General features: G+C 63.3%; 55 protein-coding genes, 1 tRNA gene and 1 pseudogene (2 of these 57 only partly in view). 25 read left to right on the forward strand and 32 right to left on the reverse strand.

Translation table 11 applies throughout. The features are described 5' to 3' along the window. Positions 1-1611: the 3' portion of a molybdopterin biosynthesis protein gene (locus P0652_RS16470; RefSeq protein ID WP_502947546.1), read on the forward strand. It extends 336 nt beyond the left edge of the window; the window shows 1611 of its 1947 coding nt (coding positions 337-1947); its start codon lies beyond the left edge, outside the window; its stop codon occupies positions 1609-1611. Positions 1612-1833: 222 nt separating this feature from the next. Here P0652_RS16470 and P0652_RS16475 read toward each other — a convergent pair whose 3' ends face one another. The 3 genes from P0652_RS16475 to P0652_RS16485 all read right to left on the reverse strand — a co-directional run bounded on the left by P0652_RS16475 (position 1834) and on the right by P0652_RS16485 (position 7466). Beyond that, complete coding sequence (locus tag P0652_RS16475; RefSeq protein ID WP_284179962.1) at positions 1834-3270, reverse strand: amidase; 1437 nt, start codon at positions 3268-3270, stop codon at positions 1834-1836. A 67-nt stretch (positions 3271-3337) separates the two neighbouring features. After that, positions 3338-5014, reverse strand: coding sequence for a methyl-accepting chemotaxis protein (locus tag P0652_RS16480; protein WP_284179963.1), 1677 nt, complete (start codon positions 5012-5014; stop codon positions 3338-3340). Between the two features lie 97 nt (positions 5015-5111). After that, positions 5112-7466, reverse strand: a complete 2355-nt coding sequence (locus P0652_RS16485; RefSeq protein ID WP_284179964.1) for a bifunctional salicylyl-CoA 5-hydroxylase/oxidoreductase — start codon at positions 7464-7466, stop codon at positions 5112-5114. A gap of 235 nt (positions 7467-7701) precedes the next feature. On the opposite strand from P0652_RS16485, the gene P0652_RS16490 reads away from it, so the two are divergent. The 7 genes from P0652_RS16490 to P0652_RS16520 all read left to right on the forward strand — a co-directional run bounded on the left by P0652_RS16490 (position 7702) and on the right by P0652_RS16520 (position 14587). Continuing rightward, positions 7702-8451 (forward strand): SDR family NAD(P)-dependent oxidoreductase, encoded by a 750-nt coding sequence (locus P0652_RS16490; RefSeq protein WP_284179965.1) that lies wholly within the window; start codon positions 7702-7704, stop codon positions 8449-8451. Further along, the gene (locus tag P0652_RS16495; RefSeq protein WP_284179966.1) at positions 8451-8981 is read left to right on the forward strand and encodes a MarR family winged helix-turn-helix transcriptional regulator; all 531 of its coding nucleotides are present in this window, start codon (positions 8451-8453) and stop codon (positions 8979-8981) included. The genes P0652_RS16490 and P0652_RS16495 overlap by 1 nt, the downstream gene beginning before the upstream one ends. Continuing rightward, on the forward strand, positions 8978-9811 hold the full coding sequence (locus P0652_RS16500; protein ID WP_284179967.1) for an enoyl-CoA hydratase family protein: 834 nt from the start codon (positions 8978-8980) through the stop codon (positions 9809-9811). Before P0652_RS16495 ends, P0652_RS16500 begins: the two co-directional genes overlap by 4 nt. 3 nt (positions 9812-9814) lie before the next feature. Continuing rightward, positions 9815-10996 carry an acyl-CoA dehydrogenase family protein gene (locus P0652_RS16505; RefSeq protein WP_284179968.1) on the forward strand — a complete coding sequence of 394 codons (1182 nt, stop codon included), beginning with the start codon at positions 9815-9817 and terminating at the stop codon, positions 10994-10996. Between the two features lie 9 nt (positions 10997-11005). After that, positions 11006-12652, forward strand: coding sequence for a benzoate-CoA ligase family protein (locus P0652_RS16510; RefSeq protein ID WP_284179969.1), 1647 nt, complete (start codon positions 11006-11008; stop codon positions 12650-12652). Positions 12653-12695: 43 nt separating this feature from the next. Beyond that, positions 12696-13130 carry a RidA family protein gene (locus P0652_RS16515; protein WP_284179970.1) on the forward strand — a complete coding sequence of 145 codons (435 nt, stop codon included), beginning with the start codon at positions 12696-12698 and terminating at the stop codon, positions 13128-13130. A 170-nt stretch (positions 13131-13300) separates the two neighbouring features. After that, positions 13301-14587: a flavin-dependent oxidoreductase gene (locus P0652_RS16520; RefSeq protein ID WP_284180088.1), complete on the forward strand. Its 1287-nt coding sequence runs from the start codon at positions 13301-13303 to the stop codon at positions 14585-14587. Positions 14588-14600: 13 nt separating this feature from the next. Here the strand turns inward: P0652_RS16520 and P0652_RS16525 are convergent, their stop codons facing one another. The 8 genes from P0652_RS16525 to P0652_RS16560 form a co-directional block, all read right to left on the reverse strand. Continuing rightward, complete coding sequence (locus P0652_RS16525; protein ID WP_502947542.1) at positions 14601-15050, reverse strand: cupin domain-containing protein; 450 nt, start codon at positions 15048-15050, stop codon at positions 14601-14603. Positions 15051-15092: 42 nt separating this feature from the next. Continuing rightward, positions 15093-15791 (reverse strand): ABC transporter ATP-binding protein, encoded by a 699-nt coding sequence (locus tag P0652_RS16530; protein WP_284179972.1) that lies wholly within the window; start codon positions 15789-15791, stop codon positions 15093-15095. Then, on the reverse strand, positions 15791-16543 hold the full coding sequence (locus tag P0652_RS16535; RefSeq protein ID WP_284179973.1) for an ABC transporter ATP-binding protein: 753 nt from the start codon (positions 16541-16543) through the stop codon (positions 15791-15793). The genes P0652_RS16530 and P0652_RS16535 overlap by 1 nt, the downstream gene beginning before the upstream one ends. Next, positions 16536-17507 carry a branched-chain amino acid ABC transporter permease gene (locus P0652_RS16540; RefSeq protein ID WP_284179974.1) on the reverse strand — a complete coding sequence of 324 codons (972 nt, stop codon included), beginning with the start codon at positions 17505-17507 and terminating at the stop codon, positions 16536-16538. Before P0652_RS16540 ends, P0652_RS16535 begins: the two co-directional genes overlap by 8 nt. Before the next feature lie 2 nt (positions 17508-17509). Further along, positions 17510-18424: a branched-chain amino acid ABC transporter permease gene (locus P0652_RS16545; protein ID WP_284180089.1), complete on the reverse strand. Its 915-nt coding sequence runs from the start codon at positions 18422-18424 to the stop codon at positions 17510-17512. A gap of 133 nt (positions 18425-18557) precedes the next feature. Continuing rightward, complete coding sequence (locus P0652_RS16550) at positions 18558-19733, reverse strand: ABC transporter substrate-binding protein (protein ID WP_502947543.1); 1176 nt, start codon at positions 19731-19733, stop codon at positions 18558-18560. A gap of 138 nt (positions 19734-19871) precedes the next feature. Beyond that, entirely contained in the window at positions 19872-20285 is a 414-nt protein-coding gene (locus P0652_RS16555; protein WP_284179975.1) for a DUF3830 family protein, read from the reverse strand. 91 nt (positions 20286-20376) lie between these two features. Next, positions 20377-21138, reverse strand: a complete 762-nt coding sequence (locus P0652_RS16560; RefSeq protein ID WP_284179976.1) for an IclR family transcriptional regulator domain-containing protein — start codon at positions 21136-21138, stop codon at positions 20377-20379. 146 nt (positions 21139-21284) lie between these two features. On the opposite strand from P0652_RS16560, the gene pobA reads away from it, so the two are divergent. Next, entirely contained in the window at positions 21285-22457 is a 1173-nt protein-coding gene (pobA, locus tag P0652_RS16565) for a 4-hydroxybenzoate 3-monooxygenase (RefSeq protein WP_284179977.1), read from the forward strand. 259 nt (positions 22458-22716) lie between these two features. After that, positions 22717-23235 (forward strand): MarR family winged helix-turn-helix transcriptional regulator, encoded by a 519-nt coding sequence (locus tag P0652_RS16570; protein WP_284179979.1) that lies wholly within the window; start codon positions 22717-22719, stop codon positions 23233-23235. A gap of 9 nt (positions 23236-23244) precedes the next feature. Here P0652_RS16570 and P0652_RS16575 read toward each other — a convergent pair whose 3' ends face one another. The 10 genes from P0652_RS16575 to proB all read right to left on the reverse strand — a co-directional run bounded on the left by P0652_RS16575 (position 23245) and on the right by proB (position 32988). After that, positions 23245-23757 carry an RNA pyrophosphohydrolase gene (locus tag P0652_RS16575; RefSeq protein ID WP_284179980.1) on the reverse strand — a complete coding sequence of 171 codons (513 nt, stop codon included), beginning with the start codon at positions 23755-23757 and terminating at the stop codon, positions 23245-23247. A 107-nt stretch (positions 23758-23864) separates the two neighbouring features. Next, entirely contained in the window at positions 23865-25004 is a 1140-nt protein-coding gene (locus tag P0652_RS16580) for a divergent polysaccharide deacetylase family protein (protein WP_284179981.1), read from the reverse strand. A gap of 206 nt (positions 25005-25210) precedes the next feature. Next, positions 25211-26581, reverse strand: a complete 1371-nt coding sequence (locus P0652_RS16585; RefSeq protein WP_284179983.1) for a S41 family peptidase — start codon at positions 26579-26581, stop codon at positions 25211-25213. Continuing rightward, positions 26581-27945, reverse strand: a complete 1365-nt coding sequence (locus P0652_RS16590) for a murein hydrolase activator EnvC family protein (protein ID WP_284179985.1) — start codon at positions 27943-27945, stop codon at positions 26581-26583. The genes P0652_RS16585 and P0652_RS16590 overlap by 1 nt, the downstream gene beginning before the upstream one ends. A 39-nt stretch (positions 27946-27984) precedes the next feature. Further along, positions 27985-28467, reverse strand: coding sequence for a 23S rRNA (pseudouridine(1915)-N(3))-methyltransferase RlmH (rlmH, locus tag P0652_RS16595; protein ID WP_284179986.1), 483 nt, complete (start codon positions 28465-28467; stop codon positions 27985-27987). A 7-nt stretch (positions 28468-28474) separates the two neighbouring features. Further along, complete coding sequence (gene rsfS / locus P0652_RS16600) at positions 28475-28927, reverse strand: ribosome silencing factor (RefSeq protein WP_284179987.1); 453 nt, start codon at positions 28925-28927, stop codon at positions 28475-28477. 180 nt (positions 28928-29107) lie between these two features. Further along, positions 29108-29839, reverse strand: a complete 732-nt coding sequence (locus tag P0652_RS16605; RefSeq protein WP_284179988.1) for a DUF1217 domain-containing protein — start codon at positions 29837-29839, stop codon at positions 29108-29110. A 104-nt stretch (positions 29840-29943) separates the two neighbouring features. Then, positions 29944-30552 (reverse strand): nicotinate-nucleotide adenylyltransferase, encoded by a 609-nt coding sequence (locus P0652_RS16610; protein ID WP_284179989.1) that lies wholly within the window; start codon positions 30550-30552, stop codon positions 29944-29946. Between the two features lies 1 nt (position 30553). Then, a complete protein-coding gene (locus tag P0652_RS16615; protein WP_502947544.1) occupies positions 30554-31849 on the reverse strand; it encodes a glutamate-5-semialdehyde dehydrogenase in 1296 nt (431 codons plus the stop codon). Beyond that, positions 31846-32988: a glutamate 5-kinase gene (gene proB / locus P0652_RS16620; protein WP_284179991.1), complete on the reverse strand. Its 1143-nt coding sequence runs from the start codon at positions 32986-32988 to the stop codon at positions 31846-31848. The genes P0652_RS16615 and proB overlap by 4 nt, the downstream gene beginning before the upstream one ends. 158 nt (positions 32989-33146) lie before the next feature. Between proB and P0652_RS16625 the strand changes: the two genes are divergently transcribed. Beyond that, positions 33147-34589: a coiled-coil domain-containing protein gene (locus P0652_RS16625; RefSeq protein ID WP_284179992.1), complete on the forward strand. Its 1443-nt coding sequence runs from the start codon at positions 33147-33149 to the stop codon at positions 34587-34589. Here P0652_RS16625 and P0652_RS16630 read toward each other — a convergent pair. The 6 genes from P0652_RS16630 to rplU form a co-directional block, all read right to left on the reverse strand. Continuing rightward, a complete protein-coding gene (locus tag P0652_RS16630; RefSeq protein WP_284179993.1) occupies positions 34573-35163 on the reverse strand; it encodes a TetR/AcrR family transcriptional regulator in 591 nt (196 codons plus the stop codon). The two genes, P0652_RS16625 and P0652_RS16630, sit on opposite strands and share 17 nt — an antisense overlap. 102 nt (positions 35164-35265) lie before the next feature. After that, complete coding sequence (obgE, locus tag P0652_RS16635; protein WP_284179994.1) at positions 35266-36297, reverse strand: GTPase ObgE; 1032 nt, start codon at positions 36295-36297, stop codon at positions 35266-35268. A 118-nt stretch (positions 36298-36415) separates the two neighbouring features. After that, complete coding sequence (locus P0652_RS16640) at positions 36416-36955, reverse strand: DUF3833 family protein (RefSeq protein WP_284179995.1); 540 nt, start codon at positions 36953-36955, stop codon at positions 36416-36418. 48 nt (positions 36956-37003) lie between these two features. Then, positions 37004-37624 carry a GNAT family N-acetyltransferase gene (locus tag P0652_RS16645; protein ID WP_284179996.1) on the reverse strand — a complete coding sequence of 207 codons (621 nt, stop codon included), beginning with the start codon at positions 37622-37624 and terminating at the stop codon, positions 37004-37006. Between the two features lie 228 nt (positions 37625-37852). Next, entirely contained in the window at positions 37853-38122 is a 270-nt protein-coding gene (gene rpmA, locus P0652_RS16650; protein ID WP_284179997.1) for a 50S ribosomal protein L27, read from the reverse strand. 129 nt (positions 38123-38251) lie between these two features. Continuing rightward, positions 38252-38887, reverse strand: a complete 636-nt coding sequence (gene rplU / locus P0652_RS16655) for a 50S ribosomal protein L21 (RefSeq protein ID WP_284180091.1) — start codon at positions 38885-38887, stop codon at positions 38252-38254. 497 nt (positions 38888-39384) lie between these two features. On the opposite strand from rplU, the gene P0652_RS16660 reads away from it, so the two are divergent. Continuing rightward, positions 39385-39474: transfer RNA gene (locus tag P0652_RS16660), tRNA-Ser, on the forward strand. Positions 39475-39793: 319 nt separating this feature from the next. Here the strand turns inward: P0652_RS16660 and P0652_RS16665 are convergent. Further along, positions 39794-40171, reverse strand: a complete 378-nt coding sequence (locus P0652_RS16665; protein WP_284179998.1) for a winged helix-turn-helix transcriptional regulator — start codon at positions 40169-40171, stop codon at positions 39794-39796. An 86-nt stretch (positions 40172-40257) separates the two neighbouring features. Here P0652_RS16665 and P0652_RS16670 point away from each other — a divergent pair, with 86 nt between their 5' ends. The 3 genes and pseudogenes from P0652_RS16670 to P0652_RS16680 all read left to right on the forward strand — a co-directional run. Then, positions 40258-40578: a YdhR family protein gene (locus P0652_RS16670; RefSeq protein WP_284179999.1), complete on the forward strand. Its 321-nt coding sequence runs from the start codon at positions 40258-40260 to the stop codon at positions 40576-40578. A gap of 35 nt (positions 40579-40613) precedes the next feature. After that, positions 40614-41192 (forward strand): peroxidase-related enzyme, encoded by a 579-nt coding sequence (locus P0652_RS16675; RefSeq protein WP_284180000.1) that lies wholly within the window; start codon positions 40614-40616, stop codon positions 41190-41192. Between the two features lie 56 nt (positions 41193-41248). Continuing rightward, positions 41249-41464 (forward strand): annotated as a pseudogene (locus tag P0652_RS16680) (integrase core domain-containing protein); the annotation flags it as partial. A gap of 102 nt (positions 41465-41566) precedes the next feature. On the opposite strand, the gene cuyB reads toward P0652_RS16680, so the two are convergent. The 3 genes from cuyB to P0652_RS16695 all read right to left on the reverse strand — a co-directional run bounded on the left by cuyB (position 41567) and on the right by P0652_RS16695 (position 44485). Next, positions 41567-42262 (reverse strand): cysteate racemase, encoded by a 696-nt coding sequence (cuyB, locus tag P0652_RS16685; RefSeq protein ID WP_284180001.1) that lies wholly within the window; start codon positions 42260-42262, stop codon positions 41567-41569. A 69-nt stretch (positions 42263-42331) separates the two neighbouring features. Then, positions 42332-43744, reverse strand: a complete 1413-nt coding sequence (locus P0652_RS16690; protein WP_284180002.1) for an amidase — start codon at positions 43742-43744, stop codon at positions 42332-42334. A gap of 15 nt (positions 43745-43759) precedes the next feature. After that, entirely contained in the window at positions 43760-44485 is a 726-nt protein-coding gene (locus P0652_RS16695; protein WP_284180003.1) for a transcriptional regulator, read from the reverse strand. A gap of 273 nt (positions 44486-44758) precedes the next feature. Here P0652_RS16695 and P0652_RS16700 point away from each other — a divergent pair, with 273 nt between their 5' ends. The 9 genes from P0652_RS16700 (at position 44759) to P0652_RS16740 (ending at position 53792) form a co-directional block, all read left to right on the forward strand. Next, complete coding sequence (locus P0652_RS16700) at positions 44759-46363, forward strand: ABC transporter substrate-binding protein (RefSeq protein WP_284180004.1); 1605 nt, start codon at positions 44759-44761, stop codon at positions 46361-46363. A gap of 90 nt (positions 46364-46453) precedes the next feature. Beyond that, the gene (locus P0652_RS16705; protein ID WP_284180092.1) at positions 46454-47422 is read left to right on the forward strand and encodes an ABC transporter permease; all 969 of its coding nucleotides are present in this window, start codon (positions 46454-46456) and stop codon (positions 47420-47422) included. 5 nt (positions 47423-47427) lie between these two features. Then, positions 47428-48255 carry an ABC transporter permease gene (locus P0652_RS16710; protein ID WP_284180005.1) on the forward strand — a complete coding sequence of 276 codons (828 nt, stop codon included), beginning with the start codon at positions 47428-47430 and terminating at the stop codon, positions 48253-48255. Then, on the forward strand, positions 48252-49874 hold the full coding sequence (locus tag P0652_RS16715) for an ABC transporter ATP-binding protein (RefSeq protein ID WP_284180006.1): 1623 nt from the start codon (positions 48252-48254) through the stop codon (positions 49872-49874). Before P0652_RS16710 ends, P0652_RS16715 begins: the two co-directional genes overlap by 4 nt. 272 nt (positions 49875-50146) lie before the next feature. Then, entirely contained in the window at positions 50147-50782 is a 636-nt protein-coding gene (locus P0652_RS16720) for a helix-turn-helix domain-containing protein (protein ID WP_284180007.1), read from the forward strand. Between the two features lie 147 nt (positions 50783-50929). Continuing rightward, complete coding sequence (locus P0652_RS16725) at positions 50930-51754, forward strand: transporter substrate-binding domain-containing protein (protein ID WP_284180008.1); 825 nt, start codon at positions 50930-50932, stop codon at positions 51752-51754. A gap of 24 nt (positions 51755-51778) precedes the next feature. Beyond that, positions 51779-52453 carry an ABC transporter permease gene (locus P0652_RS16730; RefSeq protein WP_284180009.1) on the forward strand — a complete coding sequence of 225 codons (675 nt, stop codon included), beginning with the start codon at positions 51779-51781 and terminating at the stop codon, positions 52451-52453. Positions 52454-52459: 6 nt separating this feature from the next. Continuing rightward, on the forward strand, positions 52460-53182 hold the full coding sequence (locus P0652_RS16735) for an ABC transporter permease (protein ID WP_284180010.1): 723 nt from the start codon (positions 52460-52462) through the stop codon (positions 53180-53182). Between the two features lie 19 nt (positions 53183-53201). Further along, positions 53202-53792, forward strand: a complete 591-nt coding sequence (locus P0652_RS16740; RefSeq protein WP_284180011.1) for a type 2 periplasmic-binding domain-containing protein — start codon at positions 53202-53204, stop codon at positions 53790-53792. A 57-nt stretch (positions 53793-53849) separates the two neighbouring features. Here P0652_RS16740 and P0652_RS16745 read toward each other — a convergent pair whose 3' ends face one another. After that, positions 53850-54482: a tyrosine-type recombinase/integrase gene (locus P0652_RS16745; RefSeq protein ID WP_284180012.1), complete on the reverse strand. Its 633-nt coding sequence runs from the start codon at positions 54480-54482 to the stop codon at positions 53850-53852. A 277-nt stretch (positions 54483-54759) separates the two neighbouring features. Between P0652_RS16745 and P0652_RS16750 the strand changes: the two genes are divergently transcribed. After that, on the forward strand, positions 54760-55705 hold the 5' portion of the coding sequence (locus P0652_RS16750; RefSeq protein ID WP_284180013.1) for an Acg family FMN-binding oxidoreductase. It continues 206 nt past the right edge of the window; the window shows 946 of its 1152 coding nt (coding positions 1-946); it begins with the start codon at positions 54760-54762; its stop codon lies beyond the right edge, outside the window.

Raw genomic sequence — 55705 nt, forward strand, 5'->3', positions numbered from 1 at the left:
CTGCCCGGCAGCGCGACCCCGATCTCGACCGGCGGGCCGATCCCGCGCGGGGCCGATGCCGTGGTGATGATCGAACATACCGACCCGGAAGGCGAGGCAGCGATCCGCGTCACGCGCGCGGTCACGCCGGGCCAGAACCTTTCCTATGCCGGGTCCGACATGGCCCGCGGGCAGGTGCTGCTCCATGCGGGCACGCTGCTCACCGCCCGCGAGATCGGCATGCTCGCCGCCGTCGGACTGGCCGATATCCCGGTCTGGCGGAAGCCGCGCATCGCCGTGCTCTCGACCGGAAGCGAACTGGTCGAGCCCGGTCAGCCCCTGGGGCCAGCGCAGATCTACGATTCCAACGGGCCGATCATCGCCGCCGCGCTGGAAGAGAATGGCTGCGAGGCCCTGCGCTTCGGCATCGTGCCGGATGACGAAGCCCGGCTCGAGGCGGCCCTGCGCCACGCCCATGCCGAAGCGGATGCGATTCTGCTCTCCGGCGGCACCTCCAAGGGTGCGGGCGATCTCACCTGGCGCCTTGTCGGCCGGCTCGGCGCGCCGGGCATCATCGCCCATGGCGTGGCGCTGAAGCCGGGCAAGCCGCTCTGCCTCGCGGTCTGTGACGGCAAGCCGGTCATCGTGCTGCCCGGCTTCCCGACCTCGGCCATGTTCACCTTCCACGATATTGTCGCCCCGGTCTTCCGGACGATGGCCGGTTTGCCTCCGCGCGAGGAATCGCGGACGGAAGCGCGTATCCCCGCGCGCATTTCTTCCGAACTCGGGCGGACGGAATTCGCCATGGTGGCTTTGGCCGAGGATGCGGAAGGGCTCGTCGCCCATCCAGTCGGCAAGGGCTCGGGCGCCGTTACTGCGTTCTCGCAGGCCGATGGCTTCTTGGCAATCGAGGCCGAGGCGGATTCGCTTCCCGCCGGCAGCCGCGTTGCGGTGACCTTGTTTTCGCCGGGCATCCGCATCCCGGATCTCGTGATCATCGGCAGCCATTGCACCGGGCTGGACGCGCTGGTGGCCACGCTGCGCCGGCGGGGGCTGACGGCCCGCATCCTCGCCCTCGGTTCGCTCGGCGGGCTCGCCGCAATCAAGCGCGGTGAGGCTGATCTCGCGCCGATCCACCTGATGGAAGAAGCCAGCGGCGTCTACAATCGCCCGTTCCTGACCCCGGAACTCGACCTGATCCCCGGCTGGAAGCGGCTGCAGGGCTTTGTCCATCGCAAGGATGATCCGCGCTTTGCAGGCCGCGATCTCGAGGATGCCGTCGCCGCCGCGCTCGCCGATCCCGATTGCCTGATGGTCAACCGCAACCAGGGCGCCGGCACGCGTACCCTGATCGATGGCCTGCTGAAAGGCGCCCGCCCGCCGGGCTACTGGAACCAGCCCCGCTCGCATAATGCGGTCGCGGCCAGCGTGGCGCAGGGCCGCGCGGATTGGGGCATCGCCATCGCCCCGGTCGCCGCAGCGCTCGACCTCGCCTTCATCCCGCTGGCGGACGAGCATTACGATTTCGCGGTCGCGCGCAGCCCGCGCAATCTCGCCGCGATCGAGGCTTTCCGGGTCGCCCTCGCCAAATCCGGCGACGCCTTGCGTGCCCTCGGCTTTACACCGGGGTGAACGGACCCTGCCCCGGGAAACCCAAGGGCTGGAAATGAAATCTCCCGCTTCGACCGTAAGGTCGAAGCTAGGAGCGAATGCGACGCCGAGCAGGCTCCAGAGGAGCCGTCGCGAGGGCCCCAAGAGAAAAAAGACCCCGCCAAGGCCAACGGCCTTGGCTAGGAGCGAAGCGACGCCGAGCAGGTGCCACGAGGCGCCGTTGCGAGGAAGCAAACCAAAAAATCAACTCCTCACCCTCGGCTCGATCGGCTGGCCGAAAGGCAGGCCGAGCAGGCCTTCGAGGAGATGCGCGCCGGCCAGCGCCGTGGCATCGGCACGCGGCCGGGCCACCACCTGCAGCCCGACCGGCAACCCGCTGGAGGTGAAGCCGCAGGGAATGCAGACCGAGGGGCAGGCCACCAAGGTGATGGCATAGGCAATCGCCAGCCAATGCACGTAATTGTCGAATTCGACACCATTGCACCGCTCGACATAGCGCTGCTCGACCGGGAAGGGCGGCACGATCGTGCCCGGGGCGAGCAGGAGATCATACGCGCCGAAGAATTTCAGCGTACGCTGATACATCGTCAGCCGCTGCGTCTCGGCCCGGGTGATCTCGTCCATCGTGAGGGCCAGGCCCTTCTCGATATTCCAGATCACTTCCGGCTTGAGCTTGTCGCGATGCGTATCGAGCAAGGCCTTCTTCGAAATGGCGAAGCCCTTGGCACGCAGGGTGTTGAAGCTCTCATGCGCCTCGGAGAAATCCGGATGCGCCTCCTCGACAATCGCGCCGGCCTCCGCGAACCGGGCGGCGGCGGCGCGGCAGATCGCGGCCACTTCCGCATCGACCGGGGTATTGCCGAGATCGGCCGAGAACGCGACGCGCTTCGGCGCCCAGCCCGTGCCGAGCGCCGCGAGGAAGCCGCTGGCCGGCTTCGGCAGCGAGACCGGGTCGCGGATATCCTCGCCGCTCAGCATGTCGAGGAAAAAGGCACAATCGGCGACATTCCGCGCCATTGGCCCCTGCACGCTCAGCAGCCGGTCCATCGGCGCAGCGGGTTGGGTGGCCACGCGGCCCGGCGAGGGCCGCATCCCGACAATACCGCAAAAGCTGGCCGGATTGCGCAGCGAGCCGCCGAGATCGGAGCCATGCGCCAGCCAGGCCGTGCCGGTGGCGAGCGCCACGGCCGAGCCGCCGGAAGAGCCGGAGGCAGAGAGCCGTGTGTCCCACGGGTTGCGGGTCGGGCCGAACACCTCGTTGAACGTGTTGGCGCCGGCGCCGAATTCCGGCGTGTTGGTCTTGGCATAGACGATCCCGCCCTCGGCCTCGAGCCGCTCGACCAAGGGGTCGGACCGGACCGGCACATGATCGGCAAAGATCGGCGAGCCGAACGTCGTCCGCATCCCCGCTACTTCCGTAAGATCCTTGATGGCAACGGGCAGGCCACAAAGCGGGCCGCGTTCGGCGAGGGGCCGGGCCATCAGCGCCTGCGCGAGCGTCCGGGCCCGCCCGAAATCGCGCGTTGGCAGCGCGTTGACCGGCGCTTCCACGGCTGCCACCCGTGCTTCCAGCGCATCAAGGCAATCGAGCGGGGTGATCTCGCCTTTCGCGAGACGGCCGATCACGGTCAGGGCGGTTTGGGAAATCAGGTCGTCGGAACGGGTCGAAACTTGGGACATGGCACCTCCAGCAGAAGTGCCATCGTGGACAACCCGGCGGCTGCATGCAACCGCCGTGACGGCCCGGTCAGGCGGCGGCGCGCATCGACTGCACGAAGCCGTCAATCTCTCCGCGCAGCCGATCGGCCTGCTGGGCAAGCCCCTCCGATGCCTTGAGAATGCTGGCGGCAACCTGGCTCGATTCGGAGGCCGCCTGGCTGACCTGCGTGATGTTGTTGGCGACTTCTGCCGTTCCGGCCATCGCTTCCTGCACGTTGCGCGCGATTTCCTGCGTCGCCACGCCCTGGCTGGTCACGGCATTCGCCGCCTGTGCGGCCATCGTGTTGATCTGCTGGATGGCCTTGGCCACACCATTGATCGCGCTGGCCGCTTCCGCCGTCGTCCCCTGGATCTGGTTGATCTGCTCGGTGATCTCGGTCGTTGCCCGCGCAGTCTGGGCGGCAAGCTCCTTCACCTCGCTCGCCACCACGGCGAAGCCGCGCCCGGCCTCGCCGGCCCGCGCGGCTTCGATCGTGGCGTTCAGCGCCAGCAGGTTGGTCTGGGCGGCGATATTCTGGATCATGCCGACGATCTCGCCGATCTGCTGTGTCGCCTCGGTCAGCGCCTGCACCTTGTTCACCGTATGCTCGGCCTCGCCCATCACCCGGGCCGAGATCGTGCTGGATTCCCGCACCGTGTCGGCCACGGCCTGCATCGACTGGGCGAGCGTATCCACCGACCCGGACAGCGCGCCGACATTGATCGAGGTTTCTTCCGACGCCGCGGACACGATCACCGACTGGCGCGAGGTGCCATCCGCGCTCTGGTTGAGATGCTCGGCAGCTTCGCGCATCGAACGTGCGGCTTCCGCGACGGCCACGGCAATGCCGACGGCCTGCCCCTCGAAGGCCTGCGCGCTCTGCTGAAGGCGGTTGCGTTCGGCCTCGGCGCTGTCTCGTGCCTCGCGGACGGCTTGCTCGTTGGCAATCTTGTGGGCGGCCTCGTCCCGGAAAAACCGGAGGGCCTGCACCAGATTGGCAACTTCCTCGACCTTGCTTTCCGGAATGGCCCGATCGCTGAGATCCCCGCGGGCCAGCGCCGCCAGCGCCTCGGAGGCATTGCCGATCGGGCGCAGGATCCGCCGCTGGAACTGAAGGATCAGTGTAACGTAAAGCGCAATGCCGAAAACCAGCATGGCGAGATTGAGCCAGGACATCGAGGTCCCGAAGGCAGCACTTTCGTCAACCTGCTTCGAATTGCCCTTCTCGATCGCCTCGGAAACGCGCGCCATTTCGCCTTCAAGCGCCTTGAAGGCGTCGAGGAAGCCCGGCAGGGCGGCCCGCGCATCCTTCAGGCTGCCCTTTTCGGCAAGACTGACAATCGACTCCGCAGAGGTGATGTACTTTTCCAGCGGATCGCGCACGCTCTTCAGCGCGGCACGGACATCCTCCGGCAGCGAGAGCTCATCCTGTGCCTTGATCTCCTTCCGGAAGGTCTCGGCCGATTCCTTGACATCCTCGGCTGCCGCCTTGGTCATCGACATGTCGTCGATCGCGACCCCGTACAGCGCCCGGAAGACGATACCGCGCAGATTGTCATGCATCATGTCGCCGGTCATGTGATGCCGCATCGAGGTCATCAGCACGGCGGATTGCTCGCCACCGGCCTGGAAAGTCTTGGTGATCAGGAAACTGATGGCCCCTTGCAGGATGGCAAAGCCGATCGCGAAGGCGCAGGCGAGATTCACAACAAGACGAGGCTTCATGGACCCCTCCACACATGGTGAGTTGTCCAAAATATCGCAGTAACTAATTTAGTTATGGTAAACTATGCAGCAGACTTCGCCATCCCTTGTCGCGCGATTACTCCGCCGCCTGTGAGCCGACTGAAGAAGCCTGCTGATGCGCATGCCGATCCGGCTTGGCCTTCAGCTTGAGTTCGACAAGATCATCGCGCTCACGCACGCTGTTGCGGTAGATCTGGTCTTTCCCCGGGCGATACTGCACCGGCTGGTGGATATCCGCCTGATACCAGGCCGCCGCCCGCAACGTGAAAGCGGGGTCGGCCAGATGCGGCCGCCCAAGCGCGACGAGATCGGCCCGCCCCGCCGCGATGATCGTGTTCATCTGGTCGGCACTGGTAATCGCGCCAACGCACATCGTGGCGATGCGCGCCTCGTTGCGGATCCGGTCGGAGAACGGCGTCTGGAACATGCGGCCGTAATTCGGCTTTGCATCATGAACCGTCTGCCCGGTGGAAACGTCGATCAGGTCACAGCCCTCGGCCGCGAAAGCCTCGGCGATCGCCACTGAATCCGCGCCCGAAAGCCCACCTTCCTTCCAGTCTGTCGCAGAGATGCGCACCGACATCGGCTTCTCCGCAGGCCAGGCCCGGCGCAGGGCGCGGAACACCTCCAGCGGGAAGCGCAGCCGGTTCTCGAGGCTGCCGCCATAGACATCCTTCCGGTGGTTGGTCAGCGGCGAGAGGAAGCTGGCCAGCAGGTAACCATGGGCCGCATGCATTTCCAGCATGTCGAATCCGGCGCGATGGCCCCGCTCGGCTGCCGCGACGAACTCGGCGATCACCCGGTCCATCCCGGCGCGGTCCAGCTCGGCCGGCACCTGGCTGTCGGGGTAATAGGGCAAGGGCGAGGCCGAGACGATCGGCCAGGCGCCGCCCGGCAACGGCCGGTCCATGCCCTCCCACATCAGCTTGGTCGCGCCCTTCTGGCCGGCATGGCCGAGTTGCAGCGCGATCTTCGCCGCCGAATTCGCATGCACGAAATCAACGATGCGCTTCCACGCGGCTTCCTGCCCGTCCGTGTAGAGGCCGGCACAGCCCGGGGTGATCCGCGCATCCTCGGCCACGCAGACCATCTCGGTGAAGACAAGACCGGCCCCGCCCACGGCGCGGGAGCCGTAATGCATCAGGTGCCAGTCCTGCGGCAGGCCATCGACCGCCGAATACTGGCACATGGGCGAGACCACCGCACGGTTCTCCAGCTTCATCTCGCGCAGCCGGAACGGCTGGAACAGCGGTGGCACCGGCGAGCCATCACGGCGGCCCTTCGCATCCGGCCTGATGGCGTCCGCCACCATCCGGTCAACGGCGGCCACCATTTCCGGGGCACGCAGCGCAAGGTTGTCATAGGTGATCGCCTTGGAGCGCGTCATCAGCCCGAAGGCGAAGCGCAAGGGCTCGAAATGCCAGAAGCGCCGCACATCCTCGAACCAGACGAGGCTGACATCCGCCGCATGCTGGGTCTTCTCGACATCCTCGCGCCGCGCCGTCTCGAAATGGGCGAGTGCCGCCGGCACGTCCAGCCCCTTGGCATGAAACGCCTCGTGCAGCGCGATCGAATCCTCCATGGCGAGCTTGGTGCCCGAGCCGATGGAGAAATGCGCCGTTGCCTTCGCGTCGCCGAGCAGGACGATATTGTCCTTCACCCAGCGCGCGCAACGGATCATCGGGAAGTTCCGCCACATCGACCGGTTGGTGATCAGCCGGTGGCCCTGCAACTCCTCAGCGAAGACGCCCTCGAGGAATGCGGCGGATTGCGCCTCGTCCATCCGGTCGAGGCCGGCCTTGCGGAAGGTTGCCGGGTCGGTTTCCAGCACCCAGGTCGAATGGCCGGGCTCGTACTGGTAGCAATGCGCGATGAAGATGCCTTGCTCGGTCTCCTTGAAGAAGAAGGTGAAGGCATCGAACGGCCGGGTGGAGCCCATCCAGGTGAAATGGTTGGGGCGCAGGTCGGTTTCCGGCTGGAAATGGCCGCGATGCGTTTCGCGGATCCGGCTGTTGATGCCATCCGCCGCCACGACGAGGTCGTGAGTCGCGGCAAGCGCGTCGCCGTCGACCACCTCTTCCGAAAAGACCAGCTTCACGCCGAGTTCCCGCGCCCGGGCCTGCAGCAGCATCAGCAGGGTCCGCCGCGAGCAGCCGCAGAAGCCGTTGCCGCCGACGCGGTGGACAGCGCCCTTGAAATGGATTTCGATGTCATCCCAATAGGCGAAGCTGTCGGCGATGGCCCGGTAGCTCGGGGCATCTGTCGCGCGGAACGTGTCGAGGGTCTGGTCGGAAAAGACGACGCCGAAGCCGAATGTATCGTCGGGACGGTTGCGCTCGTAGACCGTGATGTCAAGCGCGGGCCAGTCCCGCTTCATCAGGAGCGCGTAATACAAACCGGCAGGCCCACCGCCGACAACCGCAATGCGCATGGCACCCTCCCGCGATCGAGTGCAAGCATTTTAAGCTTGAAATATTTTTGTGGCAAGCGGCATCCGTGCCGCAGCCTTCCCTTTCGGGTGATGCCCCGGAAATGAGGATCACAAGTTGTTGATTTATAGTCCATACCGTCGGCAATGGTGGCGCGTTTGCATCGCAAGAGGCGCCTGACTGGACAATTAGTTTGAATATGAAATAATAACCCTCATCCTTGCATGAGGGGGCGAAATGCCAAGCCTGACGGGCCAACACGCGCTGGTGACCGGCGGCAGCCGAGGGATCGGGCAGGCCGTGGCGGCAGCCCTGAAGGGCGCCGGGGCCCGCGTCACGATTACCGGGCGGGACCGGGCGCGCCTCGAATCGGCTTTGGCCGAGGGCTGGGCGGATGCCGCCTTCCCGCTCGACCTGACCGATGAAGCCGGCACCGCCCCCGCCATCGCCGCCCTTGGCCCGCTCGACATCGTCGTGGCCAATGCCGGTGGCGCCGAAACGCAAGCCTTCCTCAAGGCCGATGCCGCGCATTGGCGACGGATGCTCGATCTCAACCTCATCGGCACGATGCTGACCTTCCAGGCGGCGCTGCCGGCGATGATCGAGCGCCGGCGCGGGCGGCTGATCACCATCGCCTCCACCGCCGCCCATCGCGGCTATGCCTACACCGCCGCCTATGCTGCCTCGAAACATGCCGTGCTCGGCATGGTCCGCTCACTGGCGCTCGAGGTGGCGCGGCATGGCATCACCGTCAATGCCGTCTCGCCCGGCTTCACCGATACCGATCTTGTCGCCGGCGCCGTGGATCGCCTGCAGGACAAGGGCGGGCTCGACCGCGATGCCGCCAAGGCGAAGCTGGCCGCGGAAAACCCGCTCGGCCGGCTGATCCGCCCGGAAGAGGTTGCCGCCAGCGTGCTCTTCCTCGCCGGGGAAGGCGCAACCGGACTCTCGGGCCAGTCCATTCTCGTCAATGGCGGGGAATTCTGATGGAAACGCCGGATGCCTTCCGCCCGCTCGACCGCGAGACGAAGGCCAGCGAGCGCCCGGGCGACCACAAGGATGAGCTGCGCCTCTGGCTGCGGCTCCTCACCTGCTCGACCATGATCGAGCGCGAGATCCGCCGCCGCCTGCGCGAGGAATTCCGCACCACCCTGCCCCGCTTCGACCTGATGGCGCAGCTCGAGAAATCCGCCACCGGCATGACGGTGGGCGAGGTTTCGCAGCGTCTCATGGTCTCGAACGGCAATGTGACGACCGTCGTGGCCGGCCTCGTCGAGGAAGGGCTGGTCGACAAGCGACCGGCCCCGCATGACCGCCGCGTGCAGGTCCTCTCGCTGACAGCGTCGGGCCGCCGCCAGTTCCGCATCATGGCGGAACGGCACGAGGAATGGATCGCCGATCTCTTCGCCGGCCTCGGCGGTGCCGACCTGCCGGCGCTGATGCGGCTGCTGGGCACCACGAAACAATCGATCCAGGGCGCCATCCGTCGGGCCGGCGCCGAAGCGGAGGAAGCATGAGCGTCGCCAATGCCACCATCCTGCCGGTCGCGGCGGCGATACCGGCGCATTTCCGCCTCTCGGTTTCCGGCAAGCGGGCGACGATCACGCTTGACCGGCCGGACAAGAAGAACCCGCTCACCTTCGAGAGCTATCGCGAACTGACGGATCTCTTCCTCGCCCTGCAGAAGGAAGAGACGGTGAAGGCCATCGTCGTCACCGGTGCCGGCGGCAATTTCTGCTCCGGCGGCGACGTCTTCGAGATCATCGGCCCGCTTGTCGAGATGGACACCGCCAACCTCCTGAAATTCACCCGGATGACCGGCGAGCTGGTCAAGGCGATGCGCGCCTGCCCGCAGCCGGTCATCGCTGCGATTGACGGAATCTGCGCCGGGGCCGGCGCGATCATCGCCATGGCCTCCGATATCCGCCTCGGTACGACCGGCGCCAAGATCGCCTTCCTCTTCAACCGCGTCGGCCTTGCCGGCTGCGATATGGGCGCCTGCGCCATGCTCCCCCGTATCATCGGGCAGGGCCGCGCGGCGGAACTGCTCTATACCGGCCGCGTCCTGCGCGGCGAGGAGGCGGAACGCTGGGGCTTCCTCAACCGTCTCGTCGCGCCTGAAACACTGCTGGCCGAGGCCGAGGCTCTGGCCCAGGAACTGGCCGATGGGCCGACCTTCGCCAATGCCATGACCAAGCGCATGCTGGAAATGGAATGGGCGATGTCGGTCGAGAGCGCCATCGAGGCCGAGGCGGTGGCGCAGGCGCTCTGCATGCAGACCGAGGATTTCGCCCGCGCCTACCGCGCCTTCGCTGCCAAGCAGAAACCGGCTTTCGAGGGGAATTGACGGATGATCTCCCTCGGCGACACGCTCGACTGGCCCTTCTTTGCCACCCATCATCGCGAACACGCGCAGGCCCTGACGGCCTGGGCGGATGCGACGCTGCCCGCCCTGCCGCATGACGACGTGGATGAGGCCTGCCGCGCCCGCGTCGCCGCGCTCGGCAAGGCCGGTTTCCTCCGGGCTTGCGTGCCGTCGGCCTATGGCGGGCTGCATCCCGGCTTTGATGTCCGCACGCTCTGTCTCACGCGCGAGATCCTCGCGGCCCGCGATGGCCTCGCCGATTTCGCCTTCGCGATGCAGGGCCTCGGGACCGGCTCGATCACGCTGGCCGGCTCGGAGGCGCTGAAGCAGCGCTACCTCCCGGCCATCGCCCGGGGCGAGACCATCGCCGCCTTTGCCCTGTCGGAGAAGGAAGCCGGCTCGGACGTCGCGGCTCTGGCGACAATGGCTGTTCCGGACGGCAATGATCATGTCCGGATCGACGGGAACAAGACCTGGATCTCGAATGGCGGTATTGCCGATCATTACGTCGTCTTCGCCCGCACCGGCGAGGCCCCCGGCGCGAAGGGCCTCTCGGCTTTTGTGGTCGAGGCGGGAATGCCGGGCCTGACCATCGCGGAGCGCATCGAGGTCATCGCCCCGCATCCGCTGGCCACGCTGCATTTCGACGGCTGCCGCGTGCCCGTGGCAAACCGGCTCGGTGCCCCGGGCGATGGCTTCCGCATCGCCATGGCAACGCTCGATATCTTCCGTTCCACGGTCGGAGCCGCCGCGCTGGGTTTCGCCCGACGGGCACAGCACGAGGCGCTGGAACGCGCCACGAACCGCAAGCTCTTCGGCGGCGTCCTCGGCGACCTGCAACTCGCCCAGGCCTCGCTCGCGGAGAACGAGGCCGAAATCGAGGCTGCGGCCCTGCTGGTCTACCGCGCGGCCTGGGCGAAGGACCGCGGCGCGGCCCGCGTCACCCGCGAGGCGGCGCTCGCCAAGATGGTCGCCACCGAGAATGCCCAGCGCGTAATCGACCGGTCCCTGCAATTGCATGGCGGCCTCGGCGTCACGAAGGGCGTCAAGGTCGAGGAACTCTATCGCGAGATCCGCGCCCTCAGGATCTACGAGGGCGCAACCGATGTGCAGAAGATCGTCATCGCCCGCGAGGCCCTCAAGGCCCACGGGTCCCGGAAAGGCTAGGAGAGCGCCATGTTCAGATCGGGGCATGTGGACAGTTTCTGCCGGGACAGCCTGCCGCCGCCGGATCAATGGCCCGATCTCCGCCTCGCCGAGGCCGGCCTCGCCTATCCCGAACGGCTGAATGTCGTCACCGAACTGGTTGATTCCCACATCGCTGCCGGGCGCGGGGACCGCATTGCGATTCTCGCCGAGGGAGTCCGCTGGACTTATGCCGAGCTGGCCGGACGGATCAACCGCATCGCCAATGTGCTCGTCCGCGATCTCGGGCTGGTGCCGGGCCAGCGCGTCCTGCTGCGCGCGCCGAACAACCCAATGCTGGTCGCTGCCTATTTCGCCGTATTGAAGGCCGGTGGTGTCGCCGTGGCCACCATGCCCATGTTGCGGGCCCGCGAACTGGCCTATCCGCTGATGAAGGCGCGCATTGCGCTTGCCCTGTGCGATCACCGCCTGATGGAGGATCTCGAGGCGGCCTGCGAACTCGCGCCGGTGCTCGAGCGGATCGTCACCTTCGGGGGCGGCGAGCTTGAAGCGCTGATGGACCAGCCGGGCTACGAAACCTTCACGGCCGCCGATACCGCGCAGGACGATGTCTGCCTGATCGGCTTCACCTCGGGCACGACCGGCGAGCCCAAGGGCACGATGCATTTCCACCGCGACCTGCTGGCCATCTGCGATGGCTACGGCGCGCGGGTCCTCGCCGCCGATCCGGACGATCGCTTCATCGGTTCGCCGCCCCTCGCCTTCACCTTCGGCCTTGGCGGGCTGGTGCTCTTCCCGTTCCGGATCGGTGCGGCCACCATCCTGCTCGAGAAAGCCGGCCCGCCCGACCTGCTGCCCGCCATCGCGGCCCACCGCGCGACCGTTTGCTTCACCGCGCCGACGGCCTATCGCGCCATGCTCGACAAGCTGGGCGAACAGGATGTCTCCAGCCTGCGCATCTGCGTCTCGGCCGGCGAGGCCCTGCCGAAAGCCACCTTCGAGGCCTGGCAGGCGAAAACCGGCATTCCGCTGATGGATGGGATCGGCGCGACGGAGATGCTGCATATCTTCATCGCCGCGCCGCGCGGGCAGATCCGCCCCGGCGCGACCGGCCTGCCGGTGCCCGGCTACGAGGCGCGGATCCTCGACGAGGCCGGCAACCCGGTCCCTGACGGCACGCCCGGCCGCCTCGCCGTGCGCGGCCCGACCGGCTGCCGGTATCTCGCCGATCCGCGCCAGGCGAAATATGTCGCCGGTGGCTGGAACATCACCGGCGATACCTATCTGCGCGATGCGGATGGCTATTTCTGGTATCGGGCGCGCTCGGACGACATGATCATCTCCGCCGGCTACAATATTGCCGGCCCGGAAGTCGAGGCGAGCCTGCTGACCCATCCCGCCGTGGCCGAATGCGGGGTGGTCGGCGTGCCCGATGCCGAGCGCGGCATGATCGTCCGGGCCTATATCGTGCTGCGCGAGGGAAATTCCGGCGATGCGGCGATGACCAAGCGCCTGCAGGACCATGTGAAGGCGGATATTGCTCCCTACAAATACCCGCGCGACATCATCTATCTCGCCAGCCTGCCGAAAACCCAGACCGGCAAGTTGCAACGATTCGAATTGCGGCGCATGGCTCTCGAACAGGCCAGGCCCGCCGAGGCAAAGCAGGCGAGCTGAGGCCACGAGAAACAAGGCGCAACCGCGCCACACGGAGGAAGACATGTCGATTTCGGCGCTGAAAGCAGCCGTCCTGCAGGGCGGCGGGCCCGTGCCCATCCAGCCGGAAGGCTGGCCGCGCCCGCGCGGCTATGCCAATGGCATGATGGCGCGCGGCACGCTGGTCCTGACCGGCGGGGTCGTCGGCTGGGATGCGGAAGAGCGCTTCCCCGAGGGCCTTGTTGCGCAGACGCGGCAGGCCCTCGCCAATATCGTCGCGATCCTCGAAGCCGGCGGAGCCCGGCCTGACCAGCTCATGCGCATGACCTGGTATGTCACCGATTTGGCAGCCTATCGCGCCAGCCTGCCGGAGATCGGTGCGGCCTATCGCGAGACGATCGGCCGGCATTTCCCGGCCATGGCGCTTGTGCAGGTGGTTTCGCTGGTCGAGCCGCAGGCCGTGGTCGAGATCGAGGCCACGGCTGTCATCCCGGATTGATGGCACGGAACGGACGCGAAAGGCGGGAGCAGGACATGGCGAAGGCAGGATCCTCGGGAACCGGCAAATCCGGAACGGGCAAGGAAAAGGCGGGCAAATCCAAAACGGGCAAGGACAAGGGTGGCAAGGACAAGACAAACAAGCCGAAATCCGTGAAGCCGAACCGCGCCATGGTCGTGGTCACGCATCCCTCGGCCCAGCCGTTCCGATCAGCGCCCAAGGTGCTGATCGCCGGCGCCGGCGTCGGCGGCCTGACCCTTGCGCTGATGCTGCATGCCCGCGGCGTCTCCTGCCGGATTTACGAACAGGCCAGCACGATCCGCGAGGTCGGCGCCGGCATCAACGCCCTGCCCCATGCGATCAAGGAACTCGCCCAGCTCGGCCTGCTCCCGGCTCTGGATGCGATCGCCGTGCGCACGAGCGAGCTCTACTACATGAACCGCACCGGGCAGGTGGTCTGGCGCGAGCCGCGCGGCATCGCCGCCGGCTTCGATGTGCCGCAATTCTCGATCCATCGCGGCCGTCTTCAGAAGGTGCTGCATGACGCCGTGATCGAACGCATGGGGCCCGGCGCCATCGTCACCGGCCGCAAGCTCACCGGCTTCGTCCAGGACGAGGGCGGCGTCACCGCCTGGTTCACCGACAGCATCGATGGCTCCGGCAGCGAGACCGTGCGCGGCGAAGTGCTGGTCGGGGCCGACGGCATCCATTCGGTGATCCGCGGCCATTACTATCCCGATCAGGGCCTGCCGCGCTGGAACGGTGTGCAGATGTGGCGCGGCTGCGCCGATTTCCCGGCCTTCATGGATGGCCGCAGCATGATCATCGCCGGCGGCATGAGCGGCAAGCTGGTGCTCTATCCGATCGGCGAGGGCCAGAATCCGGAGACGCGCCTGACCAATTGGGTCGTCAATGTCCGCGTTTCCGACACGCCCCATCCGCCGGGCAAGGAAAGCTGGTCGCGCCGGGGACGGCTGGACGAGGTGCTGCCGCATGCCGCGCGCTTCGCCATTCCCGGCTTCGACGTGCTCGGCCTGATCCGCTCGACCGACGCGTTCTTCGAATATCCGATGTGCGACCGCGATCCCCTGCCCCGCTGGACGCATGGCCGCGTCACCCTTCTGGGGGATGCCGCCCATCCGATGTATCCGGTCGGCTCGAATGGCGCCGGCCAGGCCATTCTCGATGCGCGCTGCTTCGCGGATTGCTGGGTCAAGGCCGAGCATCCCTGGCAGGCTTTGCTTGCCTATGAGGCCGAGCGCCTGCCGAAAACTGCCGAAATCGTGACGCTCAACCGAAAGGGCGGGCCGGAACGCGTCATCGACGAGGTCGAGAAACTCGCGCCGGCCGGCTTCACGGATGTCGACCGCGTGCTGGGCTACGACGAGCGCAAGGCCATCGTGCGCGGCTATGCCGGCAAGGCCGGCTTCACGGTGCAGCAGCTGACGAAGATGTGAGGCACGGAGCGCCTCACGCATCCGGCGGCGGCAGGAAATCCACCTCGTGCTTGGCCGAGAGCGCCACCACCTCGGCCGGGTTCTGGTCCTTCATCGAATGAATGGCCCAGAAGAGATCATAGAGGCGACGGGTCGGCGAGACCCAGAAGAAGCATTTCACCACCTGGTCCGACTTGTTGAAAATGCCATGCGGCAGGCCCATCGGCAGGCGGATCAGGTCGCCCGGGCCGGCCTTGACCTCGCGTCCATCCAGCAGAAGCTCGAAATTGCCCTCGAGCATGTAGATGAATTCATCCTGCGTGACATGGATATGCGGCGGCACGAACGTGCCGGGCGGGAAGGTCGCATGCCAGGAGAACGCGCTCTCGCAGACCTGCTTCGGCACATAGGTCTGCCCGAGAATGTTCCAGGAGATCCCGTCTATGCCTTCGCCGGCACGGGTGATTCCGGGGGTGAGCTTCATGACCATTCCTCCCTTGGATTGTCGCGGCCAAACGTGCTGAAGTCAGACATGCAGATAACGATCCTTGAGCACCGGGTCGGCCATCAGCGCGGCTGAATCGCCCCGCCAGACAACCTTGCCCTTCTCGAGAATGACGTGCCGGTCGGCAAAGGCTGCCAGGGCATCGACATTCTTGTCGATCACCAGAATGGCTTCGCCCTCGCGCTTGAGTTGCTTGAGGCAATCCCAGATCTCCTGCCGGATCAATGGCGCCAGCCCCTCCGTCGCTTCGTCGAGGATCACCAGCCTGGGATTGGTCATCAGCGCCCGGCCGATGGCCAGCATCTGCTGCTCGCCGCCCGAGAGCTGGTTGCCCATGTTGCGCTTGCGCTCCTTCAGACGAGGGAACAGCGCATAGACCGTGTCCAGCGTCCAGCGGGGCGTTCCGAACCGGCTCGCCGCCGTGGCGACCAGGTTTTCCTCCACCGACAATGTCGGGAAAACCTGCCGCCCTTCGGGCACCAGCCCGAGCCCTCCTCTCGCGATCCGATAGGGCGGTGCGCCGGTCAGATCGCGGCCCTGGACCCGCACGCGCCCGGCACGCGGCTTCAGGAGGCCCATGATCGACTTGATCGTCGTGGTCTTGCCCATGCCGTTGCGGCCGAGCAGCGTCACCACCTCGCCCTGTCCGACCGAGAGATCGACCCCGAACAGGATCTGGCTGTCGCCATAGGCGGCCTCGAGCCCCTCGACTTCCAGCATCAGCCGCCCTCCTCGCCGAGATAGGCTGTCCGAACTTCCGGATCGTCGCGCACGGCGGCCGGCGGGCCGGAGGCGATGATCCGGCCATAGACCAGCACGGATACCCGCTCCGCCAGAGCGAAAACTGCTTCCATGTCATGCTCGATCAACAGAATGGTCATCCGCCCGCGCAGGCGCTGCATCAGCGCGATCAGCACCGCGCTTTCCTCCGGCCCGGTGCCGGCCAGCGGCTCGTCGAGCAGCAGAACGCGGGGGCGGGCCGCAAGCGCGATGGCGATTTCCAGCTGCCGTTTCTCGCCATGGGAAAGGAGCCCGGCCCGGATACCGGCCCGCTTGCCGAGCCCGACTTCCTCGAGCGCCTGCATCGCCTGATCGTTCAGGCGGGCCTCGTCCCGCGCTCGGCCGAAAAAGCGGAAACTCGATCCCTCACGGGCCTGCACCGCCAGTGCCACGTTCTCCAGCGCGGAGAAGCCCGGCAGGATCGAGGTGATCTGGAACGAGCGCACCAACCCGCGATGGACGCGATCGGGCAGCGAAAGCCCGGTCACGTCGTGCCCGCCAAGCCAGACCGAGCCGGTATCCGACGGCACGACCCCGGAAATCTGGTGGATCAGCGTGGTCTTGCCAGCGCCGTTTGGCCCGATGATCGCGTGGAACTCGCCATCGGGCAGTGCCAGCGAGACATGGTCCGTCACCGTCAGCGCGCCATAGGCCTTGTTGAGATCGCGGAGTTCCAGCGCCGGCTCAGCCATGGCCGCCTCCCCCGCCGATCCGCCGGATCGCGCCCATCAGCCCGCCCCGGGCGAACAGCACGACCAGAACGAGGAAGGGCCCGAAGATCATCTTCCAGTGCTCGGTGAAGCCGGAGAGCCATTCCTCCAGCAGCAGGAAGGCCGCAGCGCCGATGATCGCACCATGCAGGGTGCCGAGCCCGCCGAGCACCACCATGACGATCAGCTCCCCCGAGCGCTGCCATGTCATGTAGGCGGGGCTGACAAATTCAGCCTGGTTGGCCAGCAGGAACCCGGCCAGCCCGCATAGCGTGCCGGCGATGACATAGCCGACGAGCTGGTAGCGGAAGAGCGGGAACCCGATCGCCGCCATGCGCTGCGGGTTCTCGCGCGCGCCGCGGATCACCCGGCCGAAGCGCGAGACGACGATCGACCGGCAGAGTCCGTAGGCCCCGAGCAGGGCCAGCAGCACGGCATAGTAGAAGGCGCGATCACTCTTCAGGAGATCGAACCCGAACAGCTTCGACCGGCCCGGCAGCGTCATGCCGTCATCGCCACCATAGGCCGCAAGCGAGACGGCGAGGAAAAAGGCCATCTGCCCGAAGGCCAGCGTGATCATGATGAAATAGACGCCCTTGGTCCGGAGCGAGAGCGCGCCGGTGATCAGCGCGAACAGCGCCGAGACGGCCAGGGCCACCGGCAGCTGGACCAGCGCGTCGGTCTGGCCATGCGCCGAGAGGATCCCGACCGCGTAGCCGCCCAGCCCGAGAAAGGCGGCATGGCCGAAGGAGACCAGCGCGCCATAGCCGAGGATGAGATCCAGCGACAGGGCGGCGATGGCGAAGATCATGACGCGCGTCACCAGCGACAGCAGGTAGCTCTCCGCCCCGAGAGCTGCGACGAATGGCACCAGGGCCAGCAGGACGAAGAGGAGGACCGGAACGGCCTCGCGCTTCAGGAATCCGGGGCCATTCTCGGGAAGCATGATCATTTCTTCGCCGGGAACAGGCCACCGGGCCGGAAGAACAGGATCGCGGCCATGAGGATATAGGTCAGCATCGGGGCCAGCGCGCGGCCTGCCTGCGAGGCGGCGGAGGGGTCCATCAGCGCCCGCAGCACCTGCGGTCCGAAGACGCGGCCGAGCGTATCCACAAGCCCGACCAGGATGGCCGCGATGAAGGCGCCACGCACCGAGCCGATGCCGCCGATCACGATGACGACGAAGGTCAGGATCAGCAGGTTGTCGCCCATGCCCGGCTCGACCGAGAGGATCGGCGCCACCATCGCCCCGGCAAAGCCCGCAAGCATGGCCCCGAATCCGAAGACGATCATGAAGAGCTTGCCGATATCGACGCCGAGCGCCGAGACCATCGGCGCATTGCTCGCCCCGGCACGGACCAGCATGCCGATCCGGGTGCGGCTGACGAGGATGCCGAGCAGCACGGCAATGGCGAGGCCGGATCCGATGATCGCCAGCCGGTAGACCGGATAGAGCAGCCCGTCCATCAGCCGGATCGAGCCGCTCAGCACATCCGGGATCGGCACGGAAAGCGGCGCGGCGCCCCAGACCACCTTCACCGCCTGGTTGAGGAACAGGATGATGCCAAACGTCGCGAGCACCTGGTCGAGATGGTCGCGGTCATAGAGGTGGCGGAAGATCAGGAATTCCAGCAGCAGCCCGAAGGCGAGCGCCGAGGGCAGCGCCAGCGCGAGCCCGTAGAAGAAATTGCCGGTCAGGGCGGTGAACATCGCCGCCAGATAGGCGCCGATCATATATTGCACGCCATGGGCGAGGTTGATGAAATCCATCACCCCGAAGACCAGCGTCAGGCCGGCGGCAATGAGGAACAGCAACACGCCCAGTTGCAGGCCGTTCAGGGTCTGCACGTAGAGGAGCGTCATCGACATGGCGGACCCGCAAGTCTGAACCGGGGGGGAAAGGGCGACCCGTCTGTCCGCCAGACCGCGTCTGGCGACCCGGTCGCTCCGGCATTTCGGAGCGACCGGCATCAGCGCCGGGAGGCCGGCGGACGCATTACTTCGGCAGCTTGCAGTCCTTCGCGTACACGTCGACGTAGTTTTCGAAGATCTTCTGCCGGATCGAGGTCTGGAACTTGCCATCCGGCCGGGGAACGGCCTGGACCAGGTAGAAGTCCTGGATCGGGTAGCCGTTATGGCCCATCTTGAAATTGCCGCGAAGCGACTTGAAATCCGCCTTGCGGAGGCCGGCGCGGATGGCATCCTTGTTGCCCAGCTTCCCGCCGGCGCTGCGGATGGCCGCATCGATCAGCATCGCGGCATCATAGGCCTGCATCGCATAGGTGCCCGGAACCGAGTTGTAGGCCGCCTCATAGGCCTTCACGAAGGCTTCCGATTGCGGGTTCTTCATATCCGGCGCCCAGTTGGCCCCGCCGAAGAAGCCGACCGCTGCTTCCTTCTGCGCCGGCAGCGTGGATTCATCCACGGTGAAGGCCGAGAGGAACGGGATGGCATCGGCAAGACCCGCCTGGCGATACTGCCTGACGAGGTTCACGCCCATGCCACCCGGCATGAAGGTGAAGAGCGCATCCGGCTTGGCGGCGGCGATCTGCGCCAGTTCGGCCGAGAAATCGAGCTGTCCGAGCGGAGTGTAGACCTCGGCGACGATCTCGCCCTTGAAGTGGCGCTTCACGCCGGCCAGCGCATCACGGCCGGCCTGGTAGTTCGGCGCCATCAGGAACAGCTTCTTGAAGCCCTTGTCCTGTGCATACTTGCCAAGCACTTCGTGGTTCTGGTCGTTCTGGTAGGAGGTCACGTAGAAATTCGCGTTGCATTGTGCCCCGGCGAAATTCGACGTGCCGGCATTCGGGCTGATCAGGAACGCGTTGGAATCGACAACCGGCTTGTGGATCGCCTGCAGGACGTTCGAGAAAATCGGGCCAACCACGAAATTGACCTGGTCACGCTCGAGAAGGCCCTTGACCTTGCCCACCGCGACATCCGGCTTCAGCTCGTCATCGACGACAATCACCTCGGCATTGATACCGCCGAGCTTGCCGCCCAGCGTCTTCACGGCAAGGTTGAACCCGTCGCGCGCCTGCTGGCCCAGCACGGCCGGCGGGCCGGACAAGGTCACCATGATCCCCACCTTGACCTTCTCCTGCGCCATCAGGGCGCCGGAAGAGAGGGCCAGCAAGGCTGCCGGCAAGAGCATTTTCGTCTTGGCAAACATCGTTCCACCTCCGCTGACGAGGGCTAAGCCCCGCATGAAACTTGGTTTTTGTGGCCGGCTTGACGCCTGGTCTCGTTCCTGAATTTTATTTTAAGCTTGAAATAAATCGCTTGTGAAGCCCCCTCCCGCGCGATTCTTTCAGGCCTTCTCGAAACGGATCGGCTGCGCCCCTTCCCAGAGCGTCTTGCGGCCGAGCGTGTAGAGATTCTCGAGGCCCGATGTCAGCGTCAGGAAATGGTTCCCGGAGAGCTGGCCGGCCCTCGACGCGAAATTCACATTGCCATAGGCGAGCAGGATCTCCGTCTCGCTGACACCGCCCGGATAGAGGATGATCTGCCCCGGCGAGGGATAGCAGGTGTTGTTCTCGTAGCCGACGCCGAAATCCATGTCGCCCAGCGGAATCCAGACGCCCTCGCCCGACCAGCGGACATGCACGATCTTGCCCTCGAACGGCAGGTGACGAAGGAAAGCCTCGCAGGTCTTTGGCGCCATCTCGCGCTCGAGGCGCGCGGCGAAGCGGAACGGGCCGGCGGTGACGATCAGGTCGGACATAGGCAGGTCAACTCCTTGAGGAAAGCGGCATCGTAGCCGCTGGTTCGGCACAGGCCAGCAAAAAACATTCCGGAGCCAGGGCGGAGCATTCTCAGCGCCGCCCCATCGCCATGGCGATGGCCTGGGCAGCTTCCTGCAGGGCCGGAAGGAATTCGGAAAGCATCTGCGCCTCGCTGACGCGGGCAGCCTGCGCGCTGACATTGACGGCATAGCGTGTGCGGGTTCCGAGATCCGCCACGGCAACCGCGATCGAGCGCAGCCCGAGTTCGAGTTCCTCCGAGACAATGGCATGGCCGTCCTTCCGGATCTGGGCCAGCCGCTGGCGCAAGGCGGGCTCGGTCGTCAGCGTACTGGGCGTGAAGGCATCCAGCTTCGCCTGGGCAAGATAGCGCTCGAGTTCCCTGATATGCAGCCCGGCCAGCAGCATCTGGCCCATCGAGGTCGCATGGGCAGGCAGCCGCGTGCCGACCGAAAGCCCGATCGCCATGATGCGGTGCAGCGCCGGCGACCGCGCGACATAGACGATCTCGGTTCCGTCGAGCATCGCCGCCGAGGCGGATTCGCCCGTCCGCCTTGTGACCTCGACCAGAACGTCGCGCACGATCTCCAGCTCGGAGAGCCCGGACAGGAAAGCCTGCCCGATCCCGAGAATGGCCGGCGTGAGCTGGAAATACTTGCCGTCCGTCCGTGCGAGCCCCAGATCGGTCAGGGTCAGCAGGAAACGGCGCGCGGCGGCACGGGTCAGGCCGGTATGGGCAGCAACATCGGTGATGGTCTGGCTTTTCCGCCCGTCGAAACTCCGGATGACATCCAGCCCGCGGCGAAAGGATTCAACGGTCTCGTCTCTCGGCAAGCAGGCCTCGTTCGACTCTCGAACAAACACGGTCGATGCGAACCAAGGATTGACCCTTTCCCGAGCGGGCGCAACAGTAATTTCGTCAACGACATGCCCGCAGGAAAGGTCCGCACAAGGACCTGGGCAAGCCCGGGGGAACGTTTATGCGCACACAGGTGGCGATTATCGGGTCGGGCCCGGCCGGGCTTCTGCTCGGGGCCCTGCTGGCGAAAGCCGGCGTCGAGACCGTGATCCTCGAGCGGAAGAGCCGCGACTATGTGCTCGGGCGGATCCGCGCCGGGGTGCTGGAACAGGGCACGGTCGACCTGCTGGCCCGCGCCGGCGTCGAGGCGCGCCTCCACCGCGAAGGGCTGGTCCATGAAGGTTTCTTCATGGGCTTCGCCAATCGCCGCCTCCGGATCGACCTGACCGAGCTGACCGGAGGCCGCCATGTCACTGTCTATGGCCAGACCGAGGTGACGCGGGACCTGATGGATGCCCGTGACGCCGCCGGCCTGACCACGATCTACGAGGCGGAGGATGTGGCCATCCACGATTTCGACCGCGATTCGCCTTGCGTCACCTTTGTAGAGGACGGTGTCAGCCATCGCCTCGACTGTGATTTCATCGCCGGCTGCGACGGATTCCACGGCATCTGCCGCGCCAGCGTGCCCTCCGGCGCGATCCAGCTTTTCGAGAAGGTCTACCCGTTCGGCTGGCTCGGCGTGCTGGCCGATGTGCCGCCCTGCAGCCACGAGCTGATCTATGCCAACCATGCCCGCGGCTTTGCACTCTGTTCGATGCGCTCGCCGACCCGCAGTCGCTATTACGTGCAGGTCCCGGCGGACGAGGATGTCGGCGCCTGGTCTGACCAGCGCTTCTGGGACGAGTTGCGCCTGCGGCTTGACCCGGAGGCGGCTGATCGCGTGGTGACCGGCCCTTCGATCGAGAAGAGCATCGCCCCGCTCCGCAGCTTCGTGGCCGAACCTCTGCGCTTCGGCCGTCTGTTCCTTGCCGGGGATGCGGCACATATCGTGCCGCCGACCGGCGCGAAGGGCCTGAACCTCGCCGCCGGTGACGCGCATTACCTCGCCGAGGCGCTGGCCGAGTTTTACCGTGACAGGTCCGATGCCGGAATCCGCGCCTATTCCGAGCGGGCGCTCGCGCGGATCTGGAAGTCGGAACGCTTCTCCTGGTCGCTCACCATGCTCCTCCACCGATTCGACACGATGAGCCCCTTCGAGCAGCGCATGCAGGAAGCCGATTTCCGCTATGTCGAGAGCTCCCGCGCCGCACAGACCGCAATCGCCGAGAACTATGTCGGCCTGCCGCTCTGACGGCGCATATCCGGGCAAAAGGCTTTGTCTGACCGGACCAGGACCTCAGATCAGGGACTTGCCGCCCCGGATCGTTATGCATTATGAGCGCATTCCGCGCTGCCGCCGATTTGGGGATTATCCTCCTGCGCGCAGTTTAGAATCGTTCAATTTGTCAATAATTTCAATGCATTCACATGATTGAATTTGTTTGCAGTGCCGCAAGGTTTTTCTTGCATGGCAGTGTATTTAGTGAAAGTCTCCGCGCCGCGAGGGACACATGATGAACCGAAGCGAGCCGAAGGGCCCCTTCCCCGGATCAGAACAGACCGAAACCGAAGCCTCTGCGGCGGCCGGACTCAACAACGAGGCGCTGGACTCGATCCTGCTTTTCACCCTGCGCAAGACGCAGGCCGTGATCATGCAGGACTTCGTCAGCCGTTTCGACGCGCTCGACCTCCGGCCAATCCAGCTCGGCGCGCTTCTGCTGATCCGCAGCAATCCGGGCAGCCGGCAATCCGATATCGCGGCAGCGCTCGGCATCCAGCGTCCGAATTTCGTGACGATGATGGACGAACTCGACCGGCGCGGCCTGACCCAGCGCACGACCTCGAACAATGACCGCCGCTCCTATTCCCTCGGGCTGACGCCGCAGGGCGAAGCGCTGGTCAACAGGGCGCTCCAGTTGCTGGCCGAGCACGAAGCCTTCGTGTCGTCGAGGCTCGACCCCAACGAGCGGCGCCAGCTTTTCGCCAATCTCAACCGCATTGAATCCGGCCTGACATCCGGCGGTCGCTGAGCGACCGCCCTATCCGGCGAAGCGGGCAAAGGCCCGGACCACGGATTCGTAGACGCCGCGCTTGAACGGGATGATCAGTCCGGGCAGGTTTTCCAGCGGCTCCCAGCGCCAGTCGATGAATTCCGGCTTGTGCTGGCCCTCGCCGGGCGCGCGGACATTGATCTCGCTCTCCTCCCCCACAAAGCGCAGGGCGAACCATTTCTGCGTCTGCCCGCGATAGCGGCCCTTGAGGGCCCGCCCCATCGTTTCAGGGGGAAGATCGTAATTGTACCAGTCCGGCGCCTCGGCCAGCAATTTGGTCGAGCGGATATTGGTTTCCTCGTAAAGCTCGCGCAAGGCAGCGGGATAGGGGTCCTCGCCAGGGTCGATTCCGCCTTGCGGCATCTGCCACTCATAGATCGCATCGCGGTATTCCGGCCCCTTGTCCGGCCGGCGACGGGCGATGAACACCTTGCCCTCGGCATTGAACAGGGCCACGCCGACACAGGGGCGATACGGCATGCTGGCTAGATCACGCGCCATTCGGATCCTCGTTTCCGGCGGACCGGGCGGAGCCGGACAAGCTCGACACCGGGATCCGCCTGATAGTTTTCAAGGTGATGCCGCTACCGGGAAGAAGCCGGCGCGATTCACCGCGTCTTGTCGATGATGGCGGAAACAGGCGCCAAGACAAGGCCGCGGGACCGAATTTCGCGTGACCAGGCAACAACCTTGTCGACATTGGCCGGAACCGTCGGGATGGTGATGATCGCCTGGCCTTTTCGCTTGGCAACGGCTTCAACCTCGGCGAGCACAGCCTCCAGCGAGCGGCCGGCCGAGGCATCATAGACGTGGTCGCCGATCGCAGCCGGCAGGTTGGCCGCACGCGCAAGCTCGCGGGTCCGCGATGTCGGGTTCGAGCCGTCATCGAGGTAAAGCAGGCCGCGCCGGCCCATCTCCTCCAGCAGCGCTGCATAGGGGCCGGGCGTGCTCATCAGCTTGCCGCCCATGAAATTCGCGAGCCCGACATAGCCGCCGAGCCGGGACATCAGCCAGTGGAGCTTCTCGAGATTCTCGCGCGGGTCCGCACCGGCCCTGAGCGTATGCGGCCCGGGATCGCTCTCGGGGTAATCATGCGGCTCCATCGGCACCTGGAGCAGGATCTCGTGCCCCTCACGGCGGGCCCGCACGACCTGGTTCTCGAGGTCTCGACCATAGGGCGCGAAGGCCAACGTCACATCGCGCGGCAGCTTGGACAGCGCATCGGCCGTTCCCCGCGCCCCGACACCGACGCCGGTCATGACCACGGCAACCATCGGCTTGCCATTCGGCGTGAAGGCGCGCGCATAAAGCTTGCGGGGCGTAAGCCCGCTTTCCCCGATCCGCGGGATGAAGCCGGACTGGCCGCGCTCGACAACCCGCGCATCCATGCTCGCCATCATCCGGTCGCTGGAATCCGGCACGCGGATCACCATGCCTGTCGAGCCGGCCGGTCCGCCATTCTGGCGGATAACGTTCACGCCATGCCGGCCATCGCCACCGCGGTTCGGCGCCATCGCGGAATCGGCCGGCGGAACCGGAGCGCGTTCGATATTGGTCGAGACATGCCGCTCGATCACGGCAACGGTTCCCGGTTCACTCCGGTCACGCAGCAGATAGGATTGTGCGGTCACACCGCCCAGCAGCAGGAACCCCAGGCCGACGAGGCCCCAGCGCCGGAGCGGGGACAATCCCCGCCGGCTCGGCCCTGGTTTCATACCCAGGGGCGTGGCCATGCCGTCGAACGCCATTCCGCCTGCTTCCTCATCGGAGTCTCGCGCGGCAATCGCCACGAAATCCATGACAAACCGTAAACAGGCTTGGTTAAGGCGTTGTTAAACGAACCGGGAAACTGCACCTCACGGATGTAAAAAACCCGCCGGATCGCGGCGGGTTTTCCGAAAGTGCGGCAGGTCGGTCACACGCCTTGTCTGAAAGGCGCGCGCGGTCCCGTCGCTCAGTTCTTGGCGCTGGCCGGCTTGCCCGTATTGGCCTTGGCTTCCGGCTTCGGTGCGCGCGGCTGCAGCGTGGCGCCTTCACCCGGATTGTCGCGGCTGACGGTTCCGTTGAGGAAGTTCACGGCCCAGATCAATTGCTTGTCCTTGGCCCGATCGGCGGGAACATAGCCGGACGAACCGCCGCCCTGCTCTTCCTCGTTGACCTTGATATGGCCGCGGATCGAGGCTTCGCCCTTGATCTCGTCCTTGCCCTTCAGTTCGTCCGGAATGTCCTGCGGAACCAGGAGGTCCGGGTTGATGCCCCGGCCCTGGATGGAGCGGCCGGACGGCGTGTAATAGAGCTGCGTCGTCAGCTTCAGGGCATAGGAGCCGCGGAGCTGGAAGATCGACTGGACAGAGCCCTTGCCGAAGGAGCGCGAGCCGACAATCGTCGCGCGCTCGTGGTCCTGCAGGGCGCCGGCCACGATTTCCGAGGCCGAGGCCGAACCGCCATTGATCAGGACCACCAGCGGCTTGCCACCGGTGATATCGCCCGGCCGCGCCAGCGCGCGGTTGGTCTGGTCCGCACTCTTGCCGCGGGTCGAGACAATCTCGCCCGATTCAAGGAACGCATCGGCGACATAGATCGCCTGGTCAAGCAGCCCGCCCGGATTGTTGCGGAGATCCAGCACGAAGCCCTTGAGCTTGTCCTTGCCGATCTCGCTGGTCAGCTTGTCGACTTCCTTCTTCAGCCCCTCGAAGGTCTGCTCGTTGAACGAGCCGATCCGGAGGTAACCCACGGAGTCGCCCTCTTTCTGGGCGCGCACCACCGGCGGGCGGATCGTGTCGCGGGTGATCTCGACCTCGACCGTATCCTTCTTGTTGCGGAGCAGCTTCAGCTTCACCTTGGTGCCGCGCGGGCCCTTCATCTTGTCGACGGCCTGCGACAGGGTGAGTCCCTGAACCTGCTCACCGTCAATGGCGGTGACAAGGTCATTCGCCTGTACGCCAGCCTTGGCAGCGGGCGAATCATCGAACGGCGTCACGACCTTGACCAGCCCCTCTTCCATCTGGACCTCGATGCCCAGCCCGCCGAACTCGCCGCGGGTCTGCTGCTGCATCTCCTGGTTCGACTTCTGGTCGAGGAAGCTGGAATGCGGATCAAGCGACTGCACCATACCGTTGATCGCGGATTCGATCAGCTTGGCCTCGTCAGGCTTGTCGACGTAATCGGAGCGGATCTTGTCGAACACATCGCCGAACAGCGTCAGGCGACGGTAAGTATCGGACGCCGCGGCATTGGCCCCGGCTGTCAGGCGCATATGGTCGATCGCGACGAGCGCGAGGGCGCCGAGCGCCACACCGGAGAGGAAAACAGGAACCTTGCGCATTATCCACGTGCCTTCTCGGCCGATTGGGTTGACCAGAACGGAGATGGATCGACCGGAGATCCATCCTTCCTGAACTCGACATAGAGCGCCGGCCCGGACGCTCCAAGACTTCCCCCCGAAGCAGCACCGTTCGGCGCCGCAGCAGGAGATTGGGCATTTCCCGGCCCCGTGGCAAGGGGGGCGCCCTGCCCGTCCCCGCGAGATCCGGAGCCATCCCTGCCGTCAGGAAGGAAGCCGACAGGCTCGCCAGCCAGCACGAACTGGCCCATTTCGACCGCGAGTCGCTCCATTCCGGCGAGGACGACATGGTAGCCGTTGCCCGCGTTGATGATCAAGAGCTGTCCATAGCCACGATAGGGCGCGGCAAAATGCACCCAGCCATCCGCCGGGGCCGTGACAACAGCGCCCGGATTTGACGCGATTGTGATCCCGCGCTCGGTGCCGCCCAGCCCGTCCGGCGCTCCGAAGGTGCGGGCCACGATGCCCGAGGCCGGCATCGCCATCTGGCCACGCCGCTCGGCAAAACCCTGCCGTGGCTGCAGGCGCGGCGCTTCCCGCCCGGCATCCGGCCGCAGGGTCGCAACCTGCTGTCCGGCCCGGGCCGGCGCCGGCGCCCGCCTTGCAATTTCCACGGCGCGCGGATCTCCCAGCATGTCATTCTCGTTCCGGGCAATGAGATCCCGCAGGGATCGTGCTTCACGCGCCAGCAGGGCCACGCGTTGCTTTTCGGAATCAAGCTGCGCCTGGGAGACGGAAAGCTGGGATTGCCGGGTCTCGACCAGGTCGGCGAGCCGCGTGCGCTCGACAGTCAGCCGGTCGCGCCGGTCCCGCATCTGGTCGACCAGCTCCGCATTCTGCCGCCGCAATTCGGAGAGCGTCTTCAGGTCAGCCACGAGGATCAGCGCCTCGTCACGCATATCCGGCAGCACGCCACCGAGCAGGATCGCGGCCCGCATCGCCGAAAGCACGTCCTCCGGCGCGACCAGCAAGGCCGGCGGCGGCTTTCGTCCGATCCGCTGCATGGCCGCCAGCACTTCGGCCGTCACGCGCTCGCGGGACTGAAGCGAGCGGCGCAGGGTCTGTTCCTGCCGGGTCAGGCCATCCAGCTTCTGTTGCTGTTCGGCGAGCGCCTGTTCTGAATCCTGGATGCGCCGCGCCACCTCGATCATCGATTGCCGGAGCTTCTGGGCTTCCGTGGAGAGGTTCTCGATCTCGTAGGCAAGCCGCCGCTGTTCGAAGCCGGATTTCTCGATCTCCGACTCGACACCCCGCAACTGGTCGGCCGAGGGCCTGGCCTCGCCGGCCGGCGGAGGCGTCTGGGCCTGAAGGCCGGAGGCAGCCAGCAGCGCCAGCACACCGGCCATGCTCCTCAGCCTTTTCTGCCCTGCTGCCACGCCTTGCCCCTAGTTGCGGTGATAGGGATGACCGGACAGGATCGTTCCCGCCCGGTAGATCTGTTCCAGCACCAGCACGCGAACCAGCTGATGCGGCAAGGTCATGGCCCCGAAGGCCAGGATCTTGGCGGCCCGCTCGCGCAAGGCCGGATCAAGCCCGTCGGCGCCTCCGATGACGAAGCTCGCCCCCGGCACGCCCGAATCGCGCCATTCCCCCAGCATGGCGGCAAACTGGCCGGAATCCAGCGCCGCACCCCGTTCGTCGAACAAGACCAGCCGGTAGCCTTCGCGAAATTCCGCAACGAGGGCCCGCGCCTCTTCCTGCTTGCGATCAAGGTCGCGCCGGGCCGGGCTCTCCGCCAGTTCGACCAGCCGTGGCCCGTCAAGGCCGATCCCCCGTCCGAGCCCCTTCAGGCGCTCGGCATAGCGCATCACGAGGTCACGCTCGGGCCCGGCCTTGAGCCGGCCGATCGCAAGGACATCCAGCTTCACGCCGGCCCTATTCGGCCGCGTTGCGGGTCCGGACGACGCGCCTTTTCGGCTTCTCGGCGGGGGCTTCGGCAGCCCCTTCCTGCGGCCGCCCGAGGCCCCAGAGCTTCTCGAGATTGTAGAAGCCCCGGACTTCCGGGCGGAACAGGTGGACGATGATATCGCCGGCATCGATCAGCACCCAGTCACAGACCGGTGTGCCCTCGATCCGCGGCGGTGGCAGCCCTCTTTCCTTCAGGGCGAAGGCCACGCGGTCGGCAATGGCGCCGACATGGCGATCCGACCGGCCCGACGCGATGATCATCGCATCCGCCAGCGAGGTCTTGCCTTCAAGGTCGAGGGAAACGATGTCTTCGGCCTTGGCGTCATCCAGTACAATGCGCAGGGCCTCGACGAGCGAACCGGCAGGCGGGGCACCATGGCCCTGGCCGGCTTGGGACGGCGCAGGAGCCGTCCGGTTCATGGGGGTCGTGATCAGTGTCGCTGTTCCTTCCGGTTGCGCTTCACGATCCCGAATCTAACCGCAAATCGGAAAAAACACCAGCCATTCCCGCTAACGGGCCTCGCATTGGCGGATGCGGGATGGCGAGCCGGCAACCCTTCAGGCAGGCCGGAATATGCCTTCAGGCATGCAGGGAGCGGATCAGGCGAACATGCCCAGCAGGCCGTCGGACTGGCTCTGCATGTTCTGGACATCCTTGAGGACGAGATACCGTTCGACAAGCTTGCGCGTGTAGGTCGCGTCCGACAGCTTTTCCATGTCCAGCTTGGACTCGATCGTGACTTTAAGCCGTTCAACCTTTGTCGCGGCCGCCGAACGCGGAAGATTCAGGGCGGTGAGAGCCACATCGAACAGGACCGGGTCTCCGATGATCTCATAGCCATTTTTGACAGACGAGATCTTGCGCTGGAAATACATCGCATCCGAGACCGCAGGATTGAGTTCCCCGAGACTGATCTCGTACCGGGCATTTTTGTATTTCTCGATCACGCCATCGATGAAGGACGTATCCTTCAGCTTTTCCGTCCCTTTGGAGAAGAAGGAAAAATCGGCATTGATCGTCCGGTAGCCGGCATTCGTCATGCGGTTGACCAGGGCGTTCGAATTCGACGGGTCATCCCGGAGGATTTGCTTGATCCGCGCGGGATATTCGAGCTGGTCTTCCATGTCATAGGCGGTCAGCACGAATTTCAGCAGGCGATAATCCTTGAGGAAATCCTCGGGCGTGGCCATGTTGCCGACGCGCTCGCGGAAATACTCGATCTCCTTCTCGACCGTGGCACTCTTGGCAAAGCGGGCCGTATTCACGGCAACCTTGTCGGTGCTGAGGCTCTTGAAGAGCGCATAGCCCGAGATGATGTTTCCTGCCAACATGCCAATCTATCCTCGATTGGAGACGCGATACTGGCGAGAACCCTGGCACGGTCGGAGTTAAAACACCGTTAGCCCTGCCACTTAAGAAATTCTTGAAATGTCGGCTAGAAATGCCGCTTTCTCTCTGTCCGCAGCCGCGTCGAGGATTCATCCGAACGCCGCCCGTGCAGGAACAGCCAGGCTGGCGGCTTCAGGCTTGCCAGCCGGGATGCATCCCGCTCGGCCACGCGGTATGGCGCAAGGCTCCGCGCCGCCGGGCAGGCCACGGCTCGCAGGGTGGCGCCCGGCCGGTCAATGATCGCCATCGGCACGGACGCGGCGATGGCCTGCCACTTCTGCCAGCGATGGAAGCCGGCGAGGTTGTCCGCCCCCATAAGCCAGACGAAGGAGACCCCGCGGCAGCGTGCGCGGAGATAGCGGATCGTCTCCTCCGTGTAGCGGGTGCCGATCGAGGCTTCGAGCCCGGTCACGACAATGCGGGGATCGGCGCCGATGAGGCGGCTGCAGGCCGCCATCCGTTCCTCCTGCGAAGGCAGGCCCCGGACATCCTTCAGCGGGTTGCCCGGTGTGACGAGCCACCAGACCCGGTCGAGGCGCAAACGCCGCAAGGCGGTTTCCGCCACCAGCAGATGCCCTTCATGCGGCGGGTTGAACGAACCACCGAACAGGCCGATCCGCTGGCCAATCTCGAAACGAGGCAGAAAGCGCGTCAAATCAGGGCCTCACCGTCCCCTGCCCGCGAACAACATATTTGAAACTTGTCAGCTGCTCGACACCGACCGGCCCGCGGGCATGCATCCGCCCGGTGGCAATGCCGATTTCGGCACCGAAGCCGAATTCGCCGCCATCGGCGAATTGCGTCGAGGCATTATGCAGGACAATCGCCGAATCCACCTCCCCCAGGAAGCGCATCGCCACGGCCTCGTCGGCGGTGATGATGCAATCCGTATGGTGCGAGCCATAGCGCCCGATATGGGCGATGGCCTCGTCCGGCCCCGAAACCACTTTCGCGGCGATGATCGCGTCGATATATTCGGTCGACCAATCCTCATCGCCGGCTTCCGTCACCCGCGGGTCCGCCGCCCGGCAGGCCGCATCGCCGCGCACAGCGCAGCCGGCATCGAGCAAAGCCACGAGCAGCGGCTTCAGATGTGTTCCCGCCAGGGCAGCATCGACCAGCAGCGTCTCGGCCGCGCCGCAAACCCCTGTCCGGCGGAGCTTGGCATTGAGCAGTACCGCCTGCGCCATCGCGAGATCGGCCTTCTCATGCACATAGACATGGTTGTTGCCGTCGAGATGCGCGAAGACCGGCACCCGGGCCTCCTGCTGCACCCGGGCGACAAGGCTTTTCCCGCCACGCGGCACGATGACGTCGATCGCTCCGTCAAGGCCGGCCAGCATCTGCCCTACCGCCTCGCGATCGCCGAAGGGCACGAGTTGCACCGCCGCTTCCGGCACGCCCCCGGCCACAAGGCCGCGTTGCATGGCGGCATGGATCGCCAGCGCTGAACGCAACGCGCCCGAGCCGGTGCGGAGGATGACGGCATTGCCCGCCTTGAGGCAGAGCGCACCGGCATCGGCCGTCACATTCGGCCGACTCTCGAAGATGACGCCGATCACGCCCAGCGGCGTCCGGACACGCGAAATTCGCAACCCGTTCGGACGGGTCCATTCCTCCATGATCGCCCCGACCGGATCCGGAAGGCCGGCAATATCCTCGATCGAGGCCGCGATCGCCTCGATACGCGTTTCGTTCAGCAGCAGCCGGTCCAGGAAGGCCGCGCTCTGGCCCTCGGCTTTCGCCTCGGCGCAATCCAGTGCATTCGCCTCGAGAATCGCCGGAACGGCACCGCGCACGGCAGCGGCGGCCGCGCGCAATGCCTGCGCCTTCTGCTCGGCTGGCATCAGCCCGAGCAAACCCGCTGCCTCGCGCGCCTTGCGGCCCATGGCGCGCATCTCGGCCGTCAGCCGGGCCTTGTCAGCCGGGTTGGGCACATGCCGGTTCATCATTCGTCTCCGTTGACCCCCATCGCCCCGTCGCTCGAAAGCACGAGATCATCGCGATGGATGATTTCCTTTCTCCCTGCATAGCCGAGAACCGGCTCGATGTCGCGGGTGCCGCGCCCGGCGATCCGGATGGCATCGACAGCGTCATAGGCCACAAGCCCACGCGCCACCTCTCCCCCGTCAGGCCCGCGCACCACGACGCAATCGCCCCGTGCGAACGACCCTTCGACACGATGGACGCCGGCCGGAAGCAGGCTCTTCCCGGCCTGGATCGCCTTAACGGCCCCGTCATCGATCACCAGCATGCCGCGGGGCTCCAGCGTGCCGGCGATCCAGCGCTTCCGCGCCGTGACGGGGCTCGAAGGCGAGAGGAACCAGGTGCAGCGCGCGCCCTCGATCACCGACTGCAGCGGGTTGAGGCGCAGCCCGTTCGCGATCAGCATCGTGGCGCCGCCGGCCGTGGCGATCTTCGCGGCTTCGATCTTGGTCATCATACCGCCGCGCGAGAGTTCCGAGGCGGCCCCGCCGGCCATCGCCTCGATCCGGGCGGTGATGCGCGGCACCACCGGCACGAATTCCGCCTGCGGGTCCTTCTGCGGCGGCGCGGTGAACAGCCCGTCAATGTCTGAAAGCAGCACGACGCAATCGGCAGAGGCCATGGAGCCGACCCGCGCCGCAAGCCGGTCATTGTCGCCATAGCGGATCTCGGTTGTGGCGACCGTGTCATTCTCGTTGATCACGGGGATGGCCCGGTGATGCAGCAAGGTGCCAAGCGTCGCGCGGGCATTGAGATAACGGCGGCGCTCCTCGGTATCGCCATAGGTCAGCAGGATCTGGGCGGCCGTGATGCCATGGCGGGCAAGGCTCTCGGCCCAGACCCGGGCGAGCGCGATCTGCCCGACAGCGGCCGCCGCCTGCGCCTCCTCGAGTTCCAGCGCCGGCTTCTTCAGGCCCAGAACCGTGCGCCCCATGGCGATGGCGCCGGAGGAAACGACCAGCACATCCGCGCCGCCGGCATGAAGCGCGGCGATGTCGTCCGTCAGGGCTTCGAGCCAGGCCTTCTTCAGGCCGCCTTTCCGCTCGACGAGCAGCGATGAGCCCACCTTGATGACGATACGGCGAAAGCCGGAGAGCGAGGGCATTGACAAAATTAACGCTTTCTTAACTTTTCCGATCATGCCGTCACAATCCGGATATAATGCTGGTATGCCATGTTCGTCGGATTGTGGGGATAGCCGAGTTTTGCTAACTAGCAGCCTCTCTGGAAACCTGCCACCCGCCGTTTGCGACAGGATGCGCCATGAATTGGGAATTCCTCAAGATTCACCGTGAAGGCCGAAACCGTCAGGATTCGGCCGCGCAATCCGGCAATGACCGCCAGGCCGGGCAGCCCGGTGGTGTACAGCTGCTGAAGCCCTTCGATTCCCGTGCTCTTGGCACGGCACGCGAGGCCGTGCGCGGCAATCTCGACGAGTTCGAGGCCACGCTGCAGACCGTCTCCCGCCTGCCGGAGCAGTTCCGGCTGGTGATGGCGCCGATCGAGAATGCCGTGAACACCATGGCCCTCCTGCGCAACCGGCTGGAAATCGCCGAGGAGAACCTCGCCTCCGAACAGCGTCGCGCTGGCAATCTGCTGACCGATTCCGCCCGCCTCGAGGCCGAGCTTGACCGGCTGACCGCCGCGTTGAAGGCCGAGGAAAGCAATTCGTCCGCCCTGCGCGAGAAGAATTCCGCGGTCGAGACGGCCGTGGCCCAGTTCCGGCAGGACAATGCGGAATTGCTGGCCAAGGTGAACCGCCTCGAGCCGCAGCTGCGCGAACTCACCGCCCTGCGCGATACGCATGAGAACGAGCTCGCCGATCTGCGCCGCGCCAAGGCGCAGGCGGATGACCTGATCGTCGGGTACAAGGCGGAACTGACGGCAGCGGCGGACGAGATCGCCAACCGCGACAACCTGCATGCCACGTTGCAGCTCGCCCATACCAAGAACCAGGAGCGTCTGGACGAGGCAACGAAATCGATCGCCGAGCTGGAAGCGGCCCTCAAGCAGACGGAGGACAAGTTCTCCTTCGCCAGCGCAGCCCTTGTGCGCGAGCGGAACGCCGCCCGTGCGCTCCGCACCGAGAACGAACAGCTCTACAAGGAGCGCGACGAAACCAAGAACCAGTTCGAAAGCCAGATCGAGGCGGCCAAGGCCCGCTACGATTTCGTCGAGAAGATGCTGACCGAGGCCCGCGCCCGCTTCCACGAGGAAACGCGGCAACTCTCGGTTGCCCGCCGCGAGCGCGCCGAGCGCGACCGCGAGATCGGTCGCCTGACCCTCGCGCTCGAAGCCGCCCAGCGCGACGCCACCGAATTGCGCAGCCAGATTGCGGCGGCGAATGAATCGGTCGCGGCGACGAGCCAGCTCCTGGCATCGGAGATCGAGCAGCGGCGCAAGCTCGAGCTGGAAATCGACATGATCCGCTCGGAAAACTCGACGCTGCTGCTCAAGCAGAAGACGCTGAGCGATTCCGCCCGGTCGATCGAGGCCACGGTGGCCGATGCCACGCAGAAGTTCCAGGCAAAGGTCTCGCAGCTCAGCGCCGAGAACGAGCAGCTCCGCGCCGCCGTCAACGCGATGCAGAACCGCGGCGAGAAGACCTACGACGATGAATTCGCCTTCCTGTTCGACCGGAAGGAAGGGGACGGGGCCACCGATCCGAAGGACGGCGGCGACGACAATATCATTCCCCTGCGCTGAGCCGGGAACGCCGCGCGGCCTCGATCACCCGGATCGCCAGCCGCGCGCCGTCCTGCGCATAGCCGGGTTCGTCGTGATAGAGCACCTGCGCCAGCGTGCCATCCAGAATGACTGCCAGTTCGCGTGCATAGGGCTTGGGATCCGGATGCCCGTCTTCCGCGAGCACGCCCTCGAACAGCGCCTCGACCGTTTTCTTGAAGCCTGACACCACAAGGCGAAGCGGGTGGTCGCGCCGGTTGCCGAGGCTCGCGCCGACGCGCATCACGCCGCATCCGGTGAAGTCCGGCCCACGCGCCACCCGTTCCAGAACGTCGTACACGGCGAGAATGCGCTCATGCGTGCTGATCGGCCGGCCGAGGATGCTGCGATAGATTGTCAGGATCTCGCCGGCATAGACGAGATAGCACTCGACAACGAAATCTTCCTTCTTGCGAAAAAACTTATAGAATATTTTCTTCGTGACACCAGCTTCCCGAACAATATCTTCGACGAGAACTTCATGAATAGATAATTTATTGAAGAGCCGTAGCCCGGCAGCAAGAATGCCGGCCCGCGTTGCCTGGTCGAAATCCACAGATACACCGGAAAAACATAAAAAAAGAATCCGGTGATCTTAGCAGAGCGCCGGGAGGGCACAAGTCCGCTCCGACCCTCGCGGTAATCCGCGCCCGCGGCCTCACGGCTGCCAGGGCTGCTCTTCCCGTGGGAACTCGTCCTTCCGCGCGTCGTCGATCACATCCAGCAGGGCCCGGAGGGCTTCCGGCACGCCCTGCCCGGAGACAGCGGAGAGGAGCAACGGCTTGCGGCCGGCCGCCCGCTTCAGGCGGTCGACCTGCTTCTTCAGCGTCTCGGCATCCAGTGCATCGACCTTGGAAAGGGCAAGGATTTCCGGCTTATCCGCAAGGCCATGGCCATAGGCCTCGATCTCCTTGCGGACGACCTTGTAGGCCTTGCCGGCATGTTCGCAGGTGCCCTCGACGAGGTGGAGCAGCACGCGGCAACGCTCGACATGGCCGAGGAACCGGTCTCCGAGGCCATGGCCTTCATGCGCGCCTTCGATCAGCCCGGGAATATCCGCCAGCACGAATTCGCGCCCGTCCGCCCGGACCACGCCCAGCCCGGGATGCAGCGTGGTGAAGGGATAATCGGCAATTTTCGGCTTGGCGGCCGTGGTGGCGGCAAGGAAGGTCGACTTGCCGGCATTCGGCAGGCCGACGAGCCCGGCATCGGCGATCAGCTTGAGCCGCAGCACGACCCAGCGTTCTTCGCCCTGCTGGCCGGGATTGGCATGGGTTGGCGCACGGTTGGTCGAGGTTGTGAAATGCAGGTTGCCGAAGCCGCCATTGCCGCCCTTGGCCAGCCGGACGCGCTGGCCGATCTCGGTCATGTCGGTGATCAGCGTTTCGTCCTCGGCATCGAGGATCTCCGTGCCCTTCGGCACCTTGAGCACCACATCCGCGCCCTTGGCCCCTGCCCGGTTCTTGCCCATGCCATGGGTGCCGGTCTTGGCCTTGAAATGCTGCTGATAGCGATAGTCGATCAGCGTGTTGAGCCCGTCGACGCATTCAACCCAGACATCGCCGCCGCGCCCGCCATCGCCGCCATCCGGTCCGCCGAATTCAATGAACTTCTCGCGCCGGAACGATACGCACCCCGCCCCTCCGTCACCGGAGCGGATATAGACCTTGGCGGTATCGAGAAATTTCATGACGGGGCTTTCCGGGCGATGGGCAGGCCGCATCCATGCGATGCGGCCCCGGCTGCGCATCGATAGCCGCGCAACCCGCTCAGGTCAAAGCCCCAGCGGGGTCAAAGCCCCCGCACCATCAATGGCCAGGCCGGATAGCCCGCGCGGCAGGTTCGGTCCGGGCAAAATTCACCTTCACCCGGGCAACGGGAATGAAAAACTTCGACACCCAGGCCGTGTTTCGCAACGTCCCGTCGGCTTCCAGCAGCAGCGTGTCGGAGAAGCGCACGATATTCGGCTCACCCTTCGGGTTGAGATTCACATCATAGGCAAAATCCGCGCGGTTGCCGGAAACCGTCACCAACGTCTCGCCGATCACATCCTCGCGCGTCCCGATATAGGTGGTCGGGCTGGTCTTGCGGAACACCCAGGTCTTCGTGTCCCGCTCGCCATCGGTATAGACGAAATCCTCACGCAGCCGCAGCACCTTGCCGTCCCAGCGCCCGGTAAGATCCACCCGGAAGCTGCGCGACGTGCCGTTGATCGCCGTGAACTGGCCATAGGCATAGGTCTTGCCGCGGAAGAAATCCTCCAGCTTCAGCGTGGCACTCTGGGCCGCAGCCGGGCTGGCTTGCAGCGCTGCCAGTCCGAGAGCGAGGGTGAAATGGCGAACCGGCATTCTCTTCTCCTGTTGTCCGGAAAGATACGCCTGCCGGCCCGCGCCGGATCAGCCCAGTGCGGTCATCGGGGCGGGCCGGCTGGGCACCGGCGTCCGCCAGCCTTTCAGGCTGCGCCAGAGGTTCCGGGTCAGCCGGTAGGTTTCCACCGGCACCGCGCCATTCCAGGCCGGCAGGCTCAGAAAATCGCTGCCGGTGGGCTGGAAGCCGCAGCATTCCAGCACGCGCCGGGAGGCCGGGTTGACCACCCGCACCGACGCAACCAGCCTGTCGAGCCGGGTGAACATGAAGGCCATATCGACAAGCCCCTGCGCCGCCTCGGTTGCATAACCACGGCCCCAGTGGGGCTTGCCGAGCCAATAGCCGAGAGAGGCTTCTCCCGGCTCGGTCAGGCGCAGGCCGATCATGCCGATCAGCAATTCCGGCTCGTGACGCTCGACAATGGCCAGCTTGAGCTTGGAGCCCTCGCTGTTCCATTGCCGGGCATCGCCGACATACCGGGCGGCCATGTCCTGCGAATAGGGATGCGGGATGATCCCCGTCATGTCGGAGATCACGCGGTCGCCGGCAAGGCGGGCCAGCTGGGCGACATCCTCGACCGTCGGCCAGCGCAGGAACAGCCGGGGGGTCTCGAGGGTCAGCACGTCATCGCGGAACAAATCGGGCATCATGGCTATCATCCGGTCCTTGCCCGGCCAGGAACCTCGAAGGCATTCCCGCCGGGTATTTCAGACTTTCCGGCCTTCCGGGGCCGGAAAAAGCGAAAGGAGGCTCGGTTCCCCGGCCTCCCCGATCAGTTTCGCTTCGAATGGGGCGTTCTGGTGCCGCCCGATGCTCTGCTCGCCGCCGGTTCGGTTCCCTGGGAACCACCGGCGGGGAGGATCATGCTCTTCCGCCGGTTATTCTGCTGCTTCGGCCGTAGCCGGAACGACGTTGACGTATTGACGCGGGCCTTTCTGTTTGAAGACCACGACACCGTCACAGGTCGCAAAGAGCGTATGATCGACGCCGATGCCGACATTGGTGCCGGGATGCCACTTGGTCCCGCGCTGACGCACGATGATGTTGCCGGCGAGGACAGCCTCGTTGCCGAACTTCTTCACGCCCAGGCGCTTTGAATGCGAATCGCGACCGTTGCGCGACGAACCGCCAGCTTTTTTGTGAGCCATGGTGGTGCTCCTTCAATCCCTCAGCGGGAAAGACCAAATCCGTTGGATTGATCCTTACCCGAAAACAGTTTCCATTTCACCCGGAAAATGACAGCGGGGCTGACCTTTGTCGCCCGCTGTCTCCCGGCCTCAGCGATCTTCGCCCGAAGCGAGCTCGGCCTGGTCGGCCTTGGCGCGCGGCGGCTTTCCGGCGAGCAGTTCCTTCGCCTGCTCAACCCATTCCTCGCGCGTGGCACGGCCACGCAGCTTGAGTTCCTCGTCCCACTTCGTGATGTCGGCTTCACCCCAGGCCGCGATCTGCGACCAGGACGTGATGCCCGCCGCGCGGAGCTTCTTCTCGATGGTCGGGCCGATACCGGCGATCAGCGAGAGGTTCGATTCGTCGCGGGCCTCGCCGGCAGCAGCGGCAGCGAGCGCGACCGGCTTGGCAGCCTTGGCGCCGCTGGGCTTCTGGCCATCAGTGAGGATCTCGGTGATCCGCACGATGGTCAGGTCTTGCCGGTGGCCCTTCTTGCGCTTGGAATTCTGGCGGCGGCGCTTCTTGAACGAAATGACCTTCGGGCCACGGGCCTGCTCGACCAGCTCGCCTGCAACGGTGGCGCCGGCAACGGTCGGCGAGCCGATCACCGCCTTCTCGCCACCCAGCATCAGCACGGTTTCGAAAGCGATCACGTCACCCGGGGTGCCTTCGAGGCGCTCGACAGTGATGACGTCATTGGCAGCAACAGTATACTGCTTGCCGCCTGTCTTGATGACAGCGAACATATCCATCTTCCTTCTTCACTGCCCTGAGATGGAACGAGCCACCCGGCAGTCTTTTTGCCTGTCTGCGCCCTTGCCAGGTGGACCTGATCCCGGCGCAAGACGAAAAGCGCGGTTCTTCCGCCGCGCTGCTGCGGGTTCCTTGACCTCAAGTGCAGGCAAAGTCAAGTCCGGGCGAGATGAGCGCCTGCCGGGATCTGACCGGGGGCACGTCAGGCGAACGAAAAGCCAGCTCCCGGCAGGATCGGCTATTCAAGCAACAAGGCCTCACCGCAGCCAGCCCGCGCCGGAACCTGCCCCGTCGCCAACATCCTTTCCCAGTACAGCCCCCGATCGCCAACGCCCCGGTCCCTGCCCGGTGCCGCAGCATCGGAAGGCGCTCGGCACAGCGGCCCGCCGGAGGTCACTTCGAGGATCCGCCGGAACCGCTGAAATCAGCCTTGCATTGCGCCGCAGGCTTCTGTATTTCCCGGCGCCTGACCACGCGTTCGCGCGTCCACGGAGAGGTGGCAGAGTGGTCGATCGCGCCGCACTCGAAATGCGGAGTACGTGCAAGCGTACCGGGGGTTCGAATCCCTCCCTCTCCGCCATTAACTTATTGATAACTTTTTTATATTTTCGACGCCAGCATCAATATGACGGCCTTGTGGATCGGTTGAGCACCACCCGCCTCGGCGCCCTGCCCCAGGGCGCCTGTTCACCCGGAAACGATAGAGCGGCATGACGTGCCAACGCCCGAGCCAATGTTGCGATGGCAGCTTGGGGGCCGGAAGCGGAAGGGCGGGTTCGGGCGAAAGGACGCAGGACAGCAGCCATCGAGAGGAAGCAAATCTGCTGGGCCGCAAACGATGCCGTTTGGCACGGCTTTTCGATCTCTCGTTGCGCCGATTTCGGCGATGTTCATCAAGCTCAGGCGCGAAGTGGTCGCTGCGTGCACGCGCGCCGACGATGCTCCAGGATCGCGGGATAGTTCGCAACGACCCATTGTTCCATGGTGCGGGCCAGATCGCTCAGAGACCGTCCCAAATCCGTAAGTCGGTATTCGACACGGGGCGGCACTTCAGGGTGGCTGATGCGTTCAACGAAGCCGTCGCGCTCCAGGTCACGTAGGGTCTGTGTCAGCATTTTCTGTGAAATTCCGCCGATCTGCCGCATCAAGGTTCCGGTACGCACCGGCCCCTGCTGAAGACAGCACAGGATCAGGATCGCCCATTTGCCCCCGATCAGGTCCAGCATATCGCGCGACGGACAGTTCATATTGTAGGGGTCAGCGGGAAGGAACATCATTTATTACCTGAAGGTGCGTACTTTTCTGATAGTGATTTTTAGATCATGGCTATCCCGGCAGCAAGTCATGCCCTGAGGAGATCACCATGCAGAGCCCAAGCCGCGTTTACCTCTATGCCGAGTTCCAGAATTCCGCTCCTTTCACGGAAGCGGTATGGAAAGACGCCAACCCGATGATGCATACCGTTCCCGGCCTGATCAGCAAGACTTGGCTCAGTGGCATTGGCACGCATTCCGTCGGCGGCTTCTATGCCTTCGATAGCCTCGAGAATGCCCATGCCTATGCCAACGGGATGCTGGCCGACTTTGCCCGCGGTGCAGGCGCCAGTCTGACGGTCAAGCTGTTTGACGGTGATGTCGTGGCAGAGGCCAGCCGCGGCATGCACTCGCCCTACTACACCGCGTGACTGCAATCTGACCGAGGCGAGAATAGGAGCATCCCATGCAGGACCAGCCGGCAATCAGCAGATTTCCCGTCCCCGACATTGCGGACATGCCTGAGGACATCCGGGCGCGCATCCTCGCAGTGCAGGAGAAATCCGGCTTCGTACCGAATGTGTTCCTCGTTCTCGCCCACCGGCCGGAAGAGTTCCGGGCCTTCTTCGCCTATCATGATGCTTTGATGGATAAGCCTGGCACCCTCACCAAAGCCGAGCGAGAAATGATCGTCGTGGCAACCAGCGCACTAAACCAGTGCCAGTATTGCGTGGTGGCGCATGGCGCGATTCTCCGCATCCGCGCAAAGAACGCGCTCATCGCCGACCAGGTGGCAACGAATTATCGCAAGGCCGATATCAGCAACCGCCAGAAGGCGATGATCGAATTCGGAATCAAGGTTTCAACGGAAGCCCAAAAGGTCGGTGAAGCGGATATCGATGCCCTGAAGGCGCATGGATTTAACGAGGAAGATGCCTGGGATATCGCTGCGATTGCCGCGTTCTTTGGCCTCTCCAACCGCCTTGCCAATGTCACAAACATGCGGCCGAATGACGAATTCTACGCCCTTGGCCGAAAAATATAGCGCAAGGTGATAAAGTGTCCTGCGCGTTGTCAGAACCTCATGGCGTGTGATGACACGCCTGCCGGGACAACGTGTTCGTCGAGCGTTTGTGGTGCACGATCAAATACAATGAGGTCTACTTGCGGGCCTATGCCTGCGCCTCGGTGGCGCGCGCCTCGCTGGGCCGCTACCTCCAATGCTCCTACAAGTCCCCTCGACCTCACTAGAGTCTCGGCCGATTGACCTCCAGCGAGGCATACTTCAATGCGCTGCCATGCACCCTAGCGGCGGCCAGCCCAAAACAGGAATCCACGACACAACGGCCCGAAACAGTTCAAACAAGCCAAGCCAGCGCTTTCCGAGGCTATCCCGGTTTGTATGCCAGCACACCGCGACTATTGTTGGAGGCGGCAAGCGAACTCAACGGAAGCCCGCGCCAAACAAGCGGTGGCATCGAGGCAGCGGGTCTCGTGGATCGAGCCCTTTGCCGCAACTGGAAGTTCGGTGCAAGCCAGCAGAAGCCGGCCCGCGCCTAGGGCCAAAAGGCCAGCTGCGGCAGTATCGAAACTGGCCCGCGCGCGCTCGATTTCTCCGCATTTCACGGCTGCAATGGCGTCGACGATATGCGCTTGATCCTGCCCTTCGGGGACCAGCGCCTGCCATCCGGCCTTCTCAAAATAGCGCTGGTAGATACCGGCCCGAAGCGTGCCGACTGTTGCCAGCACTGCAATAGGCCCTGTGTCCTGCGACGCAGCATCGATAACAGCCTGCGCCATGTGGATGATCGGCACTTTGGTCGAAGCAGCAAGCTGATCATACCAAGCATGCGCTGTGTTGCACGCAATTGCGATGGCTTCGACACCGGCTTGCTCGAGTGTCTTTATCCCGGTGAGCATGGCAGGCAAGGGCTCGTCGGTTCCTGCCACAGCGGCACCGACCCGGTCAGGAATCTGCGGAACAGAATACACGATCAGAGGAACGTGATCCTGATCGTGAATGGCAGGTGTCGCTTCGATCACTTTCTGCATGAAATCAACCGTGGCTAGCGGCCCCATGCCGCCCAGTACCCCGATGAGTCGGCGTTCTGCCATGCCCATGTCCTTTGCAGATCGAACGTCCTTTGCAGATCGAACGCGGCACGCCCTGCCTGCATACAAGCGTTAGCCATCGATACCCTGAGCAACCTGCTCCGCAAAATCCAGTAGTTTCGCATCTGCGCCGCTCCAGGACATCAGTTGCAGGCCTGTCGGCAAGCCCGCCGGTGTGACACCGTTCGGAATACTGATCCCGCACAGATCAAGGCAATTGCCTGCTCTGGTGTAAAGCGACATCGGGATCTTGGACTCATCAACAGCTTTGACAGGAACTGCCGGCAAAGGTGTGCCCGGCAGGGCGATGATATCGAAATGGCTATATTCCGCATTGAACTCCGCGATCGCTTCATCGCGTTCAAGCAACAGCAAAGCATAGTGCCTCTCGTCAATGTTGCGCCCGGCTAGCACGCGTTGGCGGACATGCGGATCGAGCGGGGTTGCTGGGTCCTCTGCAAGTGCTTTGTGCTGCCGATAGGCATCATAGGCGACGATCTTGCCATTCAGCGCCTGATACGCCGTCAGCGCCTTCGGGAATGAGAAAATCTCGACCTTGTGGCCAGCCGAGCGCAATGATCTGATCGAGCGTTCAAAGTTTGAAAGCACATCCGGGTCGCATGGCAAAAGTTGATCCCGTGCTGGCACCCCGACAAGCAGCGGTTTTCGAGTGAGATTTTCTGGCAATTGCAAACCAGCCATTACACAGAACAGCAAGCGCGCATCGGCGACGTTTCGGGTGATGGGGCCGAGCGTGTCGAAAGCCGGGCCGAGGGGAGCAATGCCGTCAAGGGGGATAGCACCAAAGCTTGGCTTGAACCCGATAACGCCACAGAGCGAAGCCGGAATGCGGATGGATCCGCCCGTGTCCGAACCGATTGCGGCAGGCACCATCCTGGCAGCAACAGCGACCGCCGAACCACTGCTCGAACCTCCGGGAACACGATGCACATTGCGATCGACTGGGTTCCATGGCGTACCCATGGCATGGTTGGTGCCCCAGCCGCCGATGGCGAACTCGACCATATGCGTCATGCCGATGATGACAGCCCCGGCGTCGATCAGGCGCTGAATGGCCGTGGCGGTGGTCGTCCCGGGGCGCGACGGGTAGCATTTCGAGCCAAACCCGGCGGCACGGCCTCCTATTTCCGCGAGGTCCTTGACCGCGATCGGCACGCCGTGCAGCGGCCCCAAAGCTCCCGAGCGGGATGCGGCCTGATCGAGCTCTTCAGCCCGATGCATGGCGGCATCGGCGAAGACCTCGACAAAGGCATGAAGCTTCTCGTTCTCAACGGCGACGGTGTCGAGAACGCGTTTGACAAGCGAGCGTGTTGACAACTCCCCAGTAGTCGTCAATCGGGCAATGTTCTGCACAGATAGTTCTGGAATCAACATAGGGCCTCGCTGCTTGCCTTCGCGCGACGCCAGAATGAGAGCATTTGCCCCTGCAAATAAAGCAGGCAGCCTGTCGCGAAGTGTCGCCATCTGCGCTCATAAAATCTACATCAGTGGCGGAACCTGTAAGGCGCGGGTCACATCAGCGGCAGGTGATCGGCGGAGTGCGTCCAGAATTGGTGCCGGCAACTCTGCCGACCCGCTTTCATAAATCCGGCAACCTTCAATCGCCTCGCGAAGCCTGATGCCGCGCCCGATATATTCGAGAACTGTGGGAGAGGCGGAAATCAGGCGCTGGTCCGAGCCTGAAACACCCATCGTGAGGCCCGTGAGCGTCGTGACGCGGTTGCGGTAGCTCGGGTAAATGATCGTATGGGTCAACTCATGGCCGGTTATCGATTCCTGATCGATGAAGTGTAGGCGATCTCCAACCGTCGCGAGAATGCCAACATATTTGTACACGTCCGGAGCAGAGCCATCACTTTCAAGCTTGAGCCGCTCAAGGCGCTTGTACATAGTATAATCTTGCCAATTATAAACAATTATCAATGACCTTAGTATGAAACCCGCACGTGAAAATGAATTATAGTATTGGTAATAATAACCAACATACTTCCCTAAAGCATTTTTTTGTCTCTTTGCCGTTGTCAGCAAATTCACAAAATATGTCGGGATCTGTATATCTTTTGCGCTTTCTATGGGTTTGAGTCGGACAATATTGCGGAACTGATCGTGCGGCATAAGCATCTCATACTCGTCAAACCCAAAAAAATCACATAATCTTCGAAACGTGTATCTTGAAGGAAACGACGATCCGGCCAGATACTTCATGAATTGCTGCCGATTTATTTGAAGCTTCCTACATATTACTGAAACTGAGCTATGGTAGCTGCAAACAAATTTGAGATTTGCGACGAAATTCGCAATCGTATAATCCTTGATGGACTGCATCGAGATGTAGCCTTGATAGCGTCAGATCGCGACAGAATGTGAATGGTTTCTCCATTGCCCGCAAGCAAAACGTGATTCTACTCTTCTCTCCGGAACGGGAAGGTTCCATCCGGGGGCTGAAGAGCAATTGGCATCGAAGTTGCCGGGGGAAAAGTGAAAACAGGAGAGGGTCACATGAATAGACGTATTGTTCTTGCGCTGGCTTTGGCGACGACGGCTCTTTCGAGCCTGCCTGCGATGGCGCAGAAATCCGGTGGCACTCTGGTGCAGATCACCCAGCCCGAGCCGCCGAATCTCGCCCCCTATATCTCGACCTCAGCCCCGATTGGCCAGGTCACGGCGAAAGTGTTCGACGGATTGCTCGAATACGGGTTCGACCTCAAGCCAAAACCTTCTCTGGCCGAGAGTTTTGAGGTCGCGCCGGATGGCAAGGCCATCACTTTCAAGCTGCGCAAGGATGTGAAGTTCCACGATGGCAAACCCTTCACGTCGGCAGATGTTCAGTTCACCATCATGGAAGTGCTGAAGAAGAACCACCCGCGCGGTATCGCCACGTTTCGCGATGTGACTGCGGTCGAAACCCCGGATGCGCATACCGCAATCTTGCGGCTCGCGATCCCGGCACCTTACATCCTGAAGGCGCTGTCATCCTATGAAAGCCCGATGTTGCCCAAGCATGTCTACGGACAGGGCGATATCAAGACGCACGCCAATGCGAACACGCCGATTGGCTCCGGCCCGTTCAAGTTCGGCGAATGGCGTCGTGGCGAGTTTGTCCGCCTGGATAAGAACCCCAGCTATTGGCGCGCCGGTCTTCCTTATCTCGACCGGATTGTCGTGCGCTTCATCGCCGACGCTTCGACCCGCACGGCGGTTCTAGAAAAGGGCGAGGCCCATGTCGCAGGCCTCGGCGCTGTGCCCTACAACGATGCGAAAAAGCTGGCACTGCGCCCCAATATCGAAGTGAGCACCAAGGGCACAGAGATGATCTCGCCCATCGTCGAATTGCTCTTCAACACCAAGCAGGCGCCTTTCGACAACCCGAAAGTTCGTCAGGCCATTTCCTACGCTGTGGATCGGAAATTCGTCATCGAGAATGTCTGGTTTGGCTTCGGCAAGCCGGCTATGGGCATCATCAGCTCGAACTTCCAGCCCTCGGGTCTCTTTGCACCGGGCATCGACTTCACCGTGGCCGATCGTATCGAGCGCGCCAACAAGCTGCTCGACGAGGCTGGTTTCCCGAGGAAGGCCGATGGCACGCGCTTCGAATTCACGCATGACATCACGCCCTATGGCGAGGAATGGCAGCGCTTTGGTGAGACGGTTCAGCAAAATCTTGCGCAGATCGGTGTCAAGGCAACGCTGCGCTACGAGGATCTGCCGAAATGGTTGAAGCGTACGTACACAGACTATGATTTTGCGATCACATCAAACTTCCTCTTCAACCTCGCGGATCCTGTGCTCGGCGTTCATCGTGGCGTCCATTCGGATCGTATACGTCCCGGCACCGTCTTCGTGAATGGATCGCGCTGGTCCAGCCCGGAAACGGACGCCTTGATGGACAAGGCGGCTGTTGAGACCAACGACGCAACACGTGGCAAACTCTATGCCGAGTTTGTACAAAGAGTCTCCGAAGCAAGTCCCGTTGCTTACATTCTAGAAGTGCAGTTTCCGACTGTTATTAACAAGCAATTCAAGAACGTGATCGATACCCCACTGGGCATCTATGGCAATTTTGCGACCGTACACCGGCAGTAAGAACGCACGACAATAGCCTGCGGGTGGCCTTCATTACTTGTTGGCCGCCCTCTTTATTTTTGCTGGAGAGTTGGCATGAAATCCGGTTCGTTGGGAAGTTACATCGTACGGCGCCTCTTGCAGACGATACCTGTTATCCTGGGCGTTGTTGTTGTTAATTTCCTTCTGCTCCAGCTTGCGCCCGGTGATCTCGCAACGGTGCTTGCCGGTGAAGCCGGCGGTGCGCCAAAGGAATACATTGATCAGCTGCGCGCCCGGTTCGGCCACGATCAACCCGTTTACGTACAGCTTTTCAATTACATAAAAAATCTTCTGGTTCTCGATCTCGGCTATTCCTTCCGCCAGAGTGCGCCGGTTCTGGAACTCCTGCTCATGCGATTGGGACCGACCCTCTTGCTGATGGGATCGACGCTGGTGGTTTCGCTCGGACTCGGCGTCCTTATGGGTCTTCTGGCCGCGCTTTGGGTCCGCACGTGGAAGGATCATGTGATTTCGGTGGCGGCCGTCATCGTCTACGCGACACCGCTCTTCTGGGTCGGCCTGATGCTGGTCCTGGTCTTCTCGATCTGGCTCGACTGGTTCCCGACATCAGGCATGGAGAATGTTGTCGCGTTTCACGAGGGCTGGAACCGTGTCGTTGACATTGCCCACCATCTGGTCTTGCCGACAATCACACTCTCGCTCTTCTACCTCGCGCTTTACGCGCGGTTGATGCGTGCCTCGATGCTGGAGCAACGCGGCCTCGACTATGTCACCACTGCCCGTGCAAAAGGGCAGACGGACCGGAAGATCACAACCCGGCACGTCTTCCGCAACGCATTGCTGCCGGTCGTGACCATGGCAGGCGTTCAGACGGGTGGTCTGCTGGGAGGCTCTGTAGTGGTTGAAGCCATCTTTGCCTGGCCAGGCCTCGGGCAGCTCGCATATCAGTCGCTTTTCGCGCGCGATTACAATCTGCTTCTCGGCATCTTTTTCATGTCGGCAGTGCTTGTCGTCATCGTCAATCTGATCGTCGATGTCATCTATGTCTTCCTAGACCCACGCATCCGGATTGGGTGAGCGCCATGAAAAAGTTCTGGTCCCGGTTTCTTGGCAATCCCCGCGTCTATCTCGGTCTTATCTGGCTGGGATTGCTGCTCCTCGTTGCAATTTCTGCGAATGTGCTGGCTCCAACCGACCCCTTTGCCATCGTTGGAAAGCCAATGGCCCCGCCCGGAGGTGAATTCTGGCTTGGCACGGATAGTCTCGGGCGCAATGTTCTGGCTGGCCTCATTCATGGTTCCCGCGCAACAATCCTCATTGCTGTTCTCGCGACACTGTTTGCTGTCGCCTTCGGTACCTTGATCGGGGCTATTGCCGGATACTATGGCGGCTTGATCGACAATGTTCTCATGCGCTTTACCGAATTCTTTCAAACTATACCCTCGTTCCTTTTTGCCATTGTGCTGATCGCAATCCTGTCACCCTCGGCACTCAATCTCGTGGTTGCGATTGCTACAGTGAGTTGGCCTCCCATTGCACGGGTCGTTCGCGGCGAGGTCCTGACCGTCAAGTCGCGGGAGTTTGTGCAGGCCGCAGTCGTTGCAGGTCAAGGCGATGCCGCGATTCTGCTGAAACAGGTTCTGCCAAACACGTTGTCACCGCTCATCGTCACCGGGTCGCTACTGATCGCGACGGCAATTCTGGTTGAGAGTGCGTTGTCCTTTCTTGGACTTGGCGCCCCCAATTTGATGAGCTGGGGCTTCATGATCGGGGCCGGCCGCTCATTCATGCGCGAGGCGTGGTGGCTCGTCACCGTTCCGGGCATCGCCATCCTGCTCACTGTTCTGGCCATCAACCTGGTGGGTGAAGGCCTGAACGATGCACTCAACCCGAGGCTCGCGGATCTATGACCGACATCGTTCTTTCCATCGACGATCTCAAGGTTGCGCTACCGGCGTGGTCCGATCGCAAATTTGCGGTTGGCGGCGTTACGCTGGACATCCGCCAGAAGGAAATTCTCTGCATCGTCGGCGAGTCCGGGTCCGGCAAATCGATGATGGGCAAGGCCATTCTCGGGCTACTTCCTGCACCTCATGTGCGCGCTGTCGGCGGCAAGATCACTTTTGAAGGGCGTAATCTGCTTGAATTGTCAGACGACGATATGCGCGCCATTCGCGGCGGGCGCATCGCGATGATTTTTCAGGAGCCGATGACTGCGCTCAACCCGTTGATGAAGGTTGGTCAGCAGATCGAAGAGGTGCTGGAAATCCACACCACGATGAGCCCGGCTAGGCGGCGCGAACGGGTTCTGGAACTGATCCGCGATGTGCACCTGCCCGAGCCCGAGCGGATGATCGCGAGCTATCCGCACCAGCTTTCGGGAGGGCAACGCCAGCGTGTGGTCATCGCTATGGCTCTGGCCCTCGAACCCGCGCTGATCATCGCTGACGAGCCGACAACGGCGCTCGATGTCACGACACAGGCGCAGATCCTGCACCTGATCAAGGAGCTTCAGCGCGCTCATGGCACGGCCGTCCTGTTCATCACCCATGATTTCGGCGTTGTTGCCGAGATTGCGGACAGGGTCGCGGTCATGCGCCATGGCGAGGTTGTCGAGCAGGGTCCGGCGAGCCAGGTGCTTGTTTCGCCGCAAGCCGATTACACAAAGGCGCTTGTAGCGGCTGTTCCGGGGCTGAAGCCACGGCTGAAGGAACTGGACGCTAATTCAAACGTGCTCTTGCGCGTCACAAATCTTCAGAAAACCTACCGCACCTCCTCAGGCCTTTTTGGCGGCAAAGTTCGCGAGGTGCATGCGGCCAAGAAAATCAATCTTGAACTCAAGCGTGAAAGCTCGCTTGCTCTTGTCGGAGAGTCTGGTTCTGGGAAATCGACGCTCGCGCGTTGCATCATTGGCCTTGAGAGCGTTGATAGCGGTTCGATCGAGATTGACGGTGAACGCATCAGCGGCCGCACGCGCGCCGAGTTGCGCCCCTTCCGCAAGCACGTGCAGATGGTGTTCCAGGACCCCTATGCCTCGCTCAACCCGCGCCAGCGTGTTGGTGACATCATCGCGCTGGGCCCGATGCTCAACGGCGTTGGCCGCGAGCAGGCTATTGCCGAGGCGAGAGAGTTGCTGCACCTCGTCGGTCTCAAGCCCGACGCCGTCGACCGATTCCCGCACGAGTTCTCCGGCGGCCAGCGCCAGCGCATCGGCATTGCCCGCGCGCTGGCGGTCAAGCCGAAACTGATCGTTGCCGATGAACCTGTTTCCGCTCTTGACGTTTCAGTACAGAAGCAGGTGCTCGAACTTCTGAACGATCTGAGAAAATCCTTCGGATTGTCAATGCTGTTTATCACACATGACCTGCGGGTTGCGGCGACTGTCTGCGAAGAGATCGCCATCATGCAACGAGGTGAGATCGTTGAGCGGGGCGCTACTGCCGAAATATTTGCAACACCTTCTCATCCGTACACACGCAGTCTTTTTGAAGCCGTACCGGGGCGCGAGTGGATCGGCAGCTTAGGTTGAATCGTTCATTGGTGTGGCGGTGTCGTTGCTTGGCATATCCGCGTAAGGAAGCAATCGATGCCCCCGGATGTCAGCCAAACCAAGCCGAAGCCTATTGACCGAATACAATCGGCGTTGGTTTTCCAGACGCCTTGAACATCCGGTTTCGGTCAACCTCCCAGACACCACGAACGGCCCCTCTGGCGGCGCTTCCCTGCCACTGCATGCCGAAGACGGCTTGCCAAGGTTGAAATTGACGCGAGAGTGGTCTCCTCGTCCCGAAGAGTTTCCTCATGACCTCCAAAGCCACGATTGTTGATCTCCCGGCCGGTGTCCGCCGCACCCCAAAAAAAGGGATGCGGACGGATGTCGAAAAATCGGTCGGAGTCGAAATCCGGACGCTGCGGCAAGCAGCAGGTCTCTCCGCCATCGAACTGGCCAACCGGACCGGCCTGTCGAATGCCATGCTGTCCCGCATCGAACGCGGCAATGTTTCGCCGTCGCTGGCCTCTCTCGCCAAGATCGCCGGGGCTTTGCAGGTGCCGGTCGGGCGGCTCTTCGCGAATGTGGAGAGCCGAAGTGATTGCTCCATCGTCCGGGCCGGGCAGGGCATCGTCGTCAAGCGTTTCGGGACCAAGGCCGATCAGGAATACCAGCTCCTTGGCAATCTGCTCTCCGGCCATCTCTTCGTGGAGCCCTACCTCATCACCATCACCGCGCCGATCCGCGAGAAGGCGGCCTTCCAGCATACGGGCGTCGAATTCATCCATGTCATCAGCGGTTCGATGGTCTACAAATATGGCGAGACCACGCAGACCCTCTCGCAAGGGGATTCCATGCTGTTCGACTGCAACGGAACCCATGGCCCTCAGGAAGCCATCCTCCTTCCCATTCGTTATCTTTCGGTGCTGGTGAACCTCCGGACGTGATGGAAGGTCCTAACGGGCTGATTTTCGTAGAAGTTTACTGATGGTTAATTCAACGCTCCCGCGATTGACGATGAAAATGAGCAGGTTAGCCTCACTCTGAATACAAAAAGCCAACGCAACGGGATTGGCTGGATCAGGGAGGACACCATGACACCGCAGAAAAAGGCGCGCAGCATTTGGCAGCGCGGCAGGTCCGCAATTCTGGTAGCCGCCGCTCTTGCCTTCTGTAGCCTCGCGCCGACGGGCGCCACCGCACAGCAGAGTTGCCCCAAGACCATCAAAGTCGCAACCGAAGGCGCCTTTCCTCCCTGGAACTATGTGGATGCGAATGGCAAGCTTGCAGGCTGGGATATCGAGATCACCGCCGCCCTGTGCAAGGCCATCGGTGCGGATTGCCCGATTGCGGCCCAGGCTTGGGACGGCATCATTCCCGGGCTTCAGGCCGGGAAGTTCGACGCCATCATCGCCCAGATGTCGATGACGCCGAAACGGATGGAACAGGTCGATTTCACGATCAAATACAAGGAAAGCTCCAGCCGTTTTGTGGCCAAGAAGGGCGCGGTCACCAACGTTACACCCGCGGCGCTGAAATCGAAGACGATCGGTGTCCAGCGCGGTGCTGCCCAGCGCACCTGGCTCGAGGAGCAAGGCTATTCCAACATCCGCCACTATGAGACCACACAGGCCGTGGAACTCGACCTGATCGCCGGGCGCATCGATCTGCTGATCCAGAATACGGCGACTTCGTCGCTGGTGTTCTTCAAGCGCCCGGAATCCAAGGATTTCGAGTTCGTCGGCCCCGAGTTCAAGGGTGGCACGCTGGGTGCCGGACAGGCGATCGCCATCCGGAAAGGCGACAACACGTTGCGGGAATGCTTCAACACGGCCATCCGCGCCATCCGCAAAAGCGGCGAGTACGATGCGATCAGCGCGAAGTACGTTCCGTTCAAGCTGCTGACCGAAGACCAGTAAGGCCTCGGTTGATCGGCGCCCGGTATGTTTGACGCCCTGATCACCTATCGCGTTCAACTGCTGACGGGGGCCGGGCTGACAATCCTCGTGGCGGTGGCAAGCCTTATGCTTGCCACCGGAATTGGCCTGCTGGGCGCCATGGCCAAGCTCTATGGCCCGCGAGTCACGAAAATTGCACTCGGTGCCTACACGACCGTGATGCGCGGAATCCCCGACCTTGTGGTGATCCTGCTCATCTATTTCGGCGGAACGGTCACACTTTCGAAGTTGCGCGGTTCCTATTTCGAGGTCGAGCCCTTCACTGCCGGCGTGGTGGCCCTCGGGATCATTTCCGGCGCCTACATGACGGAAGTGTTCCGTGGCGCCATTCAGGCCGTGCCGAAGGGACAGATCGAGGCCGCGCGCGCCCTTGGCCTGCGGCCGTTTCCGCTCTTCACCCTCGTAATCCTGCCCCAGGCCTGGCGGATCGCGCTGCCCGGCTTTGGCAATCAATGGCTGATCCTGCTGAAACATACATCGCTGATTTCAGTCGTGGGCCTTGAGGAACTGATGCGGAAGTCGGTCATTGTCGCCGGAGCCACGCAGCAGCCCTTCACGATCTACAGCGCGACGGCCGTTTCCTACCTCGTGATGACGATCCTCTCCATGCAGGCACTGAAGCGGTTCGAGCGACGGCTCGAGCGCAGTTACCAGAGATAAGGCGCCATGCTGGATCTGCGGATTTCCGTTGAAAGCCTGCCAAAACTCGCCAAAGGAGCAACCCTGACGCTGGAGCTTGCCGCTCTCGTTCTTGTTACGGCGGCGATCCTGTCGATCCCCGTCGCCTTTGCGCTGAATGCCCGACGCAGCTGGGTCTCCCGGGCGGCGGAAGCCTATGTGATGCTGTTCCGTGGCACGCCGGCGATGATCCAGATCTTCCTGGTCTATTATGGCACCAGCCAGTTTGCGTGGTTTCGCGAGTCGGTCTTCTGGCCGATTTTCCGCGAGCCCTATTGGTGCGCAGTGGTTGCGCTGGGGCTGAATGGCGCTGCTTATACCGGCAATATCCTGGCGGGCGCGATCCGCGCTGTCCCGCAGGGAACCATTGAGGCGGGCCGTGCGCTGGGCCTGGATTGGTTCAAGCTCCAGCGCTTCATCGTCATCCCGCAAGCCGTGCGGATCGGCTTTCCCGCCTACACGAATGAGGTCATACAGACCGTGAAGGCGACCTCGCTTGCCAGCACCATCACGCTGATTGAACTCACCGGTTCCGCCCAGATGCTCGTGAACGACACCTATGCGCCCTACGAGGTCTTCCTTGCTGCGGCTGCCATGTATCTCGCGATCACTTTCGTTCTCGCTGTCCTTTTCCGCCACATCGAGAACCACCTCTATCGCGCTGGCCGCGACCCGGCCGCCCAAAACCTGAAAACGGCTGTTGAAGCCTGAAGCCGAAGGACCGCCCGGAATGACAACGCCACTTCGATTTGGAACCCTCGGAACCGAAGGCAGCAATCATTCAATGATTGTCCGGAAATACGTTGCCTTCCGGAATCTCGAAGATGCAGAGATCGTGCTGTATACCGATTTTCGCGACGCTTTCGAGGCGCTGGTGGCAGGCGATCTCGATTTCATTCTGCAGGTCTCGGTGCATCCCTCTCATACGGAAATGTCAGCGCGATACGTGCATCGCGTTCATGTCGTCGATACCTTCATCGCACCGAGCAAATCACTGGCGATCATCTCGCGGCTAGATGTCGAGCAACCACGATCCATCGCCTTCCAGCCCGCCACGAAGCACTACGCCGATCTTAGCGCTTGGCCCTACCAGATCGACGAAGTGTCCATCATGACGGTTGCGGAAGGGCTGCAAGCCGGGCGGTTTGATTCAGGCATCACATCGGTGGAGCTGGTTGAACAGGCCCCGGATCGTTTTCGGATCGACCAACTCTTCGGCCCCATCACCGATGTCTGGGTACTTTTTGGCCGGAGACCGCTGGATATCCGCTCGCTTTCGGTCTGGCCCGACGCACCCGTATGCAGGTATTTCCATGAGTGAAGACGCTTTGACTGCGGCATACCAGCCAGTCAATTCAGGAGGCCTCGGCACTTACCCTCAAATCTCCACGCCCTCTGCGAGCATCAGGGCATCCTCGACATCAACGCCGAGATATCGGGCTGTCGTCTCGATCTTGGGGTGCCCCAGCAAGATTCGAACGGCGCGCAGATTGCCGGTTCGCTTGTAGATGAGGGATGCCTTCGTCCAGCGTGGCGAATACGTGCCGTAATCCAGCGGGCGCAAACCGATCGCCGTCACCCACTCATCGGCCAGCCTTGCATATTGCCGCGTGCTGAGGTGCGCGGATGGATCGCAGCGGCTGGGGAAGACGAAATCATCGAGCGTCCCGCCCCTCCGTTCGAGCCAGGCGAGCAGGCTTGAGCGCGCGGGTTCAACGATCTCGAACTGAACAGTTTTTCCAGTCTTCTGCTGGACGATGATGGCGCGTGCCTTCACAGAGCCACCGCTGATAACATCACCGATCTTCAGTTGCACCAGATCGCAGCCACGCACCTTGCTGTCGATGGCGAGATCGAGCAACGCGCGATCCCTGAGCCTTTGTTCGTGGTCGAGGTGAAACCGGATTGCCCAGATCTGCTTCACCTTGAAGGAGCGCTTCGCGCCCACGAGGCGACCGCCATTCCAGGGTCTATGGTTGTCATATCCGGGGTCAAAGCGGGCTCGTCCCATGATGCTCTCCATCCTGGAACCCCCGCCCGGAGCGTTGAGCGCCTGGAATTTGACCGGCCGGTTTCACGCGACGCTCGAATTGAATTGGCTTGGGAGAGTGTCGGCTTCCGGAATTTGCCTTGCGCGGCATAAGTGACCGCCTTGGCGGCACTTGGCCGTCATTGCATTCAATGATCCCTAAAGAACGTGAGAAGCCTCACAACCAAGCGCTTGCGCCCTCCTATAATGTTAGATATCAAACTATATATCGTTTGATATCTAACCAATGGAGAGAGCCATGGTCAGTCGTCGTAATGTTATTCTAGGCGTGGGGGGAACGCTCGCGCTTGTCGGCGCTGGAGCCGCCTGGCGCGTTATGCGCGTTCCGCAGAAGGCCTATCTGCCCTGGGCTCAAGCAGGCAGGACAGAGCACGATCCGCGGCTTGACGTATTCCGCCATGCGATCCTCGCTCCCAATCCGCACAATATGCAGCCCTGGCAGATCCGCCTTATCGGCACCGATCAGGCGGAGATCTCCTGCGATCTGGCGCGCCGGTTGCCACAGACAGATCCCTTCGACCGGCAGATCGTTATCGGCTTTGGCTGTTTCGTTGAGCTTGCTGTCATCGCTGCCTCGCGTCACGGCATGAAAATCGATGTCGAGACGTTTCCGGAAGGCGCAGGCGAAGAACGGCTGGATGACCGCCCCGTCGCTCGTTTGCGCTTTGTCGCTGTGCCGGGATTGGAAGCCGATCCACTGGCTGGATTCATCCGCGATCGACGTTCGGCCAAGGTCCCTTTCGATCTCAAGCGGCCGGTTCCGTCAGAAACCCTTGCAGCCCTCCAGGCCGCAGGGTCTGATCTCGTCCGCTTCGATTGCACAAGGACTGAAAGTGAGGTTCAGGCCCTGATTGCCATGGCCTCGACCGCCTTCGAACGTGAAATGCGCACACCGCACACCCTGCGCGAGAGCATCGATGTGCTGCGAGTGGGAGCAAGCGAAATCGAAGCAAATCCGGATGGGATTTCCCTTCGCGGTCCGTTGTTCGAGGCCTTGAGCATCTTGGGCGCCGACAAAGTGCGTGCGGATGCGATGGATTCTCAGTCGGAAACGACAACCAATCAGATCGCACGCTATCGGCAGATTTTCACGCAGACGCCGAGTTTTGTCTGGCTGACGGGACTGGGAAACAGCCGCGCGCACCAACTCGCCGCTGGCAGAAGCTATTTGCGGCTCAACCTCC

Origin of the sequence: Rhabdaerophilum sp. SD176 (assembly GCF_030143245.1) — a bacterium.
Lineage (GTDB): Bacteria > Pseudomonadota > Alphaproteobacteria > Rhizobiales > Beijerinckiaceae > Rhabdaerophilum.

What these genes read in the sequence shown, in the direction of transcription:
- cuyB (WP_284180001.1), bottom strand. Translation starts at nt 42,262, where the DNA reads ATGGCAGAACGCCGACTCATCGGGGTACTGGGCGGCATGGGGCCGCTA.
- P0652_RS16675 (WP_284180000.1), top strand. Translation starts at nt 40,614, where the DNA reads ATGCAGGACCAGCCGGCAATCAGCAGATTTCCCGTCCCCGACATTGCG.
- P0652_RS16555 (WP_284179975.1), bottom strand. Translation starts at nt 20,285, where the DNA reads ATGTCCGACCTGATCGTCACCGCCGGCCCGTTCCGCTTCGCCGCGCGC.
- P0652_RS16475 (WP_284179962.1), bottom strand. Translation starts at nt 3,270, where the DNA reads ATGTCCCAAGTTTCGACCCGTTCCGACGACCTGATTTCCCAAACCGCC.
- P0652_RS16480 (WP_284179963.1), bottom strand. Translation starts at nt 5,014, where the DNA reads ATGAAGCCTCGTCTTGTTGTGAATCTCGCCTGCGCCTTCGCGATCGGC.
- P0652_RS16725 (WP_284180008.1), top strand. Translation starts at nt 50,930, where the DNA reads ATGACACCGCAGAAAAAGGCGCGCAGCATTTGGCAGCGCGGCAGGTCC.
- P0652_RS16530 (WP_284179972.1), bottom strand. Translation starts at nt 15,791, where the DNA reads ATGCTGGAAGTCGAGGGGCTCGAGGCCGCCTATGGCGACAGCCAGATC.
- P0652_RS16605 (WP_284179988.1), bottom strand. Translation starts at nt 29,839, where the DNA reads ATGTTGGCAGGAAACATCATCTCGGGCTATGCGCTCTTCAAGAGCCTC.
- P0652_RS16715 (WP_284180006.1), top strand. Translation starts at nt 48,252, where the DNA reads ATGACCGACATCGTTCTTTCCATCGACGATCTCAAGGTTGCGCTACCG.
- P0652_RS16500 (WP_284179967.1), top strand. Translation starts at nt 8,978, where the DNA reads ATGAGCGTCGCCAATGCCACCATCCTGCCGGTCGCGGCGGCGATACCG.
- obgE (WP_284179994.1), bottom strand. Translation starts at nt 36,297, where the DNA reads ATGAAATTTCTCGATACCGCCAAGGTCTATATCCGCTCCGGTGACGGA.
- P0652_RS16495 (WP_284179966.1), top strand. Translation starts at nt 8,451, where the DNA reads ATGGAAACGCCGGATGCCTTCCGCCCGCTCGACCGCGAGACGAAGGCC.
- P0652_RS16545 (WP_284180089.1), bottom strand. Translation starts at nt 18,424, where the DNA reads ATGACGCTCCTCTACGTGCAGACCCTGAACGGCCTGCAACTGGGCGTG.
- P0652_RS16690 (WP_284180002.1), bottom strand. Translation starts at nt 43,744, where the DNA reads ATGGCGACACTTCGCGACAGGCTGCCTGCTTTATTTGCAGGGGCAAAT.
- P0652_RS16550 (WP_502947543.1), bottom strand. Translation starts at nt 19,733, where the DNA reads ATGTTTGCCAAGACGAAAATGCTCTTGCCGGCAGCCTTGCTGGCCCTC.
- P0652_RS16510 (WP_284179969.1), top strand. Translation starts at nt 11,006, where the DNA reads ATGTTCAGATCGGGGCATGTGGACAGTTTCTGCCGGGACAGCCTGCCG.
- P0652_RS16665 (WP_284179998.1), bottom strand. Translation starts at nt 40,171, where the DNA reads ATGATGTTCCTTCCCGCTGACCCCTACAATATGAACTGTCCGTCGCGC.
- P0652_RS16490 (WP_284179965.1), top strand. Translation starts at nt 7,702, where the DNA reads ATGCCAAGCCTGACGGGCCAACACGCGCTGGTGACCGGCGGCAGCCGA.
- P0652_RS16515 (WP_284179970.1), top strand. Translation starts at nt 12,696, where the DNA reads ATGTCGATTTCGGCGCTGAAAGCAGCCGTCCTGCAGGGCGGCGGGCCC.
- P0652_RS16625 (WP_284179992.1), top strand. Translation starts at nt 33,147, where the DNA reads ATGAATTGGGAATTCCTCAAGATTCACCGTGAAGGCCGAAACCGTCAG.
- P0652_RS16745 (WP_284180012.1), bottom strand. Translation starts at nt 54,482, where the DNA reads ATGGGACGAGCCCGCTTTGACCCCGGATATGACAACCATAGACCCTGG.
- P0652_RS16730 (WP_284180009.1), top strand. Translation starts at nt 51,779, where the DNA reads ATGTTTGACGCCCTGATCACCTATCGCGTTCAACTGCTGACGGGGGCC.
- P0652_RS16570 (WP_284179979.1), top strand. Translation starts at nt 22,717, where the DNA reads ATGATGAACCGAAGCGAGCCGAAGGGCCCCTTCCCCGGATCAGAACAG.
- P0652_RS16505 (WP_284179968.1), top strand. Translation starts at nt 9,815, where the DNA reads ATGATCTCCCTCGGCGACACGCTCGACTGGCCCTTCTTTGCCACCCAT.
- rplU (WP_284180091.1), bottom strand. Translation starts at nt 38,887, where the DNA reads ATGTTCGCTGTCATCAAGACAGGCGGCAAGCAGTATACTGTTGCTGCC.
- P0652_RS16585 (WP_284179983.1), bottom strand. Translation starts at nt 26,581, where the DNA reads ATGCGCAAGGTTCCTGTTTTCCTCTCCGGTGTGGCGCTCGGCGCCCTC.
- P0652_RS16670 (WP_284179999.1), top strand. Translation starts at nt 40,258, where the DNA reads ATGCAGAGCCCAAGCCGCGTTTACCTCTATGCCGAGTTCCAGAATTCC.
- P0652_RS16740 (WP_284180011.1), top strand. Translation starts at nt 53,202, where the DNA reads ATGACAACGCCACTTCGATTTGGAACCCTCGGAACCGAAGGCAGCAAT.
- P0652_RS16710 (WP_284180005.1), top strand. Translation starts at nt 47,428, where the DNA reads ATGAAAAAGTTCTGGTCCCGGTTTCTTGGCAATCCCCGCGTCTATCTC.
- P0652_RS16580 (WP_284179981.1), bottom strand. Translation starts at nt 25,004, where the DNA reads ATGGCGTTCGACGGCATGGCCACGCCCCTGGGTATGAAACCAGGGCCG.
- rsfS (WP_284179987.1), bottom strand. Translation starts at nt 28,927, where the DNA reads ATGAACCGGACGGCTCCTGCGCCGTCCCAAGCCGGCCAGGGCCATGGT.
- P0652_RS16695 (WP_284180003.1), bottom strand. Translation starts at nt 44,485, where the DNA reads ATGAAGTATCTGGCCGGATCGTCGTTTCCTTCAAGATACACGTTTCGA.
- P0652_RS16640 (WP_284179995.1), bottom strand. Translation starts at nt 36,955, where the DNA reads ATGCCGGTTCGCCATTTCACCCTCGCTCTCGGACTGGCAGCGCTGCAA.
- P0652_RS16525 (WP_502947542.1), bottom strand. Translation starts at nt 15,050, where the DNA reads ATGAAGCTCACCCCCGGAATCACCCGTGCCGGCGAAGGCATAGACGGG.
- proB (WP_284179991.1), bottom strand. Translation starts at nt 32,988, where the DNA reads ATGCCCTCGCTCTCCGGCTTTCGCCGTATCGTCATCAAGGTGGGCTCA.
- rpmA (WP_284179997.1), bottom strand. Translation starts at nt 38,122, where the DNA reads ATGGCTCACAAAAAAGCTGGCGGTTCGTCGCGCAACGGTCGCGATTCG.
- P0652_RS16720 (WP_284180007.1), top strand. Translation starts at nt 50,147, where the DNA reads ATGACCTCCAAAGCCACGATTGTTGATCTCCCGGCCGGTGTCCGCCGC.
- P0652_RS16485 (WP_284179964.1), bottom strand. Translation starts at nt 7,466, where the DNA reads ATGCGCATTGCGGTTGTCGGCGGTGGGCCTGCCGGTTTGTATTACGCG.
- P0652_RS16590 (WP_284179985.1), bottom strand. Translation starts at nt 27,945, where the DNA reads ATGGCCGGTGTGCTGGCGCTGCTGGCTGCCTCCGGCCTTCAGGCCCAG.
- P0652_RS16535 (WP_284179973.1), bottom strand. Translation starts at nt 16,543, where the DNA reads ATGGCTGAGCCGGCGCTGGAACTCCGCGATCTCAACAAGGCCTATGGC.
- P0652_RS16575 (WP_284179980.1), bottom strand. Translation starts at nt 23,757, where the DNA reads ATGGCGCGTGATCTAGCCAGCATGCCGTATCGCCCCTGTGTCGGCGTG.
- P0652_RS16520 (WP_284180088.1), top strand. Translation starts at nt 13,301, where the DNA reads ATGGTCGTGGTCACGCATCCCTCGGCCCAGCCGTTCCGATCAGCGCCC.
- P0652_RS16645 (WP_284179996.1), bottom strand. Translation starts at nt 37,624, where the DNA reads ATGATGCCCGATTTGTTCCGCGATGACGTGCTGACCCTCGAGACCCCC.
- P0652_RS16735 (WP_284180010.1), top strand. Translation starts at nt 52,460, where the DNA reads ATGCTGGATCTGCGGATTTCCGTTGAAAGCCTGCCAAAACTCGCCAAA.
- pobA (WP_284179977.1), top strand. Translation starts at nt 21,285, where the DNA reads ATGCGCACACAGGTGGCGATTATCGGGTCGGGCCCGGCCGGGCTTCTG.
- P0652_RS16615 (WP_502947544.1), bottom strand. Translation starts at nt 31,849, where the DNA reads ATGATGAACCGGCATGTGCCCAACCCGGCTGACAAGGCCCGGCTGACG.
- P0652_RS16540 (WP_284179974.1), bottom strand. Translation starts at nt 17,507, where the DNA reads ATGCTTCCCGAGAATGGCCCCGGATTCCTGAAGCGCGAGGCCGTTCCG.